Source organism: Phyllobacterium brassicacearum (genome assembly GCF_003010955.1).
Classification (GTDB): domain Bacteria; phylum Pseudomonadota; class Alphaproteobacteria; order Rhizobiales; family Rhizobiaceae; genus Phyllobacterium; species Phyllobacterium brassicacearum.
On the sequence record NZ_PGGO01000016.1, the window covers coordinates 57672 to 113751 of the forward strand.

A 56080-nucleotide genomic window follows, 5' to 3' on the forward strand; every position below is an offset into this window, starting at 1 on the left:
TGCCCGCCACAATTGCCCTCTTTGACCAGACGCTGTGCTTTCGCGGCCGTTCAATGCATCAAACTCTCGCTGGAATTTGTATCTGAGCGCTGCATCACGCGCAATTATAGGATGTCTCGCGCTGCCACCGTTGCCCCGCAAGTCGCTGATAATGATATCCGCCTCGCCCGGTTCGTTCATTGAGGCATCGCCCCGGTATACCAGATCGGCGACGTATAGGCGCGCTCCTGCGTGATCATCGGCACTTCGGGCGGTAAAGTCAGTCCGAAGTACTTCGCGTCGTAGGCTGTCCAGCGCGGCGTCGGGATTTCGATAACGCGGCCGTAATAGAACGCACGCTGGGCGGGATCGAAGTCCGGGTCCTTCCATACGCCGAGCAGCTCCGGCGCCCCGATGGAATTGCTCCAGGTGGCGTTCGGCACGTCAACCGTGTTGCCGACCGGGGGCAGCTTACCGTTCGCATCCGGCTTGCGGTCGCCAGACCAGGCAACGTCATAGATCTTCTCATGCACCGCGCCGGCCGCGTCGAGCCAGCCCTTGATGATCTGGTAGCGGTCGAGATTAGCCCCGATGGGGTCCTTCAGCGCCGCCACCAGGAATGTCGGAACTTTTCCTTCGGGTGCCGGGCCGATGTCGCCGCCCATTGGTACACCCTTGGTGTAACCTGCAATCGCCGGGCTGCGGGTGTTGGCGTCCGCGTCCTCAAAGTCAAAGCCGCCGAAGAAGCGCACCATCATGCGCGGGCCGGTCGTCGCATAGGTCTCGCGCCGCTTCATCGCATCGAAGATGGAGGCGCGGGTGTTCTCCTGAGCCCACACAGCCGCGTAGCCGGACGCCGTTTCTTCCCAACCCATGACCTGGATGCCGGTCTTCGGATTGCTGAAGAGCGGATGAGTAGCCCGGCCAGGGCTAGGCTCCGAACTGGTTACCTTCCCCCAAAAATTGTCGTCGTCGGCTGTGGCAAGGCCGGTGTGGGCGTCGGTGCTGCCGACCAGCCCGAACTTGTAGGGGTTGATGCCTTGCTTGGTTTCCAGTTTGAGGCCGTTCTTGAGCGCCGAGCGCGCGTACTCGAATTCCAGCATCTCCGGCTTCTTCGCCTGGGTAAGATCGAGGTTGGCCTTGTCCCAGCGCTCGAAATTTGCGAACTCGTCGTTGGGCGACAGCAACGGGTGGGTTTCGCCATCGCCCTTCATCTGGGTGGCCTCATAGAGCACCTCCCATTTCGCACGCTGCTCGGCATATGCGCGATCGATCTCCTTGCCGGTGAAGGATTCGACGATCGGGAACATCGTTCCGTTGCTCAAGTTGCCGTTGTGGGCGATTGCGAGCACCTCGCCGCCGGTTTTGTCTTCGTAGTTCTGCAGCCATTTCCACAGATCACGCGGATTATCGCTCCCCGGTGGCAGTGTCGTGAACGGTACCATCTGGCTCGCCTTGTTGGCACCGTCGCGGTAAATAACATTGCGGTGAAGGTTGTTGCCCCCGGTGTTCGAGGTCCACTCATAGCCGATAACGGCAGTGAACCGGCCGGGGTCGTTTGCCTCTTCGGCAGCCGCGATCGTCTGTTGCCAAGCTCCTCGATAGGCGGATGAGTCGGGCGAGTAGAGGAGAGGACCAGTGAATTTCCCAGCGCCGAAGGATACGACGATCTCCATGGCCGCTGCCGCTCCCTGACCATTTTGGATCATGTCATACCATTTGCGCCCCAGCGGATCGGCCATCAACTCGGGCTTTCCACTCATCAGGTCGGGGAAAAAGCCCATGTTGTCCGAATGGTCGGTTACCACGAGGAAATCCAGTGGCCGCGAAAGCCTGACCGGCTGCCCTGTCGACGAGATAACCTGTTCGCCCCTGGCCAACTTGTAGGCATCGCGTGGCCCTAGCCGTGCGCCGAACGCGCCGGCGTCCATGGAAAACGCAGTGTGCAGGTGCGTGTCGCCGAACAGCGGGCGCATCGGAAAATTGCGCTGGGCATAAGGCGAATACGGCCTCGCCTTGAACACCCTATCCGTCTGCTCCGGGGTCAAGGTGCCCGCATCGGTCGTTGTTGGCTCCTGAGCCTGTGCGATCGTGCCCAGGCACGCCGTCATCAAGGCAAGGCCAGCCACCGTGAAAGAACTCCTGATCATGCTCCCCTCCATCATTGAACCGGTTTTCCAAACATGTCTGACTCCACGGCCGTCGTACCGGTCTGTGAGGCATGAGGCGAAGCTGTGCTTGTGTCGGTCGCGATGCGATCCGGATCAGATCCGCGCGCGCCAGCCGTATCAGCCGTACTTTGACGTGCACCGACCTGCTGATAGTTCTGAACAAACGCCGCGATCAGGGCATCCTCTCCATACAGGCGCACGATCCCGCGGGCATACGCTTGGCCGAAGGTGAGATGCCGCGCGGCGATCTCGGCGATAACGGCCTCGCCAGTGACCATGACGAGATCGCCGCGCCCCGGCCCCGAGACGTGGACCGCTGTGCGCCAGCCGTCGTCTGTCGGCTCGAAGCGCGCCCACAGCATCGGCTCGATCAGGACGACCGCGACCGAGGTCTGCAGCGGCCGGGAGGGCGCCGCACCGAGCATCGCGCCGAACTGCGCCAGCGAGGTCGCGGCAAGCTTGAACTTGTGTCCGAACAGATCAACGCCCCCACGGTCGAAATTCGCAAGTGGAAGCCGCCGCGCCGCGACTTCCCGCGAAATCGCGCCGATGACGTAGAGCGAATTGGGATAGCTCCAGTTCAGGGAGCCGCGCGCCACCGACTGCGGATCGTCATAGCCGCAGGCAAGTCCCTGTGAGCCAAGGGCTACTGCAAACAGGCCCGCCGCTGCCATGATAGCAGAGGCTGCTCTTTTCCGATGTCGTATAGTACCCCCCATCGTCGTCCCCCCTCACAGGAACATCGCGTCCAGACGTTGGACGCTCCAGAATGCCGCGACGCTACCGATCGCGTAGGCCGATGCGACGGCCGCCGCGCTCGGGATCGTGGCGAACCGCCGAACTGTCTGGACCAGCGTCAGCAGCAGCGCGATGAAGACGAGCTGTCCAATCTCGACGCCGATATTGAAGCTCAGCAAGGCCAGCGGAATGTCGCCCTGCGGCAGACCGAGGTCCACAAGAGCGCCGGCGAAACCGAAGCCATGTAGCAGCCCAAACGCGAAAGCCACGATCCACGGCCTGACGATGGCAAGGCTGAGCTGGCCGCGCTCCATGCGCACGACATCAGCGGCGACCATGACAATGCTGATGGCGATCATCACTTCGACCGGGCGCGACGGCAGCGTCACCCAGCCGAGTGTGGCGCAGGTCAATGTGATCGAGTGAGCGACTGCGACTGTGAAGGCGGTGACTGCCTTCACCAGCTTGCGCCAATCGCGCACGATCAGCATCAGAGCGGCGACGAAGAGCAGGTGATCGAAGCCAAACGCAATGTGCTCGATGCCTTGACCAAAATAGGTCGTGAAGACGCTCCAGGTGCTTTGCGATTCGGGGATCAAGGCCGATGGCTCGCCGGGTGTCAGCCGCGCCGTCCAGTTGTTGCCATTGGCAAGCGTTATGTGGATCAGGGCGTCGGTCATGGTGTTCTGCAACCCGTCGATCAGCACCGTCTGACCGGCCAACGGCTCCAGAGTTCGCACGCGCCAGGTCTGCACCATAGCGTCACCGGTTGGCTGCGAGACAATCGGCGTCACCATTTCGATCCTGCCGGAGAACAATGCGGTTAGCGCCAGCCGCGCATTGCCCTGCATCGGCGTTTTGAACAGCACACTGAACTCGTTGGTCGCTTCTTCCTGGACACTCAGGTAGGCGGGCCGCACCTCGTGGGCGGAGGCGCCCCCCGAAACAAGGACCAAAATCGCTGCCGCCAGGATGACCGTCCAGAGGTAGCCCATCGCACCGCCGGCGTGACGGACGCGCGCGGATTGATCGACCTGCCGGTTCATTTTGTCGCCACGTTCGGTGCGGGCTCGGAGCCCAGCACCGCTTTCACGCCTTCATCCACCTCCACCCCATACTTTTTGCGAAGCTCGACGAGATAATCGCGACTGAGCTCGGTCTGCTTGGCCCCGCGCCACTCGGCGAGAACCGCGTCCCGCACCGTTTCGAAAGCCTTCTGAGCATTCGACGTGCGCTCGCTTACGAATACGAGGTGGAAGCCGTAACCGGATTTCACAGGACCGTGCCACCTGCCAGGTTCGAGTGCGAATACCTCCTGGGCGAACCCGGCACCGAACATGCCCGCTAGTGCCAGTTCGCCGGTGTCGTCGAAGCTGTCGCCGAGAAGCAGCCGGTCGCCTCCTGCCGGCTCGACTTCGCCCGCATTCAATTCGGCGAGCACTGACTTGGCGTCCGCCGCGGCATCGGTGCGATGTTTCGGATTGAAATAGACTTGCTTGAACGAGAGTTTTCCGGGCGTCGCGAAATGGGTGGCATTGGCGGCAAAGTATTGCTGCAACTGCGCCTCGCTCGGCTCCGCGAGCCGGGCTGTATCCTCGACAAGGAACTTCAACTTTTGCGCCAGGCGACGGCGAATGACGGTGTCGTCCTGGGCCAGACCCATCGCCTCGGCCTCGCGCGCCATCAGCCTTTCGTTCAGGAGATCGTTGACCAACCCCTTCAGCTCGTCGGCGGTCGGCTGGCGCAGCCACTGGCTCGACCAGGTTTGCTTCAGCCAGCGTACGTCGCCTTCGCCGATGCGCACCGGATCGACGGCCGTTGCCTCAACGTTTTTATTGTTGAGCCAGGAATAGCCGCCGAAGAGGATCGCCCCAACGATGGCGAAGTGCAGAAGTGGTTCCCTGAGCAGCGTCATGCGCCCAACTCCGCAACTCCTCCAGTCAGTGATGGAGGAGAACGATCATTTGCAAGATCCGCGCGGTTTCTCTTTTCGGCATGCTCTGCGACACTTTCCCCAAGAGCACCGATACTACCTACATTTTATGCACCAGGCCTCGAACGGTTGCAATATGCATTATTATTCAATGATGTATTATGCTATCATTTCCATGTGTAATGCCAAGCGAATTCAAGATCTAAGCTCTGCTGCAGAAAGTATTCATCTGCGCTGGGCAATGGTTTCACTTGTTTCAGTCAACAAGATTGCCAGGGGCGGAATGCAAACGATCCTGCCTCAGAAAACTTCAGGCTTGAGGCAATGAGTTCATCCGACAGGATACAGGCCCTCGGGATGATGCACAGAATCCGTCATTTGTGGCAAAGCAAGGAGGCGCATGGGCAGTTTTTGTGGGCTGATACCGGTTTCCCTCGTGGGATGCAGGCCGGGCATTCTGCTTGCCTCCACTTTAACCACACTTGTAGCCGGCTGTGGCCGGCCGGAGTGCTCGCGCCTGACGGGCGCCTAGTTCAGCCTTCACGAAGATCACAGTGCCGATCCGGCGTGACAAGCTTCGCAAGGATGGTGAGGGCGCCTGGCCGCGAAAGCTTCCAGCAAACCCGCAGACGGATTTTGCAACCCTCAAAGCGGAAGAAGTGAGCCGGGAGACGGCTGAAAACTGGCCAAGCAAGACCGTGCGGAAGAATCCGAGCCGCAGTGTTCCTGTCTTCGCCCACGGATTCAATAATCGGTTCGAGGACGCGGTGTGGTCAGCGATGAACGAATGCAGTGATGCAGTGGGATAAAGTTACAAACGGGAGGAAAACATGAGAACGGAAAGTCGATTAGCCACGGGAATACTCGCCTTGGCACTGTTCGTGCCTGCTGCGCATGCAGAGGATGATGCTCGCGCCATTCTTAAATCCATGTCGGAGTACTTGGCGAAACAACAGACCTTTTCTGAAACTTTCGACACCGACATTGAAGTTCTGACGCCCGATTTGCAGAAATTGCAGTTCGCGAGCTCAGGTCAGGTCGCTGTCGGCCGCCCGAACAAGATGCACGCGGCTCGCACCGGCGGCTTCGCCGATGTCGAGATGATTTTCGACGGCAAGCAGATAACCATCCACTCGAAGGACGACAAAGTATTCACGCAGATTGAGGCACCGGGGACGATCGACGAACTCATTTCCAGGCTCGAAGCGGACGGTTATTCGTTGCCCGGCGCCGACCTGCTCCTGTCGAACGTCTATGATGAGCTCAATGCCGGCGTCATTGATGCCAAGCATATCGGCACGGGCGTAGTTGGCGGCATCGAGTGCGATCACCTGGCCTTCCGCAATGCGGATTCAGATTGGCAGCTTTGGGTGCGCACCGGAGCAGAACCAATCCCCTGCAAATATGTCATCACCTCCAAGGCCGTGACGGCTGCGCCGCAATACACGCTTATCGTCAATTCGTGGAGCGGAGAGGCCAATGATGATTTCTCGTTCGCACCCCCAGCCGGCAGTAAGAAGGTGGATGCAAAGGCGATGCCCCACATTGACGAAGTACCAGAAGGAGCCAACCAATGACCCGTCGCACAAGACTAATCGCGGTGGCAGGCGGTATTGCCATGATGCTGTTTGGAGGGGACTTTCCCACGGGTGGGACCGGCTCGTTCCTCTCTGACGCTCAGGCTCGCGTCGGACGCCCCCTAACGCCGGTGAGCTATGCTGGAGTGGCGCGGCGAACGACGCGCCGATCCGTTGCCGCCGGAGCGGCGATCGGCACAACGGTCTACGCCCCAGGCTGCGTCCAGGCGGTCGACGCCTACGGGCGGATTTATTACAGGTGTCGGTAAGTATTCCAGGCAGCACCGTAACCTTAACCGTGCGTTGCATCCGTCATAGTGCTCTGCAACCTGGGCTCGCGCAGAGAAATTAGCAGTTGGTCGAATCGACGTATTCGACCATGATCGAACTCGGATGCGGTTGACGGCCGACCCAACAAGCAAGAAATTCTGGAGGGGACACTATGAAACATGGCATCGCTTTTGCTCTGACTTGTGCCGGGAGTCTTCTACTTGCCGAGAGCGGCATGGCTGCCGACGTTTATTCGCCGGTGACCCCGGAGGCCAAGCAGGTTGTGACCGAGCAGGGATGGACCTTTACCGTAGCCCCATATTTCTGGGCGGCGGGGATATCCGGGGATGTCGGGTTGTTCGGGCTGCCGCCAGTCGAAGTGGATGCGAGTTTCAGCGATATTTTCGACCATCTCGCGCCATGGAGGATGTTCGTGACCTCGATGCCGAAGCGCCCGACCTGGAGCGGCCGGTGGTGTGCTCAGGCGAAAGACCGACCCGCCTCATTGGCGAGGTGGCGTTTTGTTTGACGTTCGGGCCGCTAACGCATGTTGAGCAGCGCCGATCCCGTTGTTTCAAGGGCAAAGGCTATTTTTTGAATGGTGTCGAGGGAAATGTTGCGCTTCTCCCGTTCGATGCCGCTGAGATAGGCCTGGGTCAGTCCGGTGCGCAGGGCAACCTCTTCCTGCGAGATAGCAAGCTCTGCCCGGCGGATCCGCATATTGCGGGCGAGAAGCTTACGCAGCGCAAGAGGGTCGAACGTGTCCATTGCGATCGGGATTCATGATCGGCTCGCCATGGCCATCTCCAGTTTTCTGTCGTTTGTACGATGCTGCCCTGAAGCATCGGTGAAGAAAGCGGCATCAGGCTTCGCGGCGATGTCGGCGATAAAGCGCCGCGGTTTGTCCATCGCCATCCATACCTGCTTGCAGGCACGACGGGCGGGTTTTGCCTGTGTCGGCGCGGCGGCGGTCCCAGCGCCCCTGCCAAGAAGGGAATCGACATCGCTTGCCGCGAATGCTGTGACCGCTCGCTTGCCGCCCGGCTCAGGCACCTCGACGAGAGGAGAATCGGCAGCCGCGACCAGGCAGGCTTCAGCCCGCTTGCGCACCCGGAAAAACTCCTCGATCTTTCCACAGGTGGTAAACCACTCTCGCCAAAGGGCAAGGACTGCCGTATCGGCTGCCAGCGACACTGTTCGTGCGATCAGCCACACCTTGGTCCCCGAAAGCAAACCTCTGCGGGTTACTGGCGGCAACGTTCTGCTTTTCTCAGAAACAGCCATCGATCCGAGTTCCCTAACAACTTGGTTTATGGTCAGGCTGCTCTCGATGTCACCAGCACCTTGTGCAACCGCAACTCACTGAATTTGGCGCTGCCCCTCGTCCAAACGCGCCTCCGCTCAGGACCTGCACGCACTGGTCGTAAAGGTGGGCCCTGACCTAGTCAGGTTCCACCCGCCCTGTGGCGCGAACCATCAATTGAGCACCCGGCTTCGCGTCCCAGGGACTGGGCGTGTGCTCAGTGCCGGCCGAATAAAATGAACTCTCTAGCTCGCCGGCGCCAAATGAACCTCTCGGCCGCCATAAAAAACGGCATCTGTCCACTGATCGGACGACCATAGACGGCAGGGATCTCTTCATCGTTCCGGCGCGCTCATTCTACCGAAATGGCGCTCAGGGAATCAGGCGCTCGTGTTTCCCATGATCCCTGTCCTCGGCATAATATAGCGCGTCGCAGCTTCGCCGCGATGTCGCCGGTGGTCTTTGCACGTGGAAGCGCAATCAGTTACACTCTATAGGTAATCTGAAACACTTCGGGTGTCAACACCTGATATGTATTTTTTTACACGTGAGGTGTATTTTGCTTACTTCTGCGCAGCTCCGAGCTGCTAGGGCTCTGCTCCGATTAGATCAGTCTGGTTTGGCTGAAAGCGCCGGCATTTCCGTTGAGACGATAAAGCGCTTGGAAAAAATGGAAGGTGAGTTGCTGGCCGTGACGGGCACAACGTTGGCCAAGCTGCAGTTAGCGCTTGAACAGGCTGGCGTCATATTCATTGACGCGAATGGCAATGGCCCAGGCGTTCGATTGAAGGATCGGCAGTGATGATGGTTCTGCGATCAAAGGGAAATGCTTCGTAGAGCTTGCCCACATTCGCAAGCGACTACCAGTTCGTTCCGGTCTGGCCATTATGCGATCTTTTCAGCACAAACCCGAAACAAGGCGTGAACCTGTTCGCCTTCGGCAGCAACTGGCGCTCGATTCGTTACAGCAGCAGATTCTAAGGTGCCAGGCGCTGCATTATGCTTACATGCACACAGCAGGAATAATGCCCGGCCGCCCGCCCGGTATCAACGGCTCGAGCGGCCCGGCGAGACCAAAGACAATTTTCACGCCTTTTCGATAATGCGCAGCAAATGCGCCGCGTTCGTCCCTATGACGCCACGAATGACTTTGAGGATTTCATGGCTAATGCCGCCCTCGGCAAACTCCGCGAGAAGCTCGTCGGCTTGACCGCCGATGCGCCCTGCGAGTTCGGCGATGTCCTTGACCAGTAGCCGCTGCCGTGCCTCATTTCCACGTTGGGCACGGGAAGCCTCAACCGCGCAGCGAGGCGCAGGCAGAATAGTTCGTTCTCGACCGTACCATCGAGAGCCTGAATGAAGGGCTTTAAGATATGGGTCGTCGGACGGCCGCCCTTGGCAAGCCCGATACTCTCTCCCTCAACACAGACAGCAAGCTTGTCCTGCGCACCGGCAAGGGACAGGCGTACCCCTTCCTCACCTCCTAACAGAGGGCGCTCACGCAGTTTGCCAAGGATTTCCTCTAGCCGCTCCGTGCTCAGAAATTCAACGCCATCGTCATCCGATGATAACGGCGCCTCACCTGCGGGATAGAGCGATAATGCCCCCGCGCATTCCCCGCCTATGACCTCCAGAAGGCCAAAGGCATTGCCTGAGGAAATCCCGAGCGCGCCCGAAAGGCGCTGTCGCGCGCCTTCATCTGGCAGAAGGCCGGAAAAGAAAGGGCGAACGATCCTGTCTCCATAAGCCGCCTCCTGCAACGGCATGGAAAAGGAGATGGCGCTGAATCTGCTTCCTTCTAGATAACCAGCATCGTAAGCGAAGCTGAGCGCGCCACCATCTTCCTGGCTGAGCACGCCTGCCTTCGCTTCCCTGTAATAGACGTCCAGCAGATGCGTCATGACGCGCGCTCCCGACGACTGCCGACGGAAACACGCAATCCTAAGGTCGCCGCCACCTGTAGGGCGCGTCCTATCTGGCAACTATCCTTCCCGGCTTCGAGCTCGCGCACGAAACGCACCCCAACCCCGGTCAGCGCTGCGAGCTGCTCCTGTGTCAGTTTCTGCGCTTTTCGCTCCGCACGGATCAGAAGTCCAAAGCTCTTACTATCTATGATCGTCTGCATGAATCATCCCTATCGGGACGATTATAGCAGCGCTGATAGCAAAAATCTACAAAAAGAACCGCTCGGGACGATTTTCTGGATACTCGCAAATGAAGCCCCTAAATAATCCCGTCCGGGATGATTATTAAGGTATTTTGCTGTTCCATACGAGGCGTTATGCGATTTTCGAAGCACAGACCGAGAACATCGGCATAGCGGGCAAGCTTAGCGCCGGGGCCCCGCACGGGTGTGGAAATGGTCTTGCGACGCTTCACCATCACCGCTCCGGATCTTGACGTTGAAGTCGACGACCCGTTTCACTTAGCTAGGATTTTCATGGCAGCCTCTTGATCAGCGAGTGGGTACCGGCACTTCGCCGCGATAGTCGTAAAAGCCTCTTCCTGCTTTGCGGCCAAGCCAGCCGGCCTCGACATATTTGACCAGCAGCGGGCAAGGCCGGTACTTGGTATCGGCGAGCCCGTCATGCAGCACGTTCATGATGGCAAGGCAGGTATCGAGGCCGATGAAATCGGCAAGCTCCAGCGGTCCCATCGGGTGGTTCGCGCCGAGCTTCATGCTCTGGTCGATATCGACGATCGAACCAACCCCTTCATAAAGCGTGTAAACCGCCTCGTTGAACCAGCTTTTTGAAGTGTGGAATGACAGAGTCGTCGGCGTGCCTGAAGTTGCCGCGCGTCAGGACTGCTGCCGCGTGTACAGGCATGGGCTCCACCACGATCATCCCGGCACCGCCCATTGCGCGCTCCGCATAATAGGCAATGTGGCGTTCGGTCGGCAAACCTTCGACCGCCATGTTCGATGTGTGCGCACCGAAGACGAGCCGGTTCCGGAGGGTGTGGGAGCGCAGTTGAAGCGGAGAAAACAGACGGGGAAATTTTTTGGACAAAGTCCTCCTCCTGGCGCACATTCAAAATCAGATGCGAACATCAAAGCGGCGCGGATTTACTGCATCAAATTGGTATTCTCGTCATCCTTTACCGGAGTTTGTCCCATGCTGATCGACGTTCTTAGTGCCGCGGCAAGTCCCTTACTTACAGCTTTATTGAACCCCGCGCTGCCTCCGTTGTGCCGCGGTAGTTGTTCGCCTATACGCTCATGTGGTTCGACACTTACCCCGGAACATAACCATGCCTGGCGAAAAACCGATCCAACTCACGCTGCTGCGGGGCCTCGCCCGTGAAAATCTCGACATACTCAGGAATGCGCTTCATGCGGACCGCCAGGTCCTCCTTGGTCTGCATGGAGATGTAGCCAATCTGGACCAGATAGATCGTGCGGGCGCGAACATCAGCGGACACCTCTTCGTGGCCAAACCTGACGAACATGCGGCTCAGTGCAGCGAGACGGGCCTGATCGGCCTGCTGAACTTCAGCCAGAATACTGTCAGATTGAAGCGCCCAGCTACGCACCGCGAATTCAAACTGCGAGTCAAACAGCGAATTGTCGATCCAGCAATCGAAGACGTTCAGCATCGCTTCTGCGACAGATTCCGCATAGGCCTCTGATTGTCTGACCAAATTGCCAGTGTTCTTGTCCCGCCATTTCGCGACCAGCGCCAGCAGCAATTCCTCCCGGTCTTTGAAGAACCAGTAGAAGCTAGTCCGCGACAAATTCAGCTTCTTGGCGAGAGGGAGGATTTTCACAGAATCCACACCGGACTCAAGCAGTGACTCGTAGGCGGCTTCCAGCCACCCCTCCGTTGATCCACGCCAGCCGCTGTCGCTCAGACCCTGTTCCATAGGCGATCTCCTACCAAATCGTGAAAGCGAAGACAAGAGGAATGTACATGATTGTCAATTTACCTGACTTTCTCGCGAATATTATTGACATGTATGTACATTTTCGCGTAGCGTTCGTTGCAAAACTTCCTAAACCGAAGGCCGCCCGATGTTGAACGATCCCCTGCTGCAGCCATATAATCTCAAGCATCTGACCCTGCGGAACCGCATCATTGTAACGTCGCATGAACCTGCCTATCCCGAGGATGGCATGCCCAAGGAACGCTATCGTGCCTATACGGTGGAGCGCGCCAGGGGCGGTGTTGCAATGACGATGACGGCCGGGTCCGCGGCGGTATCGAAGGATAGTCCCCCGGTCTTCAACAACCTGCTCGCCTACAAGGACGAGATCGTGCCGTGGATCAAGGAAATGACCGACGCCGTTCACGAAGAAGGCGCGGCAATCATGATCCAGCTGACGCACCTCGGCCGGCGCACCCGGTGGGACAAGGGTGACTGGCTGCCAGTCGTCGCCCCATCCCATCATCGCGAGGCCTCGCATCGAGCCTTCCCCAAGAAGTTGGAGGATTGGGACATCGAACGCATCATCAAGGACTTTGCCGACGCAGCCGAGCGAATGAAGGAGGGCGGCATGGACGGCGTCGAATTGGAAGCCTACGGCCATTTGATCGATCAGTTCACCTCTCCGCTTACAAACGAACTCGAAGGCCCCTACGGCGGCCCGCTCGAAAACCGCATGCGGTTTTGTTTTGATGTCTTCAGGGCAATGCGCAAACGGGTCGGCGACGACTTCATCCTCGGTGTCCGTTACACTGCCGACGAGGGTCTTCCGGGAGGCACGGACAAGGCGGAAGGGCTGGAAATCTCAAAGCGCCTCAAGGAAAGCGGCCTCGTCGATTACCTGAATGTGATCCGGGGCCATATCGACACCGACGCCGGTCTGACGGACGTGATCCCGATCCAGGGCATGGCCAGTGCACCCCACCTTGATTTCGCCGGCGAGATCCGCGCGGCGACGAATTTTCCAACGTTTCACGCCGCGAGAATCCCGGATGTAGCGACTGCCCGGCACGCCATCGCTTCAGGTAAGGTGGACATGATCGGCATGACCCGTGCACACATGACCGACCCACATATCGTCCGCAAGATCATCGAGAAACGCGAAGATGACATCCGCCCTTGCGTCGGCGCGAACTACTGTCTTGACCGCATTTATCAGGGCGGTGCGGCTTACTGTATCCACAACGCTGCAACGGGCCGCGAGCAGACCATGCCCCACATCATTGCGAAGGCTGATGTTCGCAAGAAGGTGGTCATAGTCGGAGCCGGCCCGGCCGGACTTGAGGCGGCACGGGTGGCCGGCGAACGAGGTCATGAGGTCGTTGTGTTCGAAGCCGCCAGCGATCCGGGCGGTCAAATCCGTCTCACGGCACAGAGCCCACGACGCAAGGAGATGATCAGCATCGTGGAATGGCGCATGGCGCAGTGCGAAAAGTACGACGTCAAATTTCACTTTAATACTTGGGCAGAAGCTGAGGCAATAGAAGCAGAAAATCCGGATGTTGTCATTGTCGCAACAGGCGGTATGGCGCACACGGAAATCCTGACCAAAGGCAACGAACTGGTCGTGTCGTCATGGGATATCATTTCCGGCGACGCGAAACCGGGCACCAACGTACTGATTTTCGACGACGCGGGCGACCACGCTGGGCTTCAGGCCGCCGAAATTCTCGCAAATGCCGGAGCAAAGGTTGAGATCATGACACCGGATCGATCCTTTGCACCAGAGGTGATGGCAATGAACCTCGTTCCTTACATGAGGTCCCTCCAAAAACTCGATGTAGCCTTCACGGTCACTTACCGTCTCGACTCCGTCGAGAAACAGGGCAACCAGTTCGTCGCTCATGTCGGCAGCGACTACGGCGGCGTCTCGAAAGTGCGTATTGTCGACCAGATCGTCATCAATCACGGGACCATTCCGCTGGACGATATTTATTTCGAGTTGAAGCCAAGGTCGTCCAATCAGGGGGAAGTGTCGCACGACCAGCTGCTCGGTGGTCTACCCCAATCCGTGATGCGCAATCCCGAAGGCCGATACCAGTTGTTCCGAATCGGTGACGCCGTCGCCGCGCGAAACACTCACGCGGCGATATACGATGCGCTGCGTCTGGTCAAAGACATCTAATCGGCGGTGATTTCCCCTTCTCCAGCATAGGTTCAAGATGGTTAGAAGTGACGCTCTTCAGAACTTCCTCGATGCGGCATTTGTGGCATTTGACCGTTTCGCCACTGACATCCGCTCCCGAAATTCGATCATGCAGTTGTTCGCGCAACTGGATGTCCCCGGAGAAACGCGGACTTCAACTGGAAAGCGCCTGCCGGTGTGCGAGCGATTTCTTGGCAATGCCCTCGAGACTGCCGCAACAAATCCGGGTCTGGCGAGGATGGTGGCTCGGTTCAAAGACATCGAACCCTCGATGGAATGGAAATGGAGATCCACTTACGACAACTCCGCCAGCGAAAATTTCCTTGTGAGCCATGCCAACGGAATGATCGCCGGCCCAGGTGGACTGGAAGAGCGAAAAGATCTTTGGCTCGGCGTAACACTGATGGCTCCTCGAGTTCGCTATCCCGACCACAAGCATGCGCCCGAAGAAACCTACCTTGTTATGTCGGAGGGTGAGTTCAAGCAGGCCGACAACGATTGGTTCGCTCCAGGCCTCGGTGGCTCATTCTACAATCCGCCCGGCATCAAACACGCGATGCGATCGGGAAACAGACCTCTATTCGCATTCTGGGCGCTTCGGCTGGACGAAACCCGTCATTAACCTTGGCTCCGTCAGCCTGATTATCCATCTTCGAAACAAGGGATAAACGGATGGTGCATCCCGATGTAGGAGATTGCAGACCTATTCCACGCCCGCCCTCCATTCCTTTACTGTCAGGCTCACTTTCGCTCCGATTGTAGTCAACGGCTGCGGCGGAAGGGCCGTCGGTTTCGCATAAGAGGCATATATTTGCGTCAGCGGCGTGTTCACACCCAAAACGGACTCGGCCGCCGCAATGCCAGAGGCCGTCGCGTTAGATGCTCCCAGTCCGTTGCATCCGCATGCCGCGAAGATGCCGGGCTCCAGTTCCCCGAAAGCCGGAACGCTGTTCCAAGTCAGTGCCATCGCACCTGCCCATCTATATTCCATCTTTACGCCGGCCAAAGACGGGAAACGGTAGCTGAATTTTCGATCGTGCAAGGCTCCGGCGCTCGATACATCCCTTTCGCCGACCGTCATAGAAGGATTGTACGTGTAACGGGACCTAATCAGCATGCGGTCTCCACGCTGCCACTGCACCCGTCGCATAGTCGTGCCCATCGGTGAAGCCGGCGTCGCTGCCCACTTTCTGTGTCCGCCAAGGCGTGAAGGATCAAATTCCTCAGTCATCGACGCGTAGGTGAAAACGTGCAACAGCCGCCCTTGGAAGAACCCAAAACTCTGCGCATGGCCGTTGTTGGCCATGATGATCTTGCGTGCGGACACAAAACCGCGGGGCGTCTTGACCAACCAGCCGTTTTCCCCGCCCTCGATCGAGAGCGCGGGTGTCCTTTCGAATATCCTCACAGGGTCCTTCAGAGCATCCGCGAAAGCTCTGATGAAGGCAGCCGGCTGGATCATGAGAGTACCCGGTGTGAACAGCGCTGAAGTGAATGCCGCGCTCCCGGTCAAAGCAGCGGTCTCCTTCGCGTCGAGGAGTTGGCATGATTCACCGAGATTCTTGAGTTGGGCGGCATAGGCCGAAACGTGCCTGTCGCCCTCAGCGCTTAACGCTATATTGTACTTTCCGCACGGGTCGACGATGTCATGGCCCCAGTCAAATTCATCGACCATCTCGGTCACGAGTTCGATGGCTCTGCGATGTATCGCGAGATCGCGCGCGGCATGGCCAAGCCCGTCTCCACCATAATCGTCAGAACTGACCTCATGGGGAACGTCGATGATGAAGCCGGAATTTCGGCCTGCCGTACCTTCGCCAATGACTCCGGCCTCCAGGACGGCGACGCCAAGACGGGGATCGAGTTGTGAAAGCCTTCGGGCCGCCGCTAGCCCGGCGAAGCCAGCGCCGATGATGGCAATATCGACCGCAAGGTCACCGTCGAGGCTGGGCCTCTCGATCCGCGGCGGCAGCATGGCAACCCATGCCGACAATCCGGTCTCCTTTGGAAGCTTGCTGGCGGTAAATACTTTTATTGCACGATGTGCCACGGTCAGACCGCTTCTCTTTCGGCAAGATCTCCAAGGGCTGCATGGAGCGCGTCCATTTTGTCCTCAGCAAGCGCGCGCAAAGGACGTCGCGGATTGCCAGCGTCGAACCCGGTGATTTTGGAAGCCGCATAAACCGACTGAACGTAGTCGCCCTGCCAGATCAGCGACATGACGGGCTCGAGAGCCTCCCAGCTTTCGCGCACACCCAGCCAGTTCTGTGCCCTCGCCGCCTCCACTATTGCGAGGCACGTCTTGGGGGCAATGTTAGCGCCGCCCCAGATCAGGCCGCTCGCGCCTGCATACAGCGAGTACGGTACCAAAGGGTCAGCGCCATTCATGACAGGCAAGCCAGTGCGGATCAGCGATGCCTGCTTGCCGAGGTCGCCGCTGCTATCCTTCACAGTGCAGAAGTTGGGAATCTCGCAGAGCATCTGAAGGAGGCTCGGAGTAATTTCGACGCCCACTGCCTGGGGCACGTTGTAGCCGATAATCGGAAGGCCACCATTGGAAACCTCTGTATAGAACGCGACGATGTCGTCGTCGTCGGTGGGCCCCTCGAAAAACGGGGGCAACACCATGACGCCGTCTGCACCGCAATCGGCTGCATGCTTGCTGCGCTCAACCACTTCCTCGGCGAGGAGCGCAGATGTCTGCACGATGATCCTGGCGCGGCCTTTGATGATTTTGCTGCCGCGCCGTGCCAGTTCCATTGACTCTTCCTTGGAAAGGTAGACGTGCATGCCGGTGCCGGAGCTCAGGACGAAGCCTCTTACGCCAGAACCCAGATAGCGCTCAATCAAGGTCTCAAGACGATCCCAGTCGATGCGTCCTGTAGCGTCGAACGGGGTTGTGAGCGCGAGGTTAAGACCGGGGAATGGAAAGTTCGACATCTAGTCTCCTATCGTTCCAGCTTCATCGTTGTGCCCAGCCGAGTGGGCGTCAACCTCGGCCCAGTAATCATTGCGGCAGGCTGAGCTTCGCCATTCGCCCGCCGTCGATTGTCCAGACCTGCCCGGTGACGAAAGACGACTCCGAGGAGGCCAACCAGGTGACCAGGCTCGCCACTTCCTCCGGCTTGCCGGTACGCCCGACGGGATGGATCTTGCCGATCGTGCGGCGAAAGCCTTCCGGATCGGACATGCCTTCGATGAATTCGATGTTCAGATCGGTGTCGATCCAGCCGGGCGCAACCGCGTTGCACCGCACGCCCTCGGCACCGTGATCGATGGCGACCGCACGGGTTAGTCCATGAATGCCCGCCTTGGACGCGCAATAGGCAGCGTGCCTCGGATTGGAGCCAAGCCCCTCGATCGAGCCGACGTTGACAATCGTCCCTCCCACGGCACGCAGATGCGGAAGGGCCGCCTTGATCAGGGCGAATGGTGTTGTCAAATTCACCGTCAACGTTCGCTCCCAGTCCTCAAGGCTCATATCCTCGACGAGCGACTCCTGCATCATGCCCGCATTGTTGACGAGCACATCGAGCCTGCCGCCACGGCCGACGGTTGTCTCCACCGCACGTGAGGCCGTCACCGGATCGGTGAAATCGACCACAATCCCTTCGAATTCATAATCTTCACCACGTTGTGCAGTGAAGACACGTGCGCCGTCGTCCCGTAGCCTGCGCGCGATAGCTTGACCAATTCCGCTGCGGCCGCCCGTGACCAAGGCGACCTTTCCATTAAATCGCGTCATCCCACCGCCTTTCCTCCGTTGACCTCGACAAGCGACCCGCACATGTAGCTGGCGGCGTCGGAGGCCAGGAACACAACGACTTCTGCGATGTCTTCAGGCTCCGCGATCCTTCCGAGCGGAACGATCTTACCCAGTTCTGCCACAGCTGTATCCGGATCGAAGCCGCGCTTGGCAAAGCCCGTGCGCAGCATCGGGGTGTTCACCTCGTTCGGGCACACGGCGTTCACGCGAATGTTCTGGTGGGCGTGGTCCATGCCCATGCACTGCGTCAGCGATGCGATTGCCGCCTTTGTCATGCAATAGACCGCGTGGTTCGGCCCCGGCCGGACACCCCAGCAAGACGCAACGTTGACGATGGCTCCGCCGCCCGAAGAAGCCATGATCGGAATGGCGGAGCGGCAGACGCGGAACGGTGCCTCCACGTTCACGCCGAGCGACAACGCCCAGTCGGCATCGGTCGTGTTCGTTACAGCGCCACGCGTAATTACCCCGGCATTGTTAATGACAATGTGGAGCGCGCCCAAGGCTTCAAATGCGGCCTGCGCCAAACCATCAGCATAAGCAGGGTCAAGGAGATTGCCTGCGAGGTGCGCGTCGGCCTCAATTCCCGATACATCCCGATCCGCAACCGCTACGATGGCACCTTCGGATCGCAGCTGGCGCACGATAGCGGCACCAATGCCGCCTGCCGCTCCGGTCACCAATGCAGCTTTTCCACGAAACTTGTCCATATGAACGGTCCCCTCTGTGACCAACTAGCGATCGATAACCAGGTCGCTCAAGGGCCTGGAACAGCACGGCAGGAAAAAGCCAGCGTCAATCTCCCTTTGCCTGATACCTCCATCGTGCTTCATTTCGACGGTGCCGCTTGTCAGCTTGGATTTGCAGGTTCCACAGATGCCGTTGGCGCAGGATGATGGAATTCTGACACCGGATTTCTTGGCGCAGGAAAGAACGGTCTGGTCGGCGCGGACGTCAATCGACTTGTTCTGTTTTGCGAATTGCACGCTGAACGATTTCGCTTCGACTGCGTCCTCGATTGGCGCGGGAGCATCGTCGATCACCGCGGCATCAAAACTTTCTTCGTGATAACTGGAAGCGGGAACGCCGAGTTCTGCGCTGATCTTTCTGGCTGCCGCCATGAACGGTGCTGGCCCACAACACATGATGATGCGCTCGGCAATGTCCGGAGCAGCCAGTGTCAGGAACTCCTTCGATATCCGGCCCGAAAGGCCGGACCAGGATCGCTCGTTGCCGAGTTCTTCTGGCAACAGGTGAAGCCTGAAACCCTTGACCCGGCTCGCAAGATTTGACAGCTCGTTGCGGAAAATAAGGTCTTGCGGGCTGCGACCGGCATGGAGAAAGACAACGTCGGTCGGTTCTGAGGCATCCGCGAGTTCCCGAGCCATCGACATAACCGGCGTGATCCCGGAACCGCCCGACAGGAAAAGATACTTCTTCGCCGCCGGCCGGACGAACCGTCCGAGCGGACCCGACGCACGGACCACTGTGTTCGGGGTCAGATTGTCGTGCAGCCAGTTCGACACCTTTCCTCCGGGAACACGCTTCACTGTGATTGTGATCGCGTTGTTCCGGAGTGGAGACGACGACACGCTGTAACAACGGCCGTCGTCCCCATCGTCGAGGCCGAGCTCGAACATGAAGTACTGCCCGGCGCTGAACGAGAACTGCTTGCGGTCGGCTGAAACAAACGTGAAGCTCTTCACATCGTGCGTCTCGTCGTGGACGTCGATACACTGAAGCTTGTCGTCCATCTCCGGGTTCCAGAATTCGACGTTTGCAGATGTCCCGGTCCTGGTAAGCATTTCAGTAGCCATGGGCGCGCATACGCTCGACATACCAGGTCGAGAAATCATCCAAAGCGCCTTCGCTGAACTTTGAATAGGGTCCGGGCTCATAGGCAGGATCCTGAATTCCGGCGTGCGACCGTGCAACGAGTTCGGAGTCCTGCTCGGTCGTGGCAATCCAGACATGGGTCAGCTTGTCGAGATCGTAGTCGACGCCTTCCACCGCGTCCTTATGGACGAGCCACTTTGTCCGCACCAGAGTGGTACCTGCTGACAGGGGAATCGCGATCGATGTGACTGCGTGGTCGCCCATGATATGGTTCCAGCTGTTGTGGCCCCACAGGTGGAGGTCACCAAGGTCCTTACGGGTCATCGTCCCGAGCAATTTTGACGATGCGGCGGTCGCATCCTCAGTCTGGGATTCGCCTGCACCGGCTATGATAAGGCGCTGCGTGCGGAAGTTCGTTTCGCAGTTTCTGACCTGTTCGACAGTCGTCGACGGAAAGCCCGCCGCCTCCCAGGTCCTGGTGCGTTCGGCGTACATGGCAAAATGCTCTTCCGCCTCTTCCCGATCCTCAGGGCTGAGGGAGTCGGGATCGAAACCAAAATCGAGATCAACGAACGAGACGCAAAGCTCGGGGTGATTGGCCGAGCAGTGGTAGCACTCACGGTTGTTCTCCATCGTGAGCTTCCAGTTGCCCTTCTCGATGACATCTACTTCGTGCGCAACCTTTGTGTTCCGAAGATCATAGGGCGCGAGGCGTTCCTCCATCACTTCCTCAATTCGATTGATATCTACAGGAGGATCTTCGGAGAGGCAGACGTAGATCAGGCCGCCGATCGACCTGAAATTCACCGGCTTCAGGCTCCGGCAGCTTTTGTCGAAGTCCTTGCCCATATGCGGCGCATAGCTGAGTTCTCCCGAGAGCTCATAAGTCCACTGGTGATAAGGGCATACAAGCCTGGAAATCACAGTGGAGCCGGCGTCGAGCAGCCGTGAGCCGCGATGGCGGCAGACGTTGCGCACCACACGGATTTCATTGTCGTCGTCTCTCAACAAGATGAGGCTGGTGGAGCCGATATCGATGACCGTGGCATCCCCCGGCTCCGGAATGTCGCATTCCAGGCCCACCTGGATCCAGTGATTCAAAAAGAACACCTCCAGATCGGCTTCGAACACGTCTTCGCGCGTGTAAAGCTCTGCAGGCAGGGAATGGCCCTCGATACGTTGGTCGAGCAGCGTTGTGATTGATGACGAGACCTTGTTCAGCATAATCTCACCTTATGACAGTTGGTGCGAACATAATGCTCTTGAAAGTCAAGTCCTTCAACGTCACAAATAGTGCTCGTTGACATAATCAGATGTAATGCACAAAGTGTTGCAAAGACCACCAACTCGCAATCGGATCATTTCATGAATCGACGCAGAAAACTGCCCCCATTAACAGCACTTACTGCTTTTGAAGCCGCGGCACGTCTTGCAAGCTTTACGAGAGCTGCAAACGAACTCGGCGTCACGCAAGCGGCCGTAAGCCGCCAAATCCACCTTCTGGAAGAACAGTTCGGATTTCCGCTCTTCGTCCGGTTGCACCGAAAGATCGAATTGACCGGGAAAGGCAAGACGTTGTCGGCCGCAGCAGGAGATGCGTTTGATCTTATCGCCGGTTCGGTAGCCGAAATTTCCAGGGAGGGTCCCTCAGATGAGTTGACGATCGCAGCGACAGTGGCGTTCTCGCATTTTTGGCTGCTTCCAAGAATTTCCGAGTTCTCCCGACAGCATCCGGAGATCAATCTTCGCATTGTTACCCAGGACAACATGCCGAACATCGAATCTGGAGAATTGGACATTGCGATCAGGTTCGGTAGTGGCATGTGGGCGGATGGCCAGGCCGAACTGCTCTTCGATGACGAGATTTTTCCGATCTGTAGTCCGGATTATGAACGGACGAATGCCCGGATTGTGACACCGGATGACCTGACAGCCCACCCGCTCATTACAAATGATGTTGACGATCCAACCTGGATCGGATGGACCGAATGGCTCGCCGCATTCTCCGTCAAGGCACCCAAGAAAACGCTAGGGTTTCGCTGCAGCTTTTATACCGAGGCGATCTACGCTGCACTCAACGGCCAGGGTATCGCGCTGGGTTGGAGGCGACTTGTCGAGGACCTGTTGGCTCAGAATCGGCTTGTTAGAGTAACGGACGCGGCGGTTAAGACCAGGAACGCTTACTTCGTTATATTGCCTAAAAGAAGAAGACATCCGGAAGCAGCTGGTCTTTTTCTGTCATGGCTGAAAAATGAGTCGCACCTGCCTTCGGTTGCGACCCGCATCTCAAAAACCGATTGAGCCAGCATGCTGCAACTGCTCGTAGACGTCACGTGCCCGTTCCCGCTGACTCAAATTAGGAATAGCTTACCACCGGTTCGCCCAAGACATCCAATCGTGGCGTGATGCCCAGACCAGGTGTGTCCGGAGCCGTGACTCTTCCGTCGCGAACGTCAAAGTTCCCATCTGCGGTCTTCAGCGCCACGATGTCCCGGCATTCAAGAACACATCGCAAGTTCTTTTCAGGTACGGTCTGGCCAAGGTGAACAATTGCGGCAAACGCAACGTCCGACCCTGTCGTTTCCTGAACACTAATGGTGTATCCAGCGGCCACGCAAATATCGCGATGGCGACGACCTCTGGTCAAGCCGCCGTTTTTGGAGATTTTGAGGCCGATGCCCTCTGCGGCATCTTCGCCGATGAGTTGAGCGATCGACGCGTCATCGGTCGCAAGCTCGTCAAAAATGATGGGCACGTCAGTGCGCCGCCGCAGCGAAACGCACTCGCGCCATGTTGCGCACGGGGCCTCAAGGACGAAATCGAGTCCTTGAGGTAACAGCCTTAGCATTCGGAGAGCGGTCTCGACCGTCATGCCGCCATTTGCGTCGACAATAAAGAATTCGCCAGGTCTCTTGTCAGCTAGCGAAGCGGCAATCCGCGCCGCGTCTTCCGCAGGCTCATCTCCGATTTTAACCGAGTGGGCAATATACCCCAAGGCGCGGTGTTCCGCGACACGCTTGCGCATGTCGTCCGGGTCGCCCATGTAGATCGAGGAAATGACCGGCATTTCCACATTGGTACGGCCGCCCAAAAGGTCGCACACGGGAAGACCGACCGACTTGCCGAATACGTCCCAGCACGCCACATCGAGCGCGGTCTTGGCATGCAGGTGACCGACAAGCGCTCCGTCCATGGCGTCGTTGATGCGGTCGACGCGCCTGGGATCAAGCCCTATCAGTCGGGGCGCAATCTCGGCGATACCCGAACGAACACCGAGGGCATGAGAGGCAATCCAGGTCGATCCGAAAGGCGTGCTTTCGCCCCAACCCTCGAGGCCATCGTCCGTAGTAATGCGTACCAGCGTAGCGTCGAAACTACGGTACTCCCGCCCCCCCGACAGGCGGTAGACACCACCCGAATAAGGCAGGTCGACTTGGAAAACGTCAATGCGTTCGATTTTTAGATCGGCCATGTTTCAATCTCACTATTGGGGAATGACGAGTACAAGCTTGCCTGTGGCCTTCTTCGATAGAAAGTCCATCTGGGCCTCAACAATATCTTGCAACGGGTAGGTTTTTACCACCAAGGGGCGGATTTCGCCGCGCTCGATGTATGAGACAAGGTTTTCAAAAATGACGTCGTCCTGGAACGTGCATCCGAAGAAAGTCAAGTCTTTCAGATAAAGTGAACGCACGTCGAGCTCCACGATCGGCCCTGCAATGGCACCAGCGACCGCGTAGCGACCTCCCTTCTTCAGAACGTCCAAGAGTTCCCGAAAGCCAGGTCCGGCAGCCACATCGATTGCAGCATCAACAGAGTTCTTGTCGAGTGTCCCTAGAATGCTTTCGCCGCGAGTCAAGACCTGATCAGCCCCCAACGCCAGCAATTGCTTCGCTTTGTCCCTGCCAGCGACTGCCGACACAAAGGCACCCCGCCGCTTCGCAAGCTGGATCGCGGCCGAGCCTACCCCGCCGGAAGCCCCGGTAATAATGACGTGTTCGCCTTTCCGGACGTCGGCGCGATGCAGCAACGCCTCAGCCGTGGAATAGGCGCAGGGTATCGACGCCAGTTCTACGTCGCTCCAATCGCATTCGACCTTATAGGTCTCGCGCGATGGTGCCTTCGCATATTGGGCAAAGGCACCATCGCACTCGGATCCAAAGGTCCAGCATTCAAACGGTCTGTAGTCCACGTATGATCGCAGCATATTACGCACGATGACGCGCTCGCCAATACGTTCGGGGTTTACGTCATCGCCGACACTGACAATGCGACCACAACAATCCGCACCCTGCACGCGTGGAAAGGACATCGGTACGCCGGACCAGCTCGCGTCGGCGTCCTGAGCAGACACAAATCCCTGGGTGCCGCCGCTCTCGGTTCCAGAAGTAACGCCTTTCGAGTACCAGCCGATGCGGGTGTTTATATCCGTGTTGTTGACCCCAGCGGCCGCGACGCGGATTAGCACTTCACCGGGGCCAGGTTTCGGAACAGGAATGTCATGTCGATACTCGAGCTTTTCGAAGCCGCCGTGACCGACGAGGAACACGCCACTCATCAGCGTGGGAATCTCGATCTCATGTTTTGAAGTGGATTTTACAGTTCGAGTGCTCATAATAGTCTTTGGACCCCTGGCGATGCTCCATTAATGTAAGCATGAAGATCGCAGATAGCTCTTCAAGACAAGGCACTTTAAACTCAGGCCTCACTTGAGTTCTTTGCTGATCAGGACTGTAAAACCACCACTAGGTCATGTTGACAAAGTGGATTCCCAAATCAGCCTCCGTGTGATTCAATGCTGCCTTTTAGGAGTTAGCTTTGGCTCGCGGGAAACCTGACAGATGCCGAATGGCAGATCATTGAAACGCTTCTGCCTGCTGAGCGTGGAAGAAAGTCCCGTCCAGCCCAGGACAATCGCCGTTTTCTGAACGGCATGCTGTATGTCCTGCGCGTTGGTTGCCCTTGGCGCGACATGCATGAACGCTATGGTAAGTGGAACTCCGTCTATGTCCGATTCCAGCGCTGGGCAGAACAAGGCGTTTGGGACGCATTGCTCGAGACACTCGTACTGGAATCAAAACTCCATCCAGGCGAATGTGAAGTGAGGATATCCATTGGCGCGAATAGCTGCTGTAACCGTGTTGGCCATGAGCATCGCTATCGTCATCGGGCCGACGCCGCCAGGCACGGGCGTGATGACATCTGCTACCTCCAGGCATTCTTTGAACGCGACATCCCCGACGAGGCGAGACTTTCCCGACCGCTCGAGTGTTTCGATCCGATTGATGCCCACATCGATAACAGTTGCGCCAGGTTTGATCCAACCGGCCTTCACCATCTCCGGTTGGCCCACTGCAACCACAAGAATATCTGCGGTGCGACACAATGCAGGCAAGTCCTTCGTAGTGGAATGGGCGATCATGACGGTGGCATTGGCATTCAGCAGCAACTGCGCCATTGGCTTGCCGAAGAGATTAGAGCGGCCGATGACCAGCGCGTTCAGTCCGGACAAATCTTGCCCATGCGCCCTACGCACGAAGATCATTGCGCCTGCCGGCGTACACGATACGAGCCCCGTTTTGGTGTCTCCAATCGACACCTTGCCGGCATTCGTGGCGTTCAGACCGTCCACATCTTTTTCGGGCCGGATCGACTGAATAACAGGGTCAGGAGATAAATGGGTCGGCAGCGGCAGCTGAACCAGAATGCCATGTACGTCCGGATCGTCGTTCAAACGCAGAACAAGATCTGCCAGCTCGTCCTGTGTCGTGTCGGCTGTGAGCGTATGTTGTATGGAATTGAAGCCGCATTCCTTCGCCATTCGGCTTTTCGCACCGACATACGAGTGACTGGCGGGATCGTCACCGACGATGACGACCGCCAATCCCGCTTTCTTTCCCGTCTCACTTTCCAGCTTGGCGGCTGTCTCCTTTACCGCATCAAGAACCGATGCGGCCGTCTGTTTGCCGTCAATGATAACTGTCATAACTACTCCCCGGCGAAAAAATGGTTGTCTCAGGTGAATTCTTGCGCCATGCGGGCACAATCGTCCCACAGGCTTTCAGCAAACCCGCGCAGGACCATGATCTCAAACGCGTGTTCACCAACACGCGTGACGTGCGCTGCGATATGACCGATGAGCGTCATGGTGGAATGACCAACAGGGAAGGCCTCAACCGACACATCTGTTCCGGTCCCTTTGGCCAGGAGACGCTCTACCATCGCTCCTTCTACTTGGAACCGGACGCGCCCGTGACTCTGGTCCACGCCTGCCGCATGCGGATGAAGGGTATCAAGCATCGTGTCGGTCTCTTCAGGAGATAGTGCCCGATCCCCCACAACATACCACTGAAAGGGCGCCGCAATGCGCACAGCAAACTTCGCGCCCCCGCCAATTTTCTCCGACAGAAACGCGCCGAGGTCCGGCCCGCCTTCCTTCCCCATAACCTGAATGACATGGCCCTCGGGCAGCGCGCTAATGCATATGCGCTCTGATCTGAGCGCATTAGAGCCAAGAGCCGAGCGACGTGTGACGCGATATTCAGACATGGAGCTTCTCGTTTTCGGGGTCTACAAACAGAGGATCGCAAAGACGGGCAGGCGTAAATTCCTTCGAAAGCCCGTTCCACACGACAACTTCCTCGCCATATCGCTCCGGGCCGCGCCTGACGAGAGCCAGGCCAATCGTGGAGCCGACATGGGGAGAAAAAGCGCTGGAAGTGACATAGCCCTGATCGTTTTCGAGGGTTTCCGCCGCGCCCTTTGTCAAAATGTGGGATCCGCTGCGAAACGACGCGCGCGGATCGACCGGTTTTACGCCAACCAGCCGAAGCCGATCCGGTGAAACAAGACCTTCACGGCTGACCATCGCCTTGCCGACGAAGTCTTGCTTTGTAGCCGAGACCATTTTGCCCATGCCCAAATCGGCAGGCACGACGGTTCCATTAATCTCGTTGTGCGTCACATGACCTTTTTCAATGCGGAGTACGCTGAGAGCCTCAACGCCATAGGGCTGGATGCCGTGCTCGGAACCGGCTTCCATCAGGGCGTCGGCGACGCTCTCACCGTAACCTGCGGGAACGGCGAGTTCGTAGGCCAATTCCCCTGAGAACGATATGCGGAAAAGCCGCCCGCGGAGTTGTCCGCCGAAAAGTGATACCTCTTTTGCTCCCAGAAATGGGAATGACCCGTTGGAGATCTCCTCATCTACTATTTTTTGAACAATCGTACGGGATTTGGGACCCGCTATCGCCATCTGGGCCCATTGATCCGTCACAGAAGCCAACCGGACATCAAGTTCGGGCCACAGCGCCTGCGAGCAGAACTCCAGATGGTTCATGACCCCCGCAGCGTACGCCGTAGTCGTTGTCATAAAGAAACGGCCATCGTCAAGACGGCTTGTTGTGCCGTCATCGTAGATCATGCCATCCTCGCGAAGCATCAAACCGTAGCGGGCCTTGCCTACGGGCAACTTGAGAAACGCGTTGGCGTAGACGCGGTTCAAAAATTCTGCAGCGTCCTTACCGCAGATCTCGATTTTTCCAAGCATCGACACATCGCACAATCCAACGTTGGCGCGCACATTGCGCACTTCACGATCGACACTTTGACGCCATGTAGCCTCGTCCCGGCGCGGAAACCAGGACGAGCGATACCAAAGCCCGGCCTCGACGAAAACTGCGCCGTTCTTTTTCGCCCACTCATGGAGCGGCGATTTGCGTATGGGCTGGAAATGTCCCTCGGTGTGTGCCCCGGTCAACGCTCCGAACGACACCGGGGTATAGAATGGCCGGAAGGTAGTCGTGCCGACCGCGGCGGGCGCGACGCCACGTGCGTCAGCCAGCAAGCCGACCGCATTGATATTGGACAGTTTACCCTGATCCGTTGCCATGCCGTTTGTTGTATACCGTTTGGCGTGCTCGACATGGCCATATCCTTCCTTCACTGCCAGGGTGATATCCTTACGGTGCACGTCATTTTGAAAATCCACAAACGCTTTGCCCTTAACTCCCGGTATAGACCAAAGCGGTCTCGCAGGGGCAGCGGGAACGTCGCCTTCGACGATACCCGGCTCAAAGGGGAAAGGCCTGAACCCAAGCTCCTGCGCTATGGCCGCACCACGTGCCGCGCCGTTTGCCAGGCACCCTGCTAATCCATCAGTTGCGTCTGCGGCACCTGCAAGCATGATACCCCTTGTCGTCTCAGGCGCGAGGAACGCAGACCGTTCGTCGGACCAACGCGGCTTGCCGCCACGGTGGCACGCGAGATGGATAATGGGACTGAATCCGCCCGTCATGGCGAGCGAGTCCACTTTCAAATTCTCGCTGCGACGGCCAAAGGAAACATCAATGGACGACAGCAACCTGCCGCCTCTTGCGTCGGTTACGACGGCACCCCGCAACACGCGGGCTTTACCGCCGTAGGGAAAGGTCGAGCCTGCCCTGCTGTCAATAATGGCGACCAGATTGACCCCAGCTGATTCAAGATCGCGCGCGAGCACATAGCCGCTGTCATTGGTAGTGAAGATTGCCGTTCGCCGACCCGGGGCAACCCCATAGCGATTAAGATAAGCGCGCATTGCCGTCGCCATCATTACGCCGGGCACATCATTGCCACCAAACACCAGGGGTCGCTCTTCGGTCCCTGTAGCCAATAACGCCACCTTGGTGGCGATGCGCCAGATACGCTCGACCGGTTTTTGCGAGACGGGCTCGGGGACATGCTTCTGCACGCGTTCAAGAACGCCGAACACGTTGCCATCATAGGAGCCAAAGGCGGTCGCTCGTGTCATAACACGGACATTTCTTAAGGACCTAAGTTCCTCGAGGGTCTGTGTCACGAAGTCAGCTGCAAGGTTACCCCCGATGGTTGCTGTCTCCCAGAGCAAGGTGCCCCCCGCCGCCGCATGCTCATCAACGACAATGACGCGAGCCTTCGCGCGTCCGGCCGCCAGTGCTGCGGCGAGGCCTGCGGGGCCCGCACCGATTATGAGCAAATCGCAATGTGCCCAGCACTTTTCGTAGGCATCGGGATCCCGTTCATAGCTTGCCGTGCCGAGGCCCGCGGCCCTTCGAATCAACGGCTCGTAAAGTTTCTCCCACAACGCCGACGGCCACATAAAGGTTTTGTAGTAGAACCCGGCACTCAGGAATGGTGACAGAATGCTGTTGAGCGACCCAATATCAAACTCAAGAGAGGGCCAGCGGTTCTGACTTTTCGCTTCGAGATCTCGATAAAGCTCTTGCATAGTCGCGCGTGTATTGGGCTCGGTGCGTCCTCCTCGCCCAACCGTAAACAGGGCATTCGGTTCTGCCGCTCCTGCCGTAAGAATACCGCGCGGACGATGGTACTTGAAACTGCGTCCGACGAGTTGTTGCCCGTTGGCAAGAAGAGCGGACGCCAGACTGTCTCCACTGAAGCCGGTCATGTGCTTTCCGTCAAACGTGAACGGCAGTTTTGTATGACGATCAATCAGGCCGCGCTCGTCCAAACGATATGATGTCATGCCGCAACACCAGTCTTGACCGCGACAGTTACATCACAGCTCGCACTGATCTCATGCGTTCCCGTATCACGTGTCACAACGAGCCAGCGACGGCACCCTGACGTGTGATGCCAGTACTCGTCATAAGTCCCCAAGGGGTTGTTGCGCAGATAGACATAGTCCATCCACTCGTTGGCATCCGCGTGCGATCCTGGACGTGCTATCGCAGCACCCTTGATTGTGAATTCTTCTTTTGGTCTCATCCCGCAGTGCGGGCAAGGAACAAGGCTTGCCATGTTCGCGTATCTCCTGTTGCTCAGTGAAGATTGGCCTGAGCGCCCTGGCCCTTTTCATCGAGCAGATGGCCTCGCTCAAAACGGTCGAAACGGAAGGCTCTTGCTGTCTCGTGCGCAACGCCCCGCGCCAGAAGATGCGCAAAGCAGAACCCGGAAGCTGGCGTCGCCTTGAAACCTCCGTAGCACCACCCGGCATTGAGGTAGAGATTGTCGAGGGAAGTGCGATCGATGATCGGGGAGCCATCCATGGACATGTCCATGATCCCACCCCACGAACGCAGCACGCGTACCCGGGAGATCCCTGGGATCATGGCCTTTCCCGCTTCCGCCACGTGCTCCACAGTTGCGAGATTGCCCCGCTGGGCATACGAATTGTAACCATCGATGTCGCCGCCGAACACCAGCCCGCCCTTGTCAGATTGCGAAACATAGAAATGGCCAGCACCGAAGGTTATGACGCCGTCAATGAAAGGCTTCAATCCTTCAGAAACAAACGCCTGCAGTACATGGCTCTCAATGGGAAGTTTCAGCCCTGCCATTGATGCGACGCGCGAGGAATTCCCCGCTGCCGCCAGGCCGAGTTTAGCGCAGCGGATAAATCCCTTCGTTGTTTCCACCCCGGTCACGCGCCCATTGTCGCGGCGTATGCCAATGACCTCGCAGTTTTGAATAATATCAACACCCCGCTGGTCTGCACCGCGCGCATAACCCCAGGCAACCGCATCGTGGCGGACAGTCCCACCACGCCGCTGTAGCAGCCCACCCTGAATCGGGAAACGCGCGTTGTCGAAATCAAGGAATGGAAGCATCTTGCGTACGGCAGTGCGGTCAAGTAACTCCGCATCAACGCCATGCAGAAGCATGGCGTTTCCCCTGCGCGTATAGGCGTCCCGCTGTGCGTCGGAGTGGAACAAATTGAGGACACCGCGCTGGGAAACCATTGCATTGAAATTCAGTTCCTGCTCCAGGCTTTCCCACAATTTCATTGAATATTCATAGAAAGGATTGTTGCCGGGCAGCAGATAATTCGATCGGATGATAGTGGTGTTGCGCCCGACGTTTCCAGAGCCGATGTAACTCTTCTCGATAACCGCAACGTTCGTGACCCCGAATTCTTTTGCGAGGTAATAGGCCGTCGCAAGTCCGTGGCCGCCACCGCCCACTATGATCACATCATAATGCGATTTGGGCTGCGGTTCGCGCCAGGCGGGCTTCCAACTCTGGTTGCCACGAAGCCCATTGAGAAAAATTGAGAGTGCTGAGTAACGCATATCCGCCAACTTTGTTGCGTGAGTGTAAAAGGGATAACGGGGAATATCGAATTCTCCTTGCACCAAAGAGACGGATACATATAAATTTGAGCCATGTCGCTCAAAGCATCCGCTATAACTCAAACGTTCGGCTTTCTTCTTATCGAAAATTTTGCGCTGATGTCGTACGCGTCGGCAACCGAACCGCTCAGGGCCGCCAACCTTCTCGCCGGAAAAACGTTGTACAATGTGCGGCCGCTGTCGCGTGACGGGGAGAGCGTACGATGCTCCGCCGGGATAGAAGTCCCCTGTGAAGCAATATCCGCCGCAGGAAGCGAGTGCCACACTTTGTTTGTATGTGCTGGCGGCAGACCGTCGGACTGGCTGCAGGCGCACGGGATCTACGGCGTTCTGCGCCGCCTCTCGCGCCAAGGGGTGCGTCTCGGCGGGATATCGAGCGGTTCGTACCTGCTTGCCTCCGCCGGGCTTCTGGATAACCGTGATTTCACCATCCACTGGGAACACGCTCCTGCGTTGAAGGAGGCTTTTCCGCATCTCTTGCCCCGCCAGGCGCGCTATGTACTTGACGGTAACCGCATTACTTGCGGTGGTGGTGTTGCGCCCCTGGACATGATGCACGCCGTAGTGGCCGAGCGATTGGGTCCGGCGTTTGCGCGGCGCGTCAGTGACTGGTACCTGCACACGGCAGTTGCCGAGCCAGGGGCTCCGCAACGGGCCTCGACCGTGGAGCGCTTTGGAACCCGGCACCCGGCGTTGATCTCAGTTCTCGAGAAAATGGAGGCGACGATTGAGCGGCCTCTTGACCGCTCTGCGATGGCGGCTTTTGCTGGTGTCAGTACCCGACATCTAGACCGTCTGTTTACACAACAACTTAAGTCCAGCTTCCTGGAAAAATATAAGCATATACGCCTTCAACACGCACGGCGTCTTTTGGAGCAGAGCCCGCTCTCTATAGCGGAAGTTTCATTTGCGACGGGATTTTCAAGTCCGGGGCACCTATCAAGGTCATTCAAAATCTATTTCGGCATTTCGCCAAAAACCGTTCGATGACTGGCTTCGTTTGCTGTGGCAGCTGATTGTCGAATCTTGCCTTAAAAGAATATTTTATTCCTGCAGATTGATTTGGGAGCAGCACTCTGCTAGCAATTGCATCATCGACAAGAAGGAGATGGGTGCCATGTGCGGCATAGTTGGACTGTTCCTGAAAGACCGTAGCCTTGAGCCGCAATTGGGAGCCCTGCTTTCGGAGATGCTCATCACAATGACAGATCGAGGGCCGGATTCGGCAGGCATTGCAATATACGGCTCACCGGAGTCGGGAAGAGCCAAAGTCACCATACAATCGGCGAGCCCCAAGGCTGATTTCGACGGACTGGACAGAGATCTGGGGAAGGCTGGAGTGCCTGCCACAGTAAAGGTGAAAAGCACGCACGCAGTCATTGAAGTCGATTCACTCAGGCTCGATGATGTTCGGCTCGTCTTGTCCGAAATCAGACCCAACGTACGTGTCATGGGTTCCGGCGACAGCATAGAAATATACAAGGAAACTGGGTTGCCAAAGGATGTTGTCTCCCGTTTTGATGTCCGGGCCATGAGCGGTTCGCATGGCATCGGGCACACACGGATGGCTACGGAATCGGCGGTCACTACGCTCGGCGCGCACCCCTTCTCGACAGGTGCCGATCAGTGCCTGGTGCACAACGGTTCGCTATCCAATCACAACAATCTACGGCGGGTACTTGTCCGCGAAGGCATGAGTTTCGAGACCCAGAACGACTCTGAGGTAGCCGCCGCTTACCTCACCTCGAAGATGGCCGACGGCAATGATCTGGGCGAGGCACTAAAGAGCGCGCTGGATGACCTTGATGGCTTCTTCACCTTTGTTGTGGGCACCAAGTCCGGCTTCGGCGTCGTGCGTGATCCAATTGCGTGCAAACCAGCCGTGATGGCTGAAACTGACCAGTATGTTGCCTTCGGATCTGAATATCGTGCGCTGGTCAATCTGCCAGGGATTGAGAATGCCAGGGTCTGGGAGCCGGAACCGGCCACCGTTTACTTTTGGGAACACGACAAGGCCGCCTGACGCGCGGCACTCAACATGGGGAAGATTTAAGAGCCATGCCAGTTTTCGATCTATCAACAATGCCCCTGCGGGAACTCAACAGCGCGCTGCACGCTCTTACGGCAGGATCCAATGATACCGAATTCAAAGTTATCAACCCGCGCGGCAGCCATGCGGTTGCTGTAGGCGTTGATGCCCCGGTCTCCGTGCAGATAAAAGGTTCGGTCGGCTACTACTGTGCGGGAATGAACGATGGCGGGGCAATCACGGTTCATGGCTCTGCGGGACCGGGCGTCGCTGAAAACATGATGTCCGGAACGGTAATTATAGAGGGTGACGCGAGCCAATATGCAGGAGCCACCGGACGGGGTGGTCTTCTGGTGATCAAAGGAAATGCGGCATCCCGCTGCGGCATCTCAATGAAAGGCATTGATATTGTCGTTCACGGCAGCATCGGCCACATGTCAGCATTCATGGGGCAATCCGGTCACCTGGTGGTGCTCGGGGACGCTGGCGATGCTTTAGGGGATAGCCTTTATGAAGCAAAGCTTTTCGTGCGGGGAACCGTAAAAAGTCTCGGCTCCGACTGCATCGAGAAAGAAATGCGGGCTGAACACCTGGCAAAACTCTCCGAGATTCTTCAGCGGGCGGGCATCACTGGTGTCAGGCCGGAAGAGTTCAAGCGCTACGGCTCGGCGCGCAAACTCTATAATTTCAACATTGATAACGCCGAAGCCTACTGACGCAGCGGAAGGGGTTCCACGCCATGAGCTATCACAATCCATACACGCCACCGCGTAAATCGGCGACATTCGACGATTACACGCTCGCGGAAATCCGGCGCGCAGCGGCCACAGGGATTTATGACATCCGTGGCGCTGGCACAAAGCGTAAGGTTCCGCACTTTGATGACCTGCTGTTTCTCGGCGCGTCGATTTCCCGCTATCCGCTCGAAGGTTACCGTGAAAAGTGCGATACATCTGTCGTACTCGGGACACGTTTTGCCAAGAAACCGATCCAGCTCAAGACACCAATCACCATTGCAGGCATGAGTTTCGGCGCGTTGTCCGGCAATGCGAAGGAAGCGTTGGGGCGCGGGGCGACGATCGCCGGCACATCCACGACAACCGGTGACGGCGGCATGACCGACGAGGAACGCGGCCACAGCCAGACGCTCGTCTATCAGTACCTCCCGTCCCGCTACGGCATGAACCCGAAGGATCTTCGCCGTGCCGACGCCATTGAGATTGTGGTGGGGCAAGGTGCCAAACCGGGCGGCGGCGGTATGCTCCTCGGCCAGAAGATCTCTGATCGCGTTGCCGAGATGCGCACTCTTCCAAAGGGTATCGATCAACGTTCGGCTTGCCGCCATCCTGATTGGACTGGCCCGGACGATCTCGAGATAAAGATAATGGAACTTCGCGAGATCACCGACTGGGAAAAGCCGATCTACGTCAAAGTGGGAGGTGCACGCCCATATTATGATACCGCCTTGGCGGTGAAGTCTGGAGCAGACGTCGTCGTGCTCGACGGAATGCAAGGGGGCACTGCCGCGACGCAGGATGTCTTCATCGAAAACGTCGGCATGCCGACACTTGCCTGCATCCGTCCGGCTGTTCAGGCATTGCAGGATCTCCGTATGCACCGCCAGGTCCAGCTGATTGTCTCAGGCGGCATCCGTTCGGGCGCTGATGTGGCGAAAGCACTTGCTCTCGGGGCCGATGCTGTTGCCATCGGCACCGCGGCCCTTGTGGCGCTCGGCGACAACGACCCCCATTGGGAAAAGGAATACCAGGCGCTCGGCACCACTGCAGGAGCTTATGACGACTGGCACGAGGGCCGGGACCCTGCCGGTATCACAACGCAGGATCCTGAACTTTCCAAACGTCTTGATCCTGTTACCGCAGGACGGCGTCTTGCCAACTATCTAAAGGTCATGACCCTCGAGGCCCAGACAATAGCAAGGGCATGCGGGAAGAACCATCTTCATAACCTGGAACCGGAGGACCTGTGCGCCCTCACAATGGAAGCGGCGGCAATGGCGCAAATCCCGCTGGCGGGTACGAACTGGTACCCCGGAAAGGGTAACTTTTAGCCACGAGCCCGGCAGGCTGCCCTTTGGAGGATGCGGCCCGCCGATCTTGTGCAACTGGGTGTCTGAACTAATAAAGGGGAATGACGTGACACTTGATCTTTCTACATTCGCTGCTGAAAACGGCGTCAAATACTTCATGATCAGCTATACGGACCTTTGCGGCGGCCAGCGGGCCAAGCTTGTTCCCGCACAGGCGATTGCCGATATGCAGAGAGATGGCGCGGGTTTCGCGGGCTTTGCCACATGGCTGGATTTGACCCCCGCCCACCCGGATCTGTTTGCCGTACCGGACGCAGGATCAGTCATCCAGCTTCCCTGGAAAAGGGACGTTGCTTGGGTTGCTGCCGACTGCATGATGGAAGATGCGCCAGTGCAACAGGCTCCACGCGTGTTGCTGAAACGGCTGGTCGGTGAAGCGAGACAACAGGGATTGAGGGTAAAGACGGGCGTGGAGCCCGAATTTTTTCTCGTCACGCCCGATGGGTCGCAAATCTCGGATCAGCGCGACTCGGGAGAAAAGCCCTGTTACGATCAGCAGGCAGTCATGCGCCGCTATGATGTCATTGCCGAAATCTGCGACTGCATGCTGGAACTCGGCTGGAAGCCCTACCAGAACGATCATGAGGATGCGAACGGCCAGTTCGAAATGAACTGGGAGTATGATGACGCGCTGAATACGGCGGACAAACATTCATTCTTCAAGTTCATGGTCAAATCGATCGCCGAAAAACATGGTCTGCGCGCCACCTTCATGCCCAAGCCGTTCAAGGGTCTCACAGGCAATGGCTGTCATTGTCACATATCCGTCTGGGATGTTGAGGGCAGGACCAACGCTTTTGCGGACAAACGGATGCCGTTCGGTCTGTCGGAAAATGGCAAGACATTCCTCGGCGGAATAATGAAACATGCCTCGGCTCTCGCGGCGGTCACGAATCCCACGGTTAATTCCTACAAGCGCATCAATGCGCCGCGCACGGTTTCGGGCGCGACCTGGGCACCCAATTCAGTTACCTGGACTGGCAACAACCGCACGCACATGGTCCGGGTGCCAGGTCCGGGACGCTTCGAGCTGCGCCTACCTGACGGGGCAGTTAATCCTTATCTGCTTCAGGCAATCATCATAGCTGCTGGCCTCAGCGGACTGAGAACCAATGCCGATCCTGGCCGACACTATGACATAGATATGTACAAAGACGGGCACACCGTCACCGATGCACCGAAGCTGCCCTTGAACCTGCTCGATGCCTTACGTGCATACGAATCGGACGAAGAACTTCAGGTCGCCCTGGGAACGGAGTTTTCCTCGGCATATCTCAAGCTCAAGCACAGCGAATGGAACGCATACTGTTCCCAGTTCACAGAGTGGGAACATCAGACAACCCTGGACATATAGGGCTATCTGTAAGCCGCGACCATCTCTCGGCCGTCAAAACGGTCCAGTCCGGAGCGCAACTAATCCGCTGACCTTAGGGACACCATGTCGAAACTTATTCTCAACGTAACTTGCCCTACCCGCCGCGGGATTGTTGCGGCAATCGCCACCCATCTTGCGGACAACGGCTGTAACATAATCGACAGCGCCCAGTTTGATGATGTCGACACGGGCCGTTTTTTCATGCGCGTCACAGCGGTTAGCGAGACGGGATCCACCTTGGCCGACATCAGGGCAGGATTTGAAGACGTCGCGGCGAAGCTTGAAATGGATTACGACTTTCACGACGCTGGCGAGAACATGAAGGTTATTCTCATGGTGTCCCGCTTTGGTCATTGTCTCAATGATCTGCTTTACCGTTGGAGGATTGGCGCGCTTCCAATCGACATCGTTGGTGTGGTTTCAAACCATCTCGATTATCAGAAGGTTGTTGTCAATCACGATATCCCGTTCTTTCATGTTCCTGTTACCAAAGCGAACAAGACTGAGGCAGAGGCGCGCCTTCGCGATATTGTTCGCGACAGTGGAGCGGACTTGATCGTTCTTGCCCGCTACATGCAGGTGCTTTCAGACACCCTTTGCAAGGAGATGTCGGGGAGGATCATCAACATCCATCATTCTTTTCTGCCATCCTTCAAAGGGGCGAACCCATACAAGCAAGCGTATCAAAGAGGCGTGAAACTAATCGGTGCCACGGCGCACTACGTGACGGCCGATCTGGATGAAGGTCCGATTATCGAACAGGACATCGTGCGTATCACCCATGCCCAAAGCCCCGAGGATTATGTAGCACTCGGGCGCGACGTCGAAAGCCAGGTCCTGGCGCGGGCCGTGCATGCGCATATTCACAGGCGTGTGTTCAAGAACGGCAACCGTACCGTCGTTTTTCCCGCAAGTCCTGGCAGTTACGCTTCCGAACGTATGGGCTAGGCGAACTGAACTTTCTGTATCGGATGATAATTTTGGTATTGGGTCCGGATTTGGACTTCCGCTAGGGGATTATAAGAGCTTCGAGCAGCAATATTTTCTTCAGGGTTGAAGAAATTTCACTCTCACGATAGTATATAGTGAAAGCCCTTAGAGGAAAATATGGACAACAAAAGCAGACAAGCAACCGCGCAGAATGAAAAGCTAACGCCCGTTTTTTCTCAAGATCCCCATGCAGTTCGGGAACCGAAAGAAAACAATCTTGAGATAGCGATTGGTCACGAGGTACGGGCATATCGAAAGAAGCTAGGAATAACGGTCTCTGATCTTGCGGTTACCACTGGTATTTCGCTTGGCATGCTGTCAAAGATCGAAAACGGCAATATTTCACCGTCCCTGACGACCTTGCAATCCCTCTCGCGGGCTCTTGGTGTCCCGTTAACAGCATTCTTCCGGAGATATGAAGAGCCGCGAAATGCGGTATTTGTGAAATCCGGGCAAGGTGTCGAGGTCGAGCGGCGAGGCTCGCGCGCCGGCCATCAGTACAATGTGCTCGGTCACATCGACAACAACACCAGCGGTGTCGTTGTCGAACCTTATCTCATCACTTTGACTGCTGATTCGGATGTCTTCCCGACCTTTCAGCACTTAGGCATTGAGCTGATTTACATGCTTGAAGGTGAAGTGGCCTACCGCCATGGTGATCAGCTCTACTCAATGCAACCCGGAGACAGTCTATTCTTTGACTCGGATGCACCCCACGGGCCTGAAATCCTGGTAAAGCTGCCCGCCCGTTATCTGTCGATTATCAGCTACCCCGCCAACGCTGCCCAACGCTGAAGCCATCACCGAATGGCTCCACGGAAAGCATCGACGCGGATGCTGGACTAATGTCTGACGCCGACAAGGACAGCCGGCGTCGGGCAACCTCTCCTATGGGGTGCCACCGTCCGCTTAATTTTATGACCGTGTAGCGGACCGAATTCTGGCCCGGCGATAAGCATCGGGTATAGAAAGCGCCCAGACAAAAAGTCCGCCCGCGTTGCGGCCGATGAAGGACTGATCGGGCGTCGTCGTCGAGTAGGTTATCATTGAAAACAGGGCTACAAAAAAGGCGAAGGCTAGGCCCCGGGTCGCTTGGCGCACCGCCACATGACCAGCTCCGGGTAACACAATTGCCAAGGCGAGGACCAGATAGGGATTTAATGGCTTAAGCATGGGCGACTTCACGCTGCAATGTGATCGGAAGTTGTGAATGTGCTTTCCGTCAGGGCGGCGCTCAACACCAAGGCCTCGGAAATTGCTCTGCTCACCAGATCCGGAGGGATTGATGCCAGCAGAAAACGGGTCTGACGAAGCAACAGATGCATGCCTCGATCTCCTTGTGCTGCCTGCCGGATAAGTCGAGCGCCGCCCGGGGTGACAACCGCCTCCTTGACGGTAGGATCGGCAAAGAGCCTGGTGAACACCGCCGAGACGTTTTCCACCTGAGACGGCGTGGCCTGCCCGTCGCCTCTCATCAAAAGCGAAGTGCCTATCTCCGGCGGCATCATCCATTCGGGCAACTCGTGCACAAGTGAATAATATTCAGCGCCAGTCGGCCGAGCCAGCGCGCCTATGACCGGTCGCTGCAATCCGTCGGTTTTACTCAGCGTAACTATCAACCAGAGCTGAGGCAGCCTACGGAATACCATGGTGTCCGCAATGAGCTCAATTTTGACCTCCTGGTGTCTGTCGAGACGTGTCACGAGCGCCGGAAACTGGTCCGGCGCGACCACGACACGAGCGTCACTGAACAGCTTGGCCGCCTCGTCAAGAAGCCCGCGGCGTTGGGCGAGCACGGCCCGATGCTCCCTGAGAGCAAGAGCTCCTATCCACAAGCAGCATGCGGTAACGAAAACCCCCAACACCATCTGTGTGATCATTGCGCGCATACCACCCTGGCTGATGTACGTTTCACGCTAGTCAGTACCCGCGCGGCTTGGGCCACGGCATGGTAAACTGATCACCCCGCCGAACGAACTGGTAGCGCCGGAAGTGGAACCAAAGCGATGCGATGATGTAGAAGCACAGCATGGCGATCAGTTGAGTGCCGTAACCGAGGAACACTGCAAAATAGGCTGTTGAACACAACGTGAGAAGCACAATCGTCGGCAGCGGGTGGAAGGGATGAACATACCCGCGCTTGATAGTATCCAACGGCCATTTATTGCGGAACATTATCATGTTGAAGGTCATGAACGTGTAGCCGAGCAGGCCGGAAAGGATCGAGAAGGTTACAACTTGATCAAGAGGGGCACCAAGCGCAAAGATGAGCGCGATCGGCACGAGGAACACGATGGCCCGGTATGGCGTGCGATAAACCGGATGCACGGCGCCAAACCAGCTGGGCAGATAACGGTCGCGGCCCATCGAGAACCATGCCCGCGAGGCATCGTTGATGCAACCGTTAGCCGAGGCAAGAGTAGCGAACATCGTGCCCACGAAGAGTAGTACCATCAGCCAGCTGTTTCCTGTTACGCGGGCGGCGTCAAAGAGGGGCGTGCCAGCCTGGCCGAGATACTCCCAGGGAATGAGGCCCGAGCAGACATACCACGTCATGGTTGCTGCGATCAGCAGAGTCATAATCCCCGCCATCGTGCCGTAAGGTAGCGAGCGCGCGGGCGAACGCACTTCTTCTGCTGCCTGGCAGGTACCCTCGATACCGAGATAATACCAGAGGCCGAAGTGGAGCGAAGCGACAATGCCGACCCACCCATAGGGCAGCGGATCGTTGGTGATCGCAGAGAAATCGAGCGGCACACTCGAAGCACCGAATTGCACCGACAAGAACAGGACGATGATAGCAAGGAACGCGATGGCGGTGATCACGAGATTGAACGTTAGTGTCGCCAATACGCCGCGATAGTTGAGCCACGCCAAGAACATGATGGAGAGTACGATAAAGGGGTGCTGGTCGAGGCCCGAATGGCCTTGGATGCCAGCAACTGTATCAAGCAGAAAGCCGACGGTGATGGCATTGGCCGCTTCCAGCATCGTATAAGCCATCACAAGGAAAAGACCTACATTGAAGGCCATCAATGGCCCAACGATATGTTTCGCCTGTGCGTATTGGCCACCTGCTGCGGCAACAGTAGAGGTAACCTCCGAGTCGATCATGGCCACGCAGGTGTAAAGTAGCCCCGCAACCCAACAGGCAATCAAACCCGCGATCATGCCCCCCTTCCCGACCGAGAAGTTCCATCCCATGTATTCGCCGACCAGCACGATCCCGACGCCGAGCGCCCAGATGTGCGCGGGGCCGAGTACCCGCAGAAGCTGGAGACGTTCAGTCTGCGTCTTGCTTGTTGTTCCATTTGCCATGGTGGCCGCCCTCAGATGATGTGACGTTCTGCCGTTGCCTCAATCTCGCCTTCGCGTGAGGAGGTCAGCAGATCGTTGTCATAGGTTGAATCGGTACGGATCAGGTCGATGATCATCAGCGCGCCAAACATTAACGATAGCCCCCACGCCACGTATTCCAGCTTGCTCCACACATCCATGATGGCCTCCCTATCTCTTCTCGCCGAAGCGTTCTTCTATGACTTCACGGTATTCTCTGTCGGACAGCCGTACGACCAGAACGAAATAGCCGACGACCAGCACCGCCATGACAACCAGGGCTACCCAGCTGAAGCTGTAATCGAAACGGGCTGTGATGATGTTGTTGGCGGCAGCGGGATCTGTGATACCGAGCGCGGCCCATTGCTGCTGCTCGGCGGCGTTCTGGCCAAGACTCTGCCAGGTCGGGTTGGCGACAGGGTTAGGCACCTTTGCCGCCCCCGCAAGCCCCATATAGAGCGGGATATAGAGAGCGCCGACCGTCAGAACGAGCAGTGTCAAAACGTCGAATACCTGGCCGAAAAGTCCTTGCTTTGGGGGTTTGTAAGCCATTCTGCCCTCCTCAACCCCGACGCCGACGCATCTCGTCGAGATGCTTGATGTCGAGGCCATAGATGAAGTGCTTGTCTTCAGTGTAGTGCCGAAGCATGGCAATTACCGCCGCTGTGTTGAAGAAGAGCACGAAGCCGCAGGCGACAGAGAGAATAATGCCAATTTCAGGAATGGAAATGTAGGACCATACACGCACGAGTGCGAACCCGAGCGTGCTCCAGAGCACCAGGACGAAAAGTATCAGACCTGCCCGGTCACGAGCATGCATTTGATCAATGCGCCGGGTAAGGCTGGCATCAACGGAATGCGGGATTGCTGCAGCTTCCATATTTTATCCCCTTTGTTTTAGCCGTTTTCCGGTTCTTATTATTTCATGTGTGGCAACTATTTTGCCTGTGGGGAATGTGCGACAAAGTATCCAACGTGTCAAGTGAAGCCTCAGGGGACGAATAATCGCTTATTGAAAACGGAAACACCGCATGCGACCGCTGTCGATTTGACCGGTTAAAAAAGTTCAACAACTCTCAAGTTCGGCAGCAGAGCATCCGGTTCCACTGCCGAGATAGTGGCGGACCATCTTGGTCGGACGAAGAATGATCCGGCACAGCGATGGTTGCGAAAGCGTAACCCGCCAAAGCACCCAATTTGACCGGTCCGTTTTCGTTGGCAACGATCAAGAACCTGCTGACTATCGGCTCGCGAAAGTTGATAGCATCAACCATACCAGTCGGTCCGAGCTTTCCGATGAGCTTTGCAAGAAGCAGAAATCGTCGTACATCAACCCGATATGTTGAATAGCCAGAAGTCGCCGCCGGCCGATGTTCGAACTTATTTCAGTATTGACTCGGCGATATTCCGCGCTTCCTGAATATGGTTGCGGCAGGCATTCGCCGCTGCTTCTGGATCATTGCGCTCAATCGCCGCGAAGATTTCACGAATACGCGCCGGACCTGCGACGATCCGGTCGCCGGTGCTGAGCGTCATCACGCGAAGCCGGGAAATGCGGCTGTTCAAACGCCGTACAATTTCCCAGGCAACGTCATGTCCGGCGGTTGTGAAGATGATCTCGTAAAATTCCGTGGTCACATCGAGGATCGTCGTGGGATCGTTCTTGCGCGATGTGCGGTCGAGATCATTCAGCACATTCCGAAGCTTGGTCTTTGTCGCGGCGTCCACACTGCGCGCACAATCGGCAACCGCCGCCGACTCCAGTGCAGCCCGAATATCATAAATCTGCCGGGCTTGATTCCAATCCAGCCGGGCAATGATTGGCCCCTGCTTTGGCAGCATTTCCACCAGTCCCTCGGCATCCAGGTGGCGGATAACCTCCCGGATCACCGAACGGCTTACCCCCAGCTGGTCGCACAGCGTGCGCTCCACAAGACGCTGCCCGGGCTCGAACAGACCAGCAATGATTGCATCACGGAGCCGCTCAAGGGCGATCTCCCGTAAGGTAGCCGGGTGGGTGGCAATTTTCAGTGAGTCCAAGCCGGTTTTTTTCATGATCTCTCTTAATCTGAAAAGAAGAAGTAAACAAGGTCTTGACACGTGGTCTTATGGTATACCATCATATGAGGATACAGAGAAGCTGTTCTGGAGACGATGATGGCAATTCAAATCCGCAAGACTCTGCTGCAGGTGGAGTCGGTTCTTATCGAAGGTGACAGGGCCTCATCACAGCCCTTGACGCTGTATACCGCCGCCGCCGTTGTCACGAATCCTTGGGCTGGACGCGGATATGTCGAAGACCTCCGGCCCGAAATTCACACTGCCGCACCGGTACTCGGTGAATTGTTAACGAAGATGATCATCGACGCCGTAGGGTCGGGAGATGCCGTCGAAGCTTACGGAAAAACAGCGGTTGTCGGTCTGAACGGTGAATTGGAGCATGCGTCAGCGCTCATCCACACACTGCGCTTCGGGAACCACTATCGCGAGGCCGTTGGCGCTAAATCCTACCTTGCCTTTTGCAACACACGCGGCGGTGCAAACGCACCAATCATGATCCCGCTGATGGACAAGAACGACGAAGGTCGCCGTTCGCACTATCTGACCATCCAGACGGCTATTCCCGATGCGCCTGCGGCGAACGAAATCGTTGTGGCGCTTGGCGCATCAGTGGGAGGCCGCCCGCACCATCGCATCGGCAACCGCTATCAGGATTTGGAGGAAATGGGCCGTGATGTTGGCAACCCCGCAGCGATCTAGGACGCCAAAAGGCGCGGCCTACCTCGAGAAAGGCGCGGGCGAGCCGCTCCTGCTGATCCACGGGGTCGGTATGCAGCTTGAAGCGTGGGGCCCACAGATTTCTGCGCTTTCCGACACGCATCGGGTCATCGCCGTCGACATGCCCGGTCATGGCGGGAGTGAACGGATCGCGCCGGACGCTCGGCTCGACGGGTTCGTTGCTTGGCTGTCGGCCACTATTGACGATCTCGGTCTCGACAGTCTGAACGTTGCTGGTCATTCGATGGGTGCTCTCATCGCCGGAGGAATTGCCGCAACACAGCCGCACAGGATTAGGCGTGTCGCTCTGTTGAACAGCGTCTACCGCAGGAGCCCGGATGCTCGAGCAGCAGTTCGTGCCCGCGCTGCCGAAATTCTCAAGGGTGGTCACACCGACTATGATGGCCCTCTGTTGCGTTGGTTCGGCGAGGACAATCAGCACAGCGAAGCTTACCGCCTTACACGCAGCTGGTTATCGGATGTCGATCCAAAGGGCTACGCGACCGCCTATTCCGCATTTGCCGAAGGGGATGCGTTTTATGCCGATTGTTGGCCGTCGGTGCAGTGCCCTGCCCTGTTTCTGACTGGAGCAGATGACCCAAATTCCACTCCGGCGATGGCAATCGCAATGGCTGATGCGGCGCCGCGTGGATATTTTCGGCTCATCGAAAATGAGCGGCATATGGTCAATCTGACCGCACCAGTGGCGGTAAATGCCATTATGCGGGAGTGGCTTGCAAGGGAGGCGCCATAACGGCCATGACAACTATCGATCCAAGAACCCTTCGCGACGCATTCGGAGCCTTTTTGACAGGCGTCACCGTCGTGACGACCTACAGCCAGGATGAAGAGCCGATCGGCTTCACGGCCAACTCCTTCACTAGCGTATCGCTCGATCCACCACTACTGCTGGTCTGCCTTGCTCGCACTTCCCGCAATTTCGAAACGCTTACGAATGCAAAGGGATTTGCGGTCAACATTCTGTCCGAGGGACAAAAGGAGGTTTCAAACACGTTCGCGCGGCCGGTAGAGAACCGCTTTGCCCAAGTTGACTGGCAGAAGGGTCCACATGGCTCACCCGTATTCTCGGACGTGGCTGCATGGTTCGACTGCTCGCTGCATAAAATCACGGATGGCGGCGATCACGTTATTCTTATCGGCAAAGTGGAGGCCTTCGCAAATGGACTCTCCAATGGCCTTGGTTATGCACGGGGCACATATTTTACGGCGTCGTTGACTGGGCAGGCGGTATCTGCAGCTGCCTCCGATTCCGACGTCATGGTCGGTGGGGTCGTGGAGCGGGACGGAGAGATTCTGCTGCTAGAGAATGAAACAGACAAGTTCGAGCTGCCCGAAAGCATCATCACCGGCGCTGCAGGACCGGACGGATTGCACGATTATCTGACAATGACGACAGGCCTTCCGATCTCGGTCGGGCAGATCTACTCCGTCTATGAAAATCGTGCATCAGGACGTCAGCATATTGTCTACCGCTGTACGGCGGGTAACGGCGTCCCCAAAGCCGGTCAGTTCTTTTCCATCAAGGATTTGCCGATTGCCCGCATAGCAACGCCCACAACCGGTGACATCGTCCAGCGGTTCGCCGCTGAAAGCAGCATCGGAAATTTCGGCGTCTATTTCGGCACCGAACGCACCGGCAAGGTGCACCAGATTGGCAGAAAGGTCTGATCCATGAAGTTCTCGCTGTTCGTGCATATGGAGCGTCTGGATGCTGGCCAAAGCCAGCAAAGCCTTTACGATGAATTCATTAAACTATGTGAAATCGCTGATCGCGGTGGAATGCATGCGATCTGGACCGGCGAACATCACGGGATGGATTTCACCATTGCGCCCAATCCATTCATCAATCTCGCAGACCTTGCGCGTCGAACAACAAACGTAAGGCTCGGTACGGGCACCGTGGTTGCACCGTTCTGGCATCCGATCAAGCTCGCCGGCGAAGCCGCGATGACCGATATTATCACGGATGGCCGCCTCGACATCGGTATTGCGCGCGGCGCATATAATTTCGAATATCAACGGCTTTCGCCAGGTCTCGATGCATGGGGCGCCGGACAACGACTGCGAGAGCTTATTCCGGCCATCAAGGGCCTGTGGGCCGGGGACTACGCTCATGAGGGCGAATATTGGTCGTTCCCTTCAACCACATCGGCGCCGAAGCCCCTACAAAATCCTCATCCGCCGATATGGGTTGCCGCCCGCGACCCCAACTCGCACGACTTTGCGGTAGCGAACGGCTGCAACGTGCAGGTTACGCCCCTCTGGTTCGGCGATGAAGAAGTCGAAAGCCTGATGCAGCGCTTCAACGATGCCTGCGCCAAATATCCAGACACGCCGCGCCCGAAAATCATGGTCCTTCGACACACCTATGTCGGAACAGATGAAGCGGACATCCAGCAAGCCGCAGGCGAGATAAGTGTCTACTACAATTATTTCGGCGCCTGGTTCAAAAATGAAAAGCCAATTAGTCAGGGGCTTATCGAGCGGCTTACACCAGACGAAATCGCCGGGAACACAATGTATGCGCCGGAAGCAATGCGCAAAAACAATGTCGTCGGCACGCCGGACGAGGTGATCGCCCGGCTGAAGCACTATGAGACGTTGGGTTACGACGAGTATTCCTTCTGGATCGATACGGGCATGAGCTTTGCCCGCAAGAAAGCATCACTCGAACGATTCATCAACGAGGTCATGCCGGCGTTCGCGGAGGCTCATTAATGCGCAAATTTCAGCACTATATCGATGGCGAGTTCGAAGACGGCGAAGCCAGGTTTGAGAGCATCGACCCCGCCACGGGTGAAGCCTGGGCCGAGATGCCTGAAGCGAAGGAAAATGATGTTAACCGTGCCGTGAATGCCGCCGAGCGCGCTCTGACGAGCGGGGCATGGGCGACCATGACCGCTACTGCGCGCGGAAAGCTTCTCTATCGCCTTGCGGATCTTGTGGCTGCCCACGCACCTGCCCTTGCAGAGCTCGAAACTCGAGATACCGGCAAGATCATTCGCGAAACATCGGCGCAAATCTCCTACGTTGCCGACTATTACCGCTACTACGCTGGCCTGGCTGACAAGATCGAAGGCGCGTCTTTGCCAATCGACAAACCCGACATGGAAGTCTGGCTCAAGCGAGAACCGGTCGGGGTCGTTGCCGCGATCGTTCCTTGGAACAGCCAGCTCTTTCTTGCCGCGGTCAAGATCGGCCCGGCACTGGCGGCTGGCTGCACGCTTGTTGTTAAAGCCTCGGAAGACGGCCCTGCCCCGCTGCTTGAATTTGCGCGCCTCGTCCACGAAGCAGGCTTCCCGAATGGCGTTGTCAACATCATCACCGGATTTGGCACCGAATGTGGTGCCGCGCTTACGCGCCATCCGAAGGTCGCCCACATTGCCTTTACCGGTGGACCCGGAACGGCCCGTCATATTGTCCGCAATTCGGCGGAAAATCTCGCAAGCACGTCGCTGGAACTTGGCGGCAAATCGCCCTTCATTGTTTTCGCAGATGCCGACCTTGAAAGCGCGGCGAATGCCCAGATTGCAGGCATATTCGCCGCAACCGGCCAAAGTTGCGTCGCCGGCTCAAGGCTGCTCGTCGAAGCTTCGATCAAGGACAAATTCATCGAAATCCTCAAAGCAAAAGCCGAGGCGATCTGGATCGGCGCACCAGACAAGATGGAGACGGAGGTCGGGCCGCTTTGCACGCTTCGTCAACGCGCGTTGATTGAGCGGGTGATAGCAGACTCAGTTGCTGCTGGAGCAAAGCTCATAACCGGTGGTAGCGCTCCAGGCAAAGCCGGCTATTATTTCCGTCCCACCATCATCGACTGCGACGCTATCTGCTCGCCATCGGCGGAAATGGAACTGTTCGGGCCAGTGCTTTCAGTTCTGTCCTTTACCGGTGAGGAGGAGGCGCTGGCGCTCGCCAATGACACACCGTTTGGACTTGCTGCCGGCGTTTTCACCCAGAACCTTGCCCGCGCCCATCGCATGACACGGCAAATCCGCTCTGGAATCGTCTGGATCAACACCTACCGGGCTGTTTCTCCCATCGCGCCTTTCGGCGGGTATGGGCAATCAGGGCATGGACGCGAAGGAGGCATGGCGGCAGCACTCGACTTTACCCGGACGAAAACGGTGTGGCTGCGAACATCCGACGATCCAATTCCCGATCCATTCGTGATGCGGTGATGCCATGTTTTACGAAGTGCGCACATACCGGCTGAAAAATGGGGCAATCCCCGAGTACCTGAAGGTTGTGGGAGAAACCGGGATCGCCATTCAAAAACGTCACCTTGGCGAGCTGGTCGGCTACTTTTATTCGGAAATCGGACCGATCAACGAAATTGTCCACATCTGGGCCTTTGCCAGCCTCAATGACCGGGAGGAACGAAGGGCCCGCCTGATGGCAGATCCCGACTGGCAGGCCTTCCTGCCACGCATCCGCGATCTCATTGAGGTCGCAGGAAACAAGATCATGAAACCGGCCGCGTTCTGGTCGACTGGCGGGAGTCCGCAAGGCTGATCGCAGACAAACATAAACAACAACAATGGAGAAATGGGAACATGCGTAAATCATTCATCATGGCAGCCGCGGCTGCCGCAATTGCATTCACTGCACCGGCCTTTGCCACTGAAATGGTCTTCACCAGTTGGGGTGGTACGACGCAGGACGCGCAGAAAGCTGCTTGGGCCGATAAATTCACAGCTGAGACCAAGATCAACGTTCTTCAGGATGGTCCAACCGACTACGGCAAGATCAAAGCAATGGTTGAATCCGGTAATGTGAACTGGGATGTCGTCGATGTGGAGGGCGACTATGCGGTACAGGCCGGCAACAAGGGCATGCTCGAGAAGCTCGACTTTAAGGTGATCGACAAATCCAAACTGGATCCGCGTTTTGTAACGGACTACAGCGTCGGCAGCTTCTATTATTCCTTCATCATCGGGTTTAACGCCGATGCTGTGGGCGCTGAGGGACCGAAGACGTGGGCCGATCTGTTCGACACAACCAAGTTCCCGGGAAAGCGAACGTTTTACAAATGGTCGGCACCCGGCGTGATCGAAGCCGCTCTGCTTGCCGATGGCGTAACGCCAGATAAGCTTTATCCGCTTGATCTCGACCGCGCCTTCAAGAAGCTGGACACCATCAAGAAGGACATCATCTGGTGGAGCGGCGGCGCTCAGTCGCAGCAGCTTCTTGCTTCCGCGGAGGCCCCATACGGCATGTTCTGGAACGGAAGGCTCACCGCGCTTAAAGCAACCGGCGTGAATGTCGGCGAATCCTGGGAGCAGAACATCACTGCTGCCGATGCACTCGTCGTGCCAAAGAGCGCCAAGAACCGTGATCTCGCCATGAAATTCATCGCTTTGGCGACCAGCGCTCAGGGGCAGGCAGATATGGCAACCGCAACCGGCTATGCCCCCGTCAATACGCAGTCGGGTCAGCTGATGGATGCGGCTTTGCGCAAGACGCTTCCAGATCAGCAGGGCGCAAGCCAGGTAAATGCCGATATGCGCTACTGGGCCGAACATCGCGATGAGATCGGTGAGCGCTGGTACGCGTGGCAGGCAAAATAAAAGCCCCCCACGCATTCGGCCCGGCCATTGTTGTACCGGGCCGAATGTCGCTTCAAAAAAACGCCGAGGGATCGTCAGGATGAGTGTCATGACCAGCACAACCAGCTTTGCACCGGAGCTTAGGCAGCGGCGGCGTCCGTCTGGTTTCGCCTACATTGCGCCGGCTTTGCTGCTCATCGCGCTATTTTTTATCGTTCCGATTGCGTCGCTGCTCCTGCGCAGCGTTCTTGAACCAACGCCCGGTTTGAGCAACTACGCCGAGCTTTTCGGGTCCTGGACCTACGTGCGAATATTCGCCAACACATTTCTGGTTTCTGCGCTGGTCACTTTGTTGTCGGTCATCATCGGCTTTCCCGTAGCGTGGCTGCTGGCGATCATACCCAACAGATGGGGATCCGTGCTCTTCGCGATCATATTGCTGTCGATGTGGACCAACCTCCTTGCCCGTACATATGCCTGGATGGTTCTGCTGCAACGGACGGGTGTCATCAACAAGACCCTTATCAACCTTGGCCTGATCGATCAGCCGCTGGTCATGGTCAACAACCTTACCGGCGTCACCATCGGGATGACCTATATCATGCTGCCGTTTATCATCTTGCCGCTGCGCGGCGTCATCAAAGATATTGAGCCGGGCATTCTGCAGGCGGCTGCGCTGTGCGGTGCCACCAAATGGCAATGCCTCTGGGGGGTGCTCATTCCCCTTGCCCTGCCCGGTATCGCGTCGGGGGCGCTCATGGTCTTCGTCATGTCACTTGGTTATTTCGTCACCCCTGCGCTTCTGGGCGGCACGGCCAATATGATGGTTGCGGAAATGATCGCCCAGTTTGTGCAGTCGTTGGTCAATTGGGGCATGGGCGGAGCCGCTGCCCTGGTGTTGCTCGTCGTCACGCTGCTTCTCTACGCCATCCAGCTGCGGCTGTTCGGTGTTGGGCGCATTGGCCAGGAAGGACAGTAAGGTGCTGCTGAATTTCGACAAACTTGGCATGTGGAAATGGGTCCTTACCGGTTTTTCGGTTCTTGTTGCCCTGTTCCTGCTTGTACCTATTTTGTTTATCGTGGCCCTTTCCTTCGGGTCATCGCAGTGGCTTATCTTCCCGCCACCCGGTTGGACACTGCGCTGGTATCAGGAACTTCTCGCCGATCCACGCTGGCTCGAAAGCGCCCTTACAAGTGCCAAGATTGCAATCATCGTTACCCTCTGTTCAGTGATACTCGGCCTGTTAGCCTCATTTGGTCTGACCCGCGGCCGCTTTGCCGGGCGGGAAACGCTGCGCGCGCTATTCTTAACCCCGATGATCATGCCGGTCGTTGTCCTTGCCGTGGCCCTTTACGCCTTCTTTCTGAAAATCGGGCTCAACGGAACCCTATTGGGCTTTGTTATCGCACATCTCATTTTAGCCCTGCCGTTCTCGATTATTTCGATCGGCAATGCGCTCGATAGTTTTGATCGCTCCATCGAAGATGCAGCCATACTTTGTGGCGCCCATCCGTTGGAAGCCAAATTGCGTGTTACGCTGCCTGGCATCCGACATGGATTGTTTGCCGCCGCAATTTTCTCATTTCTCGTTTCGTGGGATGAGGTGGTGGTGGCCATCTTCATGGCAAGCCCCACCCTCCAAACGCTTCCCGTCAAGATCTGGGCGACGTTGCGCCAGGATCTCACACCGGTGATCGCCGCCGCCTCGACACTGCTTGTTGTCTTTACTGTGGTGCTGATGATCGTCGCGGCACTTTTGCGCAAAGGATTCAAATCATGACCGTGCCATTTCTGCAGATTCGTGGCATCCGCAAAGAATATGGCGCGGTGACCGCCGTGGACGACGTGACGCTAAACGTGGAAAAAGGTGAGTTCCTGACCTTTCTCGGCCCGTCCGGCTCCGGCAAGAGCACAACGCTGTACATTCTTGCCGGGTTCGAAAATCCGACAAGCGGCGATATCTTGCTTGAGGGCAAGACTCTGCTCCAAACGCCGTCGCACAAGCGCAACATCGGAATGGTGTTCCAGCGTTACACGTTGTTTCCGCACCTTTCTGTTGGTGAGAATATCGCCTTTCCTTTGCGGGTGCGCAGACTGCCGAAAGCAGAAATCGATGAAAAAGTGCGCCGCATGCTCAAGCTTGTGCGTCTGGAAGGTTATGAAGACCGCATGCCGGCCAAGATGTCGGGTGGGCAGCAACAGCGTGTCGCGCTCGCACGCGCACTGGCCTATGATCCGCCTGTCCTGTTGATGGACGAACCGCTGTCAGCGCTCGATAAGAAACTTCGCGAAGAAATCCAATACGAAATCCGGCGTATTCACCAGGAAACATCGGTCACCATCCTCTACGTCACCCACGATCAGGAAGAAGCCTTGCGGCTCTCCGATCGCATTGCCGTGTTCAGTCGGGGTGTTATCGATCAGACCGGAACTGGTCCCGAGCTTTATGCGAATCCTGCTACGCGTTTCGTCGCACAATTCATCGGCGACAGTGACTTCCTCAAAGGCGTGGTTGCAGCCACCAGTGGCGGGTTGGCGGATATACATCTTGGCGACGAGACGGTCGTGACGGGCGTACCCGTTCACGGAAAGGCAACGGCCGGCGGGAATGCGGCCGTCATGCTGCGACCGGAGCGCATCAATTTGTCTCGAACTGCAGGAACCGATCGCGCAGGTATCGCAGCAACTGTCAACGACATCACCTTTCTTGGCAACAACACCCATGTGGCGACGGTAACCAGCGCCAATGAGGCGCTTTCCGTACGGCTTCCATTTGGCGATACGGCAATCAACGGGCTGACAACAGGTGAAAAAGTCTGGATCACTTGGGATCCGGCAACCACCCACGCCTTCTGCGATTAGCCTGGCCGACATTTCAACTGAGGAAACACGATTATGGTCCTCAAGGACTCAACTTTATTCCGCCAGGCAGCACTGGTCGGAGGACAATGGATAGAAGCAAACCCGGCAAACTCCAATCTGATAAGGAATCCCGCAACCGGCGATAAACTCGGATACGTACCAGAACTCGGAACGCTTGAGACAAGACAGGCGATAGATGTGGCAAGGGTCGCCCAAAAATCCTGGGCGCGTCAGACTGCCAAGGAACGGTCCAACGTGCTTCGGTGCTGGTTCGAACTCATACTGCAGCACAAGCAAGAACTTGCCAGGATACTCACGCTGGAACAGGGCAAGCCGCTCCTCGAAGCAGAGGGGGAAATTGTCTACGGCGCAAGTTTCATAGAGTGGTATGCCGAGGAAGCACGCCGCGTTTATGGCGATATCATTCCCGGGCATCACAAGGACAAGCGTATCCTGGTGATGAAACAACCTATCGGCGTCGTTGCAGCCATCACCCCGTGGAATTTTCCAAATGCAATGGTTACCCGCAAGGCTGGTCCGGCATTGGCTGCGGGATGCGCCGTCGTCCTGAAACCTGCTCCTCAAACACCCTTCTCTGCCCTTGCGCTTGCTGTCCTTGCCGAACAAGCGGGACTACCGGAGGGCTTGTTCAGCGTGATCACCGGTTCCGCGGTGGAAATTGGGGCGGAAATGACCTCCAACCCGATCGTGCGCAAGTTGACGTTCACCGGTTCGACCCCTGTCGGAACAGAGCTCTATCGGCGGAGCGCGGGCACGATCAAGAAGCTGGGACTGGAACTTGGGGGCAATGCACCTTTCATCGTCTTCGACGATGCCGACGTGGAGGCTGCCGTCGAAGGCGCCATGATCGCCAAATTTCGCAACAATGGGCAAACCTGCGTCTGCGCGAACCGCATGTACATTCAGAACGGTATCTACGACGCATTCGGACAGAAACTTTCGGCGAAGGTGGCAAAACTTCGGGTTGGAAACGGCCTCGAAAGCAACGTCGATCTCGGGCCTTTGATCAATGCTGCTGCGGTTCAAAAGGTTGAGGACCATATTTCCGACGCCATCAGCAAAGGCGCTCGTGTCCTCTCGGGCGGAAAGGCGCACTCATTGGGCGGTACATTCTTCGAACCTACCGTACTTTCCGATGTCACCGTGGGGATGCTCTTCGCGAGCGAGGAAACCTTTGGGCCTGTGGCCCCGCTGTTTCGCTTCGCTGATGAAGACGATGTGGTGCGCCAGGCGAACGACACCGAATTCGGGTTGGCCGCATATTTTTATTCGGCAGACTTAGCGCGCGTGTTCCGCATCGCAGAAGCTCTGGAGTACGGAATGGTGGGCGTCAACACCGGGTTGGTTTCGACAGCGGAAGCTCCTTTTGGCGGAGTTAAGTCCTCCGGACTTGGCCGCGAAGGATCCAAATACGGAATCGATGATTTCCTGGAGATCAAATACGTCTGTCTCGGCGGCATTACCTGATCGGCGTTTCCGCTTTGGTTGAAAGACGCCAGCGCTCAGGCTGCGCTGCCCAAGTTCCGGCTATCCACCGCCGATAATGAGAACATCGGCGGTCAATTCCAGTGCATCTTGCCTATGACTGCTCACGGCGACGCAAATGCCCCAGCGTTGGTTCGAAGCGCCTGATCGTGATCCTTTCCGTGACGCACGCCGAACCAGTTCAGGAGACCGCCGCGTATGCGCGCAAACGCCTGATCGGCAACGTCGCGCGGACGTCGCATGGCAATGCGTTCCTCGTGAGCGATGACACCGCCCTTCATCACCAGGACGCGATCAGCTAGGAGAACGGCCTCTTCTACGTCATGAATGACCGGAAGGACTACACAACCATGCCGCTGCCACAACTCCGTTCCTGTGCCTTAAGTGCCAAGCGACATAGTTCGTCCGACGCAAACCCAGCACAGAGATGCCTGGCAGTGAACTATTTGACAAATCCAATGAACTTGCATACTAGTAAACAAGTGGAGGAGAAATCTGATGAACATTCTGGCAGGTGTCCAGCTCGCTCGTAATGAACCGATCGGTCGGGAGCTCTATGCCGCATTGCGCGAGCGCATCCTCACCGGCGCGCTAAAGCCAGGTGACGCGATCTCTGAAATCCAGGTTGCAGACGAATTGGGCGTCAGCCGTACGCCTGTGCGCGAGGTGTTTCGACGTCTTGCTGACGAAGGGCTCTTGCGCATCCTGCCCCAAGTGGGGACCTTCATTTCCCCCATTCAACTGAGGGCAGTCTACGACAGTCAATTCGTTCGAGAGACGTTGGAGTGTCGAACCGTTCGCATCGCATCGGAACGCCAGACGCGACAGGACGCCGATCGGCTCGAAGACTTCTTGACTCTGCAGACCCGTGCGATCCGCGACGGCAACCTGGCCGGCTTCTTCCGCGCAGACGACGATATGCACACCTATCTGATCGGTATGGCCGGGCGTCCAGCCATTTGGAGTCTGATCCAGGGCGTCAAGGCACAGCTCGACCGGGTCCGTTTCCTGTCACTCGAAAGTGGCGAGTGGTTGGACCGGATCATGGAACAGCACAGAGCCATCATTGCTGCGGTGCTGGCTGGCGACGCTGACAAAGCCGAAGCGGCTATGCGCATTCATCTGCAATCCGTCTTTCAGACCATCGAGAGGCTGGCCGAGACCCAGAAAGCATTTTTTGAAGGCGAACGCGACCTCGTCAGACCTTAGGTCGAACACAACAAAGTGGAGGATAGTCAGTGTTGAAATTTTCAAGCATCCCTGCCGCGGCGGTCATTGCATCTTTCGTGGCGTTCGGCGCGTCCGCGGCCGACGTCCCGGCCCCCGGCGCAAGCCCGCGCATCGACGCGATCAAAGCGGCTGGCACCTTGCGTGTCGGCGTTCTGGCCAATACCCCCTGGTTGATCGAGAACACGTCCGGCAGCGGGGAACCATTTGAGGGTCCGGCCTGGATACTGGCCAAGGAATACGCCTCCCGCCTCGGTGTCACGCTCCAGCCGGTTCCGGTCAGCCATGAAACCAAGGTTCCCGTGCTGGCCGCCAATCAGGTCGACATGAGTATCACGCCGCTCGCCGAGACCCCTGAACGGCTCAAGGTCGTCGACTTTGTCCTCTACTCCAAGACGAGCGTCTGCATCTTCGGCCGGGCCGACAACGAGAAGTTCGCCGCAGCGGCGAATGTCGATGCGATCAACGACCCGAGTTTCAAGGTGGCGTTCTTCATCGGCGGTGCCGAAGAGAACTGGGTCAAGGAGCGTTTCGGCAAAGCAGAGCTACGTGGCGTCACGTCGTCGAGCGCGCCAGCGCCCATCGAGGAGATCATGGCCAAGCGCGCCGATGCGGCGCCGATTAACCGGGTCCAATGGGTGTTGTTGAACAAAAAAGTGCGTGGTCTCATGGCGTTGCCGAAGGAAAACAACTGTCAAGACTCTGGAGAAAAGGCGGCCCCCGTCGGCCTCGCCGTCGACAAAGGCCAGGATGTCTATCTCGAATGGCTCCGGACCGTCGAAGCCGAGATGCAGGACAAGCTGCGGGCTGATGAAGAGCGCGTCATCGGCACGATGAATTGAGGCTTCATTTCGCCGGTAGCGGCGGGCCGGTTGCTTCGATCGGACAAAACCTGCACGGACCCATGCTCCGCCGCCACAGCGGCGGAGGGGAGGTCTGGTTTCGGAGAGTGGAATGGATTTCGATTTCAGCCCTGTGACCGACAACTGGCGCTACCTCGCCACTGGTCTCGGCATAACACTGTTGCTCAGCATATTGACCGTTGTCTGCAGCCTCATTGCAGGCACCCTCATCGCCCTCGGCCGCATGTATGGTCCAACCTGGCTGCAAAAGATTCTGACCTTCTACATCGACTCGCAGCGGGCTATCCCCGTGCTGGTTGTTCTCGTCTGGATCTATTTCGCCCTGCCAGTGCTGACCGGGGTCAACTTTCCGCCGTTCTGGGCGGCGCTCCTCGCGCTGACCTTGCACATCTCGGCGTACGTTGCCGAAATCGTACGCGCGGGCATTAGCTCGGTACGAAATGGACAGACCCAGGCCGGTCTGGTCCTCGGCATGTCGCCGCGCCAGGTGCTCACCAAGATTATCCTGCCGCAGGCGATTATCCGTATGCTGCCGTCGATTGGCTCTATTATCTCCATCACCATCAAGGACACGGCGATCGCCGCCGTCATCGCAGTACCCGAACTTATGAAGCGCGCTGAGACGGTTTCGGGCCAGACCTTCCGTCCAATGGAGGTATTCACAACGATTATGGTGGTTTAC

The 56080-nt window shown here is 57.3% G+C and carries 57 protein-coding genes and 5 pseudogenes (2 of these 62 only partly in view); 29 read left to right on the plus strand and 33 right to left on the minus strand.

Annotated features, from left to right (window positions below; genetic code table 11):
- From CU102_RS19605 to CU102_RS19625, 5 genes are all read right to left on the minus strand, one after another.
- Nucleotides 1–10: the start of a bestrophin-like domain gene (locus CU102_RS19605; protein ID WP_133624783.1), read on the minus strand. The gene continues 755 nt to the left of window position 1, outside the view; only the first 10 of its 765 coding nucleotides appear in the window; the start codon lies at nucleotides 8–10; its stop codon lies beyond the left edge, outside the window.
- A gap of 166 nt (nucleotides 11–176) precedes the next feature.
- Nucleotides 177–2129 carry a DUF3604 domain-containing protein gene (locus tag CU102_RS19610; RefSeq protein ID WP_106712862.1) on the minus strand — a complete coding sequence of 651 codons (1953 nt, stop codon included), beginning with the start codon at nucleotides 2127–2129 and terminating at the stop codon, nucleotides 177–179.
- Between the two features lie 11 nt (nucleotides 2130–2140).
- The gene (locus CU102_RS19615) at nucleotides 2141–2824 is read right to left on the minus strand and encodes a hypothetical protein (protein WP_208113912.1); all 684 of its coding nucleotides are present in this window, start codon (nucleotides 2822–2824) and stop codon (nucleotides 2141–2143) included.
- A 57-nt stretch (nucleotides 2825–2881) separates the two neighbouring features.
- Entirely contained in the window at nucleotides 2882–3883 is a 1002-nt protein-coding gene (locus CU102_RS19620) for a HupE/UreJ family protein (RefSeq protein WP_106712863.1), read from the minus strand.
- A gap of 47 nt (nucleotides 3884–3930) precedes the next feature.
- On the minus strand, nucleotides 3931–4803 hold the full coding sequence (locus tag CU102_RS19625; RefSeq protein ID WP_106712793.1) for a peptidyl-prolyl cis-trans isomerase: 873 nt from the start codon (nucleotides 4801–4803) through the stop codon (nucleotides 3931–3933).
- Nucleotides 4804–5342: 539 nt separating this feature from the next.
- Between CU102_RS19625 and CU102_RS19635 the strand changes: the two are divergent.
- The 4 genes and pseudogenes from CU102_RS19635 to CU102_RS19650 form a co-directional block, all read left to right on the plus strand.
- A pseudogene (locus CU102_RS19635) lies at nucleotides 5343–5630 on the plus strand (alpha/beta hydrolase); the annotation flags it as partial.
- A gap of 21 nt (nucleotides 5631–5651) precedes the next feature.
- On the plus strand, nucleotides 5652–6398 hold the full coding sequence (locus CU102_RS19640) for a DUF2092 domain-containing protein (protein WP_106712796.1): 747 nt from the start codon (nucleotides 5652–5654) through the stop codon (nucleotides 6396–6398).
- Nucleotides 6395–6667: a hypothetical protein gene (locus CU102_RS19645; RefSeq protein ID WP_106712797.1), complete on the plus strand. Its 273-nt coding sequence runs from the start codon at nucleotides 6395–6397 to the stop codon at nucleotides 6665–6667. The genes CU102_RS19640 and CU102_RS19645 overlap by 4 nt, the downstream gene beginning before the upstream one ends.
- Before the next feature lie 173 nt (nucleotides 6668–6840).
- A pseudogene (locus CU102_RS19650) lies at nucleotides 6841–7083 on the plus strand (hypothetical protein); the annotation flags it as partial.
- Nucleotides 7084–7208: 125 nt separating this feature from the next.
- Here CU102_RS19650 and CU102_RS19655 read toward each other — a convergent pair.
- The 7 genes and pseudogenes from CU102_RS19655 to CU102_RS19690 all read right to left on the minus strand — a co-directional run bounded on the left by CU102_RS19655 (nucleotide 7209) and on the right by CU102_RS19690 (nucleotide 11835).
- A complete protein-coding gene (locus tag CU102_RS19655) occupies nucleotides 7209–7436 on the minus strand; it encodes a helix-turn-helix domain-containing protein (protein ID WP_106712798.1) in 228 nt (75 codons plus the stop codon).
- A gap of 12 nt (nucleotides 7437–7448) precedes the next feature.
- Nucleotides 7449–7952: a hypothetical protein gene (locus tag CU102_RS19660; protein WP_146146478.1), complete on the minus strand. Its 504-nt coding sequence runs from the start codon at nucleotides 7950–7952 to the stop codon at nucleotides 7449–7451.
- Nucleotides 7953–9101: 1149 nt separating this feature from the next.
- Nucleotides 9102–9872: a HipA N-terminal domain-containing protein gene (locus CU102_RS19670; RefSeq protein ID WP_166648559.1), complete on the minus strand. Its 771-nt coding sequence runs from the start codon at nucleotides 9870–9872 to the stop codon at nucleotides 9102–9104.
- Entirely contained in the window at nucleotides 9869–10096 is a 228-nt protein-coding gene (locus tag CU102_RS19675) for a helix-turn-helix domain-containing protein (RefSeq protein ID WP_106712800.1), read from the minus strand. Before CU102_RS19675 ends, CU102_RS19670 begins: the two co-directional genes overlap by 4 nt.
- Nucleotides 10097–10426: 330 nt before the next feature.
- Nucleotides 10427–10711, minus strand: a pseudogene (locus CU102_RS19680) (3-hydroxyacyl-CoA dehydrogenase family protein); the annotation flags it as partial.
- Nucleotides 10710–10982: pseudogene (locus tag CU102_RS19685) on the minus strand (oxidoreductase); the annotation flags it as partial. The pseudogenes CU102_RS19680 and CU102_RS19685, both read right to left, overlap by 2 nt.
- Nucleotides 10983–11205: 223 nt before the next feature.
- On the minus strand, nucleotides 11206–11835 hold the full coding sequence (locus tag CU102_RS19690; protein WP_106712801.1) for a TetR/AcrR family transcriptional regulator: 630 nt from the start codon (nucleotides 11833–11835) through the stop codon (nucleotides 11206–11208).
- Nucleotides 11836–11983: 148 nt separating this feature from the next.
- On the opposite strand from CU102_RS19690, the gene CU102_RS19695 reads away from it, so the two are divergent.
- Both CU102_RS19695 and CU102_RS19700 read left to right on the plus strand, forming a co-directional pair.
- On the plus strand, nucleotides 11984–14020 hold the full coding sequence (locus tag CU102_RS19695; RefSeq protein WP_106712802.1) for an NADH:flavin oxidoreductase: 2037 nt from the start codon (nucleotides 11984–11986) through the stop codon (nucleotides 14018–14020).
- 37 nt (nucleotides 14021–14057) lie between these two features.
- Nucleotides 14058–14663 (plus strand): dimethylsulfonioproprionate lyase family protein, encoded by a 606-nt coding sequence (locus CU102_RS19700; RefSeq protein ID WP_106712803.1) that lies wholly within the window; start codon nucleotides 14058–14060, stop codon nucleotides 14661–14663.
- Between the two features lie 81 nt (nucleotides 14664–14744).
- Here CU102_RS19700 and CU102_RS19705 read toward each other — a convergent pair whose 3' ends face one another.
- The 6 genes from CU102_RS19705 to CU102_RS19730 all read right to left on the minus strand — a co-directional run bounded on the left by CU102_RS19705 (nucleotide 14745) and on the right by CU102_RS19730 (nucleotide 20867).
- Nucleotides 14745–16091, minus strand: coding sequence for an NAD(P)/FAD-dependent oxidoreductase (locus tag CU102_RS19705; RefSeq protein WP_425351574.1), 1347 nt, complete (start codon nucleotides 16089–16091; stop codon nucleotides 14745–14747).
- Between the two features lie 2 nt (nucleotides 16092–16093).
- Entirely contained in the window at nucleotides 16094–16981 is an 888-nt protein-coding gene (locus CU102_RS19710; protein ID WP_106712804.1) for a dihydrodipicolinate synthase family protein, read from the minus strand.
- A gap of 67 nt (nucleotides 16982–17048) precedes the next feature.
- A complete protein-coding gene (locus CU102_RS19715) occupies nucleotides 17049–17786 on the minus strand; it encodes an SDR family NAD(P)-dependent oxidoreductase (protein ID WP_106712805.1) in 738 nt (245 codons plus the stop codon).
- Complete coding sequence (locus CU102_RS19720; RefSeq protein WP_106712806.1) at nucleotides 17783–18517, minus strand: SDR family NAD(P)-dependent oxidoreductase; 735 nt, start codon at nucleotides 18515–18517, stop codon at nucleotides 17783–17785. The genes CU102_RS19715 and CU102_RS19720 overlap by 4 nt, the downstream gene beginning before the upstream one ends.
- Nucleotides 18518–18541: 24 nt before the next feature.
- Nucleotides 18542–19624 (minus strand): FAD-binding oxidoreductase, encoded by a 1083-nt coding sequence (locus tag CU102_RS19725; RefSeq protein WP_106712807.1) that lies wholly within the window; start codon nucleotides 19622–19624, stop codon nucleotides 18542–18544.
- Nucleotides 19614–20867 carry an aromatic ring-hydroxylating oxygenase subunit alpha gene (locus CU102_RS19730; protein WP_106712808.1) on the minus strand — a complete coding sequence of 418 codons (1254 nt, stop codon included), beginning with the start codon at nucleotides 20865–20867 and terminating at the stop codon, nucleotides 19614–19616. Before CU102_RS19730 ends, CU102_RS19725 begins: the two co-directional genes overlap by 11 nt.
- A gap of 141 nt (nucleotides 20868–21008) precedes the next feature.
- On the opposite strand from CU102_RS19730, the gene CU102_RS19735 reads away from it, so the two are divergent.
- Complete coding sequence (locus tag CU102_RS19735; RefSeq protein WP_106712809.1) at nucleotides 21009–21944, plus strand: LysR substrate-binding domain-containing protein; 936 nt, start codon at nucleotides 21009–21011, stop codon at nucleotides 21942–21944.
- 55 nt (nucleotides 21945–21999) lie between these two features.
- Here CU102_RS19735 and CU102_RS19740 read toward each other — a convergent pair whose 3' ends face one another.
- Entirely contained in the window at nucleotides 22000–23115 is a 1116-nt protein-coding gene (locus CU102_RS19740) for a mandelate racemase/muconate lactonizing enzyme family protein (protein WP_106712810.1), read from the minus strand.
- Nucleotides 23116–23127: 12 nt separating this feature from the next.
- Nucleotides 23128–24258, minus strand: a complete 1131-nt coding sequence (locus CU102_RS19745; RefSeq protein ID WP_245425426.1) for an alcohol dehydrogenase family protein — start codon at nucleotides 24256–24258, stop codon at nucleotides 23128–23130.
- A gap of 219 nt (nucleotides 24259–24477) precedes the next feature.
- Here CU102_RS19745 and CU102_RS30890 point away from each other — a divergent pair.
- Nucleotides 24478–24711, plus strand: a pseudogene (locus CU102_RS30890) (transposase); the annotation flags it as partial.
- A 6-nt stretch (nucleotides 24712–24717) separates the two neighbouring features.
- Here the strand turns inward: CU102_RS30890 and folD are convergent.
- The 5 genes from folD to CU102_RS19775 are packed head-to-tail and all read right to left on the minus strand — an operon-like array spanning nucleotide 24718 to nucleotide 30694.
- Nucleotides 24718–25629 (minus strand): bifunctional methylenetetrahydrofolate dehydrogenase/methenyltetrahydrofolate cyclohydrolase FolD, encoded by a 912-nt coding sequence (folD, locus tag CU102_RS19755; protein WP_106712812.1) that lies wholly within the window; start codon nucleotides 25627–25629, stop codon nucleotides 24718–24720.
- 29 nt (nucleotides 25630–25658) lie between these two features.
- Nucleotides 25659–26192 (minus strand): sarcosine oxidase subunit gamma family protein, encoded by a 534-nt coding sequence (locus CU102_RS19760; protein ID WP_106712813.1) that lies wholly within the window; start codon nucleotides 26190–26192, stop codon nucleotides 25659–25661.
- The gene (locus tag CU102_RS19765) at nucleotides 26185–29148 is read right to left on the minus strand and encodes a sarcosine oxidase subunit alpha family protein (RefSeq protein WP_106712814.1); all 2964 of its coding nucleotides are present in this window, start codon (nucleotides 29146–29148) and stop codon (nucleotides 26185–26187) included. Before CU102_RS19765 ends, CU102_RS19760 begins: the two co-directional genes overlap by 8 nt.
- A complete protein-coding gene (locus CU102_RS19770) occupies nucleotides 29145–29423 on the minus strand; it encodes a sarcosine oxidase subunit delta (protein WP_106712815.1) in 279 nt (92 codons plus the stop codon). The genes CU102_RS19765 and CU102_RS19770 overlap by 4 nt, the downstream gene beginning before the upstream one ends.
- Nucleotides 29424–29443: 20 nt before the next feature.
- Entirely contained in the window at nucleotides 29444–30694 is a 1251-nt protein-coding gene (locus tag CU102_RS19775) for a sarcosine oxidase subunit beta family protein (protein ID WP_106712866.1), read from the minus strand.
- A 93-nt stretch (nucleotides 30695–30787) separates the two neighbouring features.
- On the opposite strand from CU102_RS19775, the gene CU102_RS19780 reads away from it, so the two are divergent.
- The 7 genes from CU102_RS19780 (at nucleotide 30788) to CU102_RS19810 (ending at nucleotide 38050) form a co-directional block, all read left to right on the plus strand.
- Complete coding sequence (locus tag CU102_RS19780; RefSeq protein WP_106712816.1) at nucleotides 30788–31744, plus strand: GlxA family transcriptional regulator; 957 nt, start codon at nucleotides 30788–30790, stop codon at nucleotides 31742–31744.
- Between the two features lie 127 nt (nucleotides 31745–31871).
- Complete coding sequence (locus CU102_RS19785) at nucleotides 31872–32777, plus strand: class II glutamine amidotransferase (protein WP_106712867.1); 906 nt, start codon at nucleotides 31872–31874, stop codon at nucleotides 32775–32777.
- Nucleotides 32778–32812: 35 nt separating this feature from the next.
- A complete protein-coding gene (locus CU102_RS19790; protein WP_106712817.1) occupies nucleotides 32813–33499 on the plus strand; it encodes a GltB/FmdC/FwdC-like GXGXG domain-containing protein in 687 nt (228 codons plus the stop codon).
- A 23-nt stretch (nucleotides 33500–33522) separates the two neighbouring features.
- Complete coding sequence (locus CU102_RS19795) at nucleotides 33523–34851, plus strand: FMN-binding glutamate synthase family protein (RefSeq protein ID WP_106712818.1); 1329 nt, start codon at nucleotides 33523–33525, stop codon at nucleotides 34849–34851.
- Nucleotides 34852–34936: 85 nt separating this feature from the next.
- Entirely contained in the window at nucleotides 34937–36244 is a 1308-nt protein-coding gene (gene glnT, locus CU102_RS19800; protein ID WP_106712819.1) for a type III glutamate--ammonia ligase, read from the plus strand.
- A gap of 84 nt (nucleotides 36245–36328) precedes the next feature.
- Entirely contained in the window at nucleotides 36329–37213 is an 885-nt protein-coding gene (gene purU, locus CU102_RS19805; RefSeq protein WP_106712820.1) for a formyltetrahydrofolate deformylase, read from the plus strand.
- A gap of 159 nt (nucleotides 37214–37372) precedes the next feature.
- Complete coding sequence (locus CU102_RS19810; RefSeq protein WP_106712821.1) at nucleotides 37373–38050, plus strand: helix-turn-helix domain-containing protein; 678 nt, start codon at nucleotides 37373–37375, stop codon at nucleotides 38048–38050.
- 120 nt (nucleotides 38051–38170) lie between these two features.
- Here CU102_RS19810 and CU102_RS19815 read toward each other — a convergent pair whose 3' ends face one another.
- From CU102_RS19815 to CU102_RS19850, 7 genes are all read right to left on the minus strand, one after another.
- Nucleotides 38171–38428 carry a hypothetical protein gene (locus CU102_RS19815; RefSeq protein WP_106712822.1) on the minus strand — a complete coding sequence of 86 codons (258 nt, stop codon included), beginning with the start codon at nucleotides 38426–38428 and terminating at the stop codon, nucleotides 38171–38173.
- Between the two features lie 8 nt (nucleotides 38429–38436).
- The gene (locus tag CU102_RS19820) at nucleotides 38437–39051 is read right to left on the minus strand and encodes a hypothetical protein (RefSeq protein ID WP_245425428.1); all 615 of its coding nucleotides are present in this window, start codon (nucleotides 39049–39051) and stop codon (nucleotides 38437–38439) included.
- Between the two features lie 124 nt (nucleotides 39052–39175).
- Nucleotides 39176–40573, minus strand: a complete 1398-nt coding sequence (locus tag CU102_RS19825) for an APC family permease (RefSeq protein WP_106712824.1) — start codon at nucleotides 40571–40573, stop codon at nucleotides 39176–39178.
- Between the two features lie 11 nt (nucleotides 40574–40584).
- Nucleotides 40585–40752 (minus strand): hypothetical protein, encoded by a 168-nt coding sequence (locus tag CU102_RS19830; protein ID WP_166648558.1) that lies wholly within the window; start codon nucleotides 40750–40752, stop codon nucleotides 40585–40587.
- Nucleotides 40753–40762: 10 nt separating this feature from the next.
- The gene (locus tag CU102_RS19835) at nucleotides 40763–41143 is read right to left on the minus strand and encodes a hypothetical protein (RefSeq protein ID WP_106712825.1); all 381 of its coding nucleotides are present in this window, start codon (nucleotides 41141–41143) and stop codon (nucleotides 40763–40765) included.
- A gap of 10 nt (nucleotides 41144–41153) precedes the next feature.
- The gene (locus tag CU102_RS19840) at nucleotides 41154–41471 is read right to left on the minus strand and encodes a hypothetical protein (protein ID WP_106712826.1); all 318 of its coding nucleotides are present in this window, start codon (nucleotides 41469–41471) and stop codon (nucleotides 41154–41156) included.
- A 500-nt stretch (nucleotides 41472–41971) separates the two neighbouring features.
- The gene (locus CU102_RS19850) at nucleotides 41972–42646 is read right to left on the minus strand and encodes a GntR family transcriptional regulator (protein ID WP_106712828.1); all 675 of its coding nucleotides are present in this window, start codon (nucleotides 42644–42646) and stop codon (nucleotides 41972–41974) included.
- A 102-nt stretch (nucleotides 42647–42748) separates the two neighbouring features.
- Here CU102_RS19850 and CU102_RS19855 point away from each other — a divergent pair, with 102 nt between their 5' ends.
- From CU102_RS19855 to CU102_RS19905, 11 genes are all read left to right on the plus strand, one after another.
- Complete coding sequence (locus CU102_RS19855) at nucleotides 42749–43351, plus strand: amino acid synthesis family protein (RefSeq protein ID WP_106712869.1); 603 nt, start codon at nucleotides 42749–42751, stop codon at nucleotides 43349–43351.
- Nucleotides 43326–44123, plus strand: a complete 798-nt coding sequence (locus tag CU102_RS19860) for an alpha/beta fold hydrolase (RefSeq protein ID WP_106712829.1) — start codon at nucleotides 43326–43328, stop codon at nucleotides 44121–44123. The genes CU102_RS19855 and CU102_RS19860 overlap by 26 nt, the downstream gene beginning before the upstream one ends.
- Nucleotides 44124–44128: 5 nt before the next feature.
- Nucleotides 44129–45058, plus strand: coding sequence for a flavin reductase family protein (locus CU102_RS19865; protein ID WP_106712830.1), 930 nt, complete (start codon nucleotides 44129–44131; stop codon nucleotides 45056–45058).
- Nucleotides 45059–45061: 3 nt separating this feature from the next.
- A complete protein-coding gene (locus CU102_RS19870; protein WP_106712831.1) occupies nucleotides 45062–46108 on the plus strand; it encodes an LLM class flavin-dependent oxidoreductase in 1047 nt (348 codons plus the stop codon).
- Nucleotides 46108–47571: an aldehyde dehydrogenase gene (locus CU102_RS19875; protein WP_106712832.1), complete on the plus strand. Its 1464-nt coding sequence runs from the start codon at nucleotides 46108–46110 to the stop codon at nucleotides 47569–47571. The genes CU102_RS19870 and CU102_RS19875 overlap by 1 nt, the downstream gene beginning before the upstream one ends.
- A gap of 4 nt (nucleotides 47572–47575) precedes the next feature.
- A complete protein-coding gene (locus CU102_RS19880) occupies nucleotides 47576–47905 on the plus strand; it encodes an NIPSNAP family protein (RefSeq protein ID WP_106712833.1) in 330 nt (109 codons plus the stop codon).
- 41 nt (nucleotides 47906–47946) lie between these two features.
- Entirely contained in the window at nucleotides 47947–48960 is a 1014-nt protein-coding gene (locus CU102_RS19885) for an ABC transporter substrate-binding protein (protein WP_106712834.1), read from the plus strand.
- A gap of 79 nt (nucleotides 48961–49039) precedes the next feature.
- Nucleotides 49040–49918 (plus strand): ABC transporter permease, encoded by an 879-nt coding sequence (locus CU102_RS19890; RefSeq protein WP_106712835.1) that lies wholly within the window; start codon nucleotides 49040–49042, stop codon nucleotides 49916–49918.
- 1 nt (nucleotide 49919) lies between these two features.
- Complete coding sequence (locus CU102_RS19895; RefSeq protein WP_106712836.1) at nucleotides 49920–50720, plus strand: ABC transporter permease; 801 nt, start codon at nucleotides 49920–49922, stop codon at nucleotides 50718–50720.
- On the plus strand, nucleotides 50717–51802 hold the full coding sequence (locus CU102_RS19900) for an ABC transporter ATP-binding protein (protein ID WP_106712837.1): 1086 nt from the start codon (nucleotides 50717–50719) through the stop codon (nucleotides 51800–51802). Before CU102_RS19895 ends, CU102_RS19900 begins: the two co-directional genes overlap by 4 nt.
- Before the next feature lie 33 nt (nucleotides 51803–51835).
- Nucleotides 51836–53290, plus strand: coding sequence for an NAD-dependent succinate-semialdehyde dehydrogenase (locus tag CU102_RS19905; protein ID WP_106712838.1), 1455 nt, complete (start codon nucleotides 51836–51838; stop codon nucleotides 53288–53290).
- A 122-nt stretch (nucleotides 53291–53412) separates the two neighbouring features.
- Here the strand turns inward: CU102_RS19905 and CU102_RS19910 are convergent, their stop codons facing one another.
- Nucleotides 53413–53673 carry a hypothetical protein gene (locus tag CU102_RS19910; protein WP_208113888.1) on the minus strand — a complete coding sequence of 87 codons (261 nt, stop codon included), beginning with the start codon at nucleotides 53671–53673 and terminating at the stop codon, nucleotides 53413–53415.
- Nucleotides 53674–53806: 133 nt separating this feature from the next.
- Here CU102_RS19910 and CU102_RS19915 point away from each other — a divergent pair, with 133 nt between their 5' ends.
- The 3 genes from CU102_RS19915 to CU102_RS19925 form a co-directional block, all read left to right on the plus strand.
- Nucleotides 53807–54517, plus strand: a complete 711-nt coding sequence (locus CU102_RS19915; RefSeq protein ID WP_208113887.1) for a GntR family transcriptional regulator — start codon at nucleotides 53807–53809, stop codon at nucleotides 54515–54517.
- Between the two features lie 29 nt (nucleotides 54518–54546).
- A complete protein-coding gene (locus tag CU102_RS19920; RefSeq protein ID WP_208113886.1) occupies nucleotides 54547–55377 on the plus strand; it encodes a substrate-binding periplasmic protein in 831 nt (276 codons plus the stop codon).
- Nucleotides 55378–55489: 112 nt separating this feature from the next.
- Nucleotides 55490–56080 carry the 5' portion of an amino acid ABC transporter permease gene (locus CU102_RS19925; protein WP_106712840.1) on the plus strand. Its footprint extends 75 nt past the window's final position, so the window shows 591 of its 666 coding nt (coding positions 1–591); the start codon lies at nucleotides 55490–55492; its stop codon lies beyond the right edge, outside the window.

Excerpts from the sequence above, each read along its gene's own strand:
- CU102_RS19610 (WP_106712862.1), bottom strand. The coding sequence starts at position 2,129 with ATGATCAGGAGTTCTTTCACGGTGGCTGGCCTTGCCTTGATGACGGCG.
- CU102_RS19615 (WP_208113912.1), bottom strand. The coding sequence starts at position 2,824 with ATGGCAGCGGCGGGCCTGTTTGCAGTAGCCCTTGGCTCACAGGGACTT.
- CU102_RS19620 (WP_106712863.1), bottom strand. The coding sequence starts at position 3,883 with ATGGGCTACCTCTGGACGGTCATCCTGGCGGCAGCGATTTTGGTCCTT.
- CU102_RS19625 (WP_106712793.1), bottom strand. The coding sequence starts at position 4,803 with ATGACGCTGCTCAGGGAACCACTTCTGCACTTCGCCATCGTTGGGGCG.
- CU102_RS19640 (WP_106712796.1), top strand. The coding sequence starts at position 5,652 with ATGAGAACGGAAAGTCGATTAGCCACGGGAATACTCGCCTTGGCACTG.
- CU102_RS19645 (WP_106712797.1), top strand. The coding sequence starts at position 6,395 with ATGACCCGTCGCACAAGACTAATCGCGGTGGCAGGCGGTATTGCCATG.
- CU102_RS19655 (WP_106712798.1), bottom strand. The coding sequence starts at position 7,436 with ATGGACACGTTCGACCCTCTTGCGCTGCGTAAGCTTCTCGCCCGCAAT.
- CU102_RS19660 (WP_146146478.1), bottom strand. The coding sequence starts at position 7,952 with ATGGCTGTTTCTGAGAAAAGCAGAACGTTGCCGCCAGTAACCCGCAGA.
- CU102_RS19670 (WP_166648559.1), bottom strand. The coding sequence starts at position 9,872 with ATGACGCATCTGCTGGACGTCTATTACAGGGAAGCGAAGGCAGGCGTG.
- CU102_RS19675 (WP_106712800.1), bottom strand. The coding sequence starts at position 10,096 with ATGCAGACGATCATAGATAGTAAGAGCTTTGGACTTCTGATCCGTGCG.
- CU102_RS19690 (WP_106712801.1), bottom strand. The coding sequence starts at position 11,835 with ATGGAACAGGGTCTGAGCGACAGCGGCTGGCGTGGATCAACGGAGGGG.
- CU102_RS19695 (WP_106712802.1), top strand. The coding sequence starts at position 11,984 with ATGTTGAACGATCCCCTGCTGCAGCCATATAATCTCAAGCATCTGACC.
- CU102_RS19700 (WP_106712803.1), top strand. The coding sequence starts at position 14,058 with ATGGTTAGAAGTGACGCTCTTCAGAACTTCCTCGATGCGGCATTTGTG.
- CU102_RS19710 (WP_106712804.1), bottom strand. The coding sequence starts at position 16,981 with ATGTCGAACTTTCCATTCCCCGGTCTTAACCTCGCGCTCACAACCCCG.
- CU102_RS19715 (WP_106712805.1), bottom strand. The coding sequence starts at position 17,786 with ATGACGCGATTTAATGGAAAGGTCGCCTTGGTCACGGGCGGCCGCAGC.
- CU102_RS19720 (WP_106712806.1), bottom strand. The coding sequence starts at position 18,517 with ATGGACAAGTTTCGTGGAAAAGCTGCATTGGTGACCGGAGCGGCAGGC.
- CU102_RS19725 (WP_106712807.1), bottom strand. The coding sequence starts at position 19,624 with ATGGCTACTGAAATGCTTACCAGGACCGGGACATCTGCAAACGTCGAA.
- CU102_RS19730 (WP_106712808.1), bottom strand. The coding sequence starts at position 20,867 with ATGCTGAACAAGGTCTCGTCATCAATCACAACGCTGCTCGACCAACGT.
- CU102_RS19735 (WP_106712809.1), top strand. The coding sequence starts at position 21,009 with ATGAATCGACGCAGAAAACTGCCCCCATTAACAGCACTTACTGCTTTT.
- CU102_RS19740 (WP_106712810.1), bottom strand. The coding sequence starts at position 23,115 with ATGGCCGATCTAAAAATCGAACGCATTGACGTTTTCCAAGTCGACCTG.
- CU102_RS19745 (WP_245425426.1), bottom strand. The coding sequence starts at position 24,258 with ATGAGCACTCGAACTGTAAAATCCACTTCAAAACATGAGATCGAGATT.
- folD (WP_106712812.1), bottom strand. The coding sequence starts at position 25,629 with ATGACAGTTATCATTGACGGCAAACAGACGGCCGCATCGGTTCTTGAT.
- CU102_RS19760 (WP_106712813.1), bottom strand. The coding sequence starts at position 26,192 with ATGTCTGAATATCGCGTCACACGTCGCTCGGCTCTTGGCTCTAATGCG.
- CU102_RS19765 (WP_106712814.1), bottom strand. The coding sequence starts at position 29,148 with ATGACATCATATCGTTTGGACGAGCGCGGCCTGATTGATCGTCATACA.
- CU102_RS19770 (WP_106712815.1), bottom strand. The coding sequence starts at position 29,423 with ATGGCAAGCCTTGTTCCTTGCCCGCACTGCGGGATGAGACCAAAAGAA.
- CU102_RS19775 (WP_106712866.1), bottom strand. The coding sequence starts at position 30,694 with ATGCGTTACTCAGCACTCTCAATTTTTCTCAATGGGCTTCGTGGCAAC.
- CU102_RS19780 (WP_106712816.1), top strand. The coding sequence starts at position 30,788 with ATGTCGCTCAAAGCATCCGCTATAACTCAAACGTTCGGCTTTCTTCTT.
- CU102_RS19785 (WP_106712867.1), top strand. The coding sequence starts at position 31,872 with ATGTGCGGCATAGTTGGACTGTTCCTGAAAGACCGTAGCCTTGAGCCG.
- CU102_RS19790 (WP_106712817.1), top strand. The coding sequence starts at position 32,813 with ATGCCAGTTTTCGATCTATCAACAATGCCCCTGCGGGAACTCAACAGC.
- CU102_RS19795 (WP_106712818.1), top strand. The coding sequence starts at position 33,523 with ATGAGCTATCACAATCCATACACGCCACCGCGTAAATCGGCGACATTC.
- purU (WP_106712820.1), top strand. The coding sequence starts at position 36,329 with ATGTCGAAACTTATTCTCAACGTAACTTGCCCTACCCGCCGCGGGATT.
- CU102_RS19810 (WP_106712821.1), top strand. The coding sequence starts at position 37,373 with ATGGACAACAAAAGCAGACAAGCAACCGCGCAGAATGAAAAGCTAACG.
- CU102_RS19815 (WP_106712822.1), bottom strand. The coding sequence starts at position 38,428 with ATGCTTAAGCCATTAAATCCCTATCTGGTCCTCGCCTTGGCAATTGTG.
- CU102_RS19825 (WP_106712824.1), bottom strand. The coding sequence starts at position 40,573 with ATGGCAAATGGAACAACAAGCAAGACGCAGACTGAACGTCTCCAGCTT.
- CU102_RS19830 (WP_166648558.1), bottom strand. The coding sequence starts at position 40,752 with ATGGATGTGTGGAGCAAGCTGGAATACGTGGCGTGGGGGCTATCGTTA.
- CU102_RS19835 (WP_106712825.1), bottom strand. The coding sequence starts at position 41,143 with ATGGCTTACAAACCCCCAAAGCAAGGACTTTTCGGCCAGGTATTCGAC.
- CU102_RS19840 (WP_106712826.1), bottom strand. The coding sequence starts at position 41,471 with ATGGAAGCTGCAGCAATCCCGCATTCCGTTGATGCCAGCCTTACCCGG.
- CU102_RS19850 (WP_106712828.1), bottom strand. The coding sequence starts at position 42,646 with ATGAAAAAAACCGGCTTGGACTCACTGAAAATTGCCACCCACCCGGCT.
- CU102_RS19855 (WP_106712869.1), top strand. The coding sequence starts at position 42,749 with ATGGCAATTCAAATCCGCAAGACTCTGCTGCAGGTGGAGTCGGTTCTT.
- CU102_RS19860 (WP_106712829.1), top strand. The coding sequence starts at position 43,326 with ATGTTGGCAACCCCGCAGCGATCTAGGACGCCAAAAGGCGCGGCCTAC.
- CU102_RS19865 (WP_106712830.1), top strand. The coding sequence starts at position 44,129 with ATGACAACTATCGATCCAAGAACCCTTCGCGACGCATTCGGAGCCTTT.
- CU102_RS19870 (WP_106712831.1), top strand. The coding sequence starts at position 45,062 with ATGAAGTTCTCGCTGTTCGTGCATATGGAGCGTCTGGATGCTGGCCAA.
- CU102_RS19875 (WP_106712832.1), top strand. The coding sequence starts at position 46,108 with ATGCGCAAATTTCAGCACTATATCGATGGCGAGTTCGAAGACGGCGAA.
- CU102_RS19880 (WP_106712833.1), top strand. The coding sequence starts at position 47,576 with ATGTTTTACGAAGTGCGCACATACCGGCTGAAAAATGGGGCAATCCCC.
- CU102_RS19885 (WP_106712834.1), top strand. The coding sequence starts at position 47,947 with ATGCGTAAATCATTCATCATGGCAGCCGCGGCTGCCGCAATTGCATTC.
- CU102_RS19890 (WP_106712835.1), top strand. The coding sequence starts at position 49,040 with ATGAGTGTCATGACCAGCACAACCAGCTTTGCACCGGAGCTTAGGCAG.
- CU102_RS19900 (WP_106712837.1), top strand. The coding sequence starts at position 50,717 with ATGACCGTGCCATTTCTGCAGATTCGTGGCATCCGCAAAGAATATGGC.
- CU102_RS19905 (WP_106712838.1), top strand. The coding sequence starts at position 51,836 with ATGGTCCTCAAGGACTCAACTTTATTCCGCCAGGCAGCACTGGTCGGA.
- CU102_RS19915 (WP_208113887.1), top strand. The coding sequence starts at position 53,807 with ATGAACATTCTGGCAGGTGTCCAGCTCGCTCGTAATGAACCGATCGGT.